At 66.6% G+C, this 55,716-nt stretch carries 54 protein-coding genes and 1 tRNA gene (1 of these 55 running past the window's edge); 29 read left to right on the top strand and 26 right to left on the bottom strand.

The annotated features are described in order from the left end of the window. Positions 1–400, bottom strand: the beginning of a protein-coding gene (rne, locus tag V9K91_RS06005) for a ribonuclease E (RefSeq protein WP_336443314.1). 3,059 nt of this gene lie to the left of the window's left edge; 400 of the gene's 3,459 nt are visible here — the first part of the coding sequence; the start codon lies at positions 398–400; its stop codon lies beyond the left edge, outside the window. A 404-nt stretch (positions 401–804) separates the two neighbouring features. Here rne and V9K91_RS06000 point away from each other — a divergent pair, with 404 nt between their 5' ends. Next, entirely contained in the window at positions 805–1,782 is a 978-nt protein-coding gene (locus V9K91_RS06000) for an RluA family pseudouridine synthase (protein ID WP_336443315.1), read from the top strand. A 519-nt stretch (positions 1,783–2,301) separates the two neighbouring features. Here the strand turns inward: V9K91_RS06000 and zupT are convergent. Genes zupT through V9K91_RS05985 form a run of 3 tightly spaced genes read right to left on the bottom strand, consistent with a single transcriptional unit; the run spans position 2,302 to position 3,894 of the window. Further along, the gene (gene zupT / locus V9K91_RS05995; protein WP_249832781.1) at positions 2,302–3,111 is read right to left on the bottom strand and encodes a zinc transporter ZupT; all 810 of its coding nucleotides are present in this window, start codon (positions 3,109–3,111) and stop codon (positions 2,302–2,304) included. A 19-nt stretch (positions 3,112–3,130) separates the two neighbouring features. Then, positions 3,131–3,547: an energy transducer TonB gene (locus V9K91_RS05990; RefSeq protein WP_095362782.1), complete on the bottom strand. Its 417-nt coding sequence runs from the start codon at positions 3,545–3,547 to the stop codon at positions 3,131–3,133. Positions 3,548–3,552: 5 nt separating this feature from the next. Next, positions 3,553–3,894, bottom strand: coding sequence for a 4a-hydroxytetrahydrobiopterin dehydratase (locus tag V9K91_RS05985; protein ID WP_068854702.1), 342 nt, complete (start codon positions 3,892–3,894; stop codon positions 3,553–3,555). A 91-nt stretch (positions 3,895–3,985) separates the two neighbouring features. On the opposite strand from V9K91_RS05985, the gene V9K91_RS05980 reads away from it, so the two are divergent. Further along, on the top strand, positions 3,986–4,585 hold the full coding sequence (locus V9K91_RS05980) for an NfuA family Fe-S biogenesis protein (protein ID WP_068853063.1): 600 nt from the start codon (positions 3,986–3,988) through the stop codon (positions 4,583–4,585). 9 nt (positions 4,586–4,594) lie between these two features. Next, positions 4,595–6,358 carry a hypothetical protein gene (locus V9K91_RS05975; RefSeq protein ID WP_336443316.1) on the top strand — a complete coding sequence of 588 codons (1,764 nt, stop codon included), beginning with the start codon at positions 4,595–4,597 and terminating at the stop codon, positions 6,356–6,358. 31 nt (positions 6,359–6,389) lie between these two features. On the opposite strand, the gene V9K91_RS05970 is transcribed toward V9K91_RS05975, so the two are convergent. Both V9K91_RS05970 and V9K91_RS05965 read right to left on the bottom strand, forming a co-directional pair. After that, a complete protein-coding gene (locus V9K91_RS05970; protein ID WP_093532507.1) occupies positions 6,390–6,827 on the bottom strand; it encodes a barstar family protein in 438 nt (145 codons plus the stop codon). Beyond that, the gene (locus V9K91_RS05965) at positions 6,824–7,303 is read right to left on the bottom strand and encodes a ribonuclease domain-containing protein (protein ID WP_095362779.1); all 480 of its coding nucleotides are present in this window, start codon (positions 7,301–7,303) and stop codon (positions 6,824–6,826) included. The genes V9K91_RS05970 and V9K91_RS05965 overlap by 4 nt, the downstream gene beginning before the upstream one ends. Positions 7,304–7,454: 151 nt before the next feature. Between V9K91_RS05965 and V9K91_RS05960 the strand changes: the two genes are divergently transcribed. Next, positions 7,455–8,066: a superoxide dismutase gene (locus V9K91_RS05960; RefSeq protein ID WP_068854701.1), complete on the top strand. Its 612-nt coding sequence runs from the start codon at positions 7,455–7,457 to the stop codon at positions 8,064–8,066. A gap of 56 nt (positions 8,067–8,122) precedes the next feature. Here V9K91_RS05960 and V9K91_RS05955 read toward each other — a convergent pair whose 3' ends face one another. Continuing rightward, the gene (locus tag V9K91_RS05955) at positions 8,123–8,911 is read right to left on the bottom strand and encodes an endonuclease/exonuclease/phosphatase family protein (protein WP_249832779.1); all 789 of its coding nucleotides are present in this window, start codon (positions 8,909–8,911) and stop codon (positions 8,123–8,125) included. A gap of 221 nt (positions 8,912–9,132) precedes the next feature. Between V9K91_RS05955 and V9K91_RS05950 the strand changes: the two genes are divergently transcribed. Next, entirely contained in the window at positions 9,133–10,695 is a 1,563-nt protein-coding gene (locus V9K91_RS05950; RefSeq protein WP_068853049.1) for an oligopeptide:H+ symporter, read from the top strand. An 8-nt stretch (positions 10,696–10,703) separates the two neighbouring features. Beyond that, entirely contained in the window at positions 10,704–11,327 is a 624-nt protein-coding gene (locus tag V9K91_RS05945; RefSeq protein WP_095362777.1) for a rhomboid family intramembrane serine protease, read from the top strand. Positions 11,328–11,365: 38 nt separating this feature from the next. On the opposite strand, the gene V9K91_RS05940 is transcribed toward V9K91_RS05945, so the two are convergent. Continuing rightward, on the bottom strand, positions 11,366–11,542 hold the full coding sequence (locus V9K91_RS05940) for a hypothetical protein (RefSeq protein WP_184126639.1): 177 nt from the start codon (positions 11,540–11,542) through the stop codon (positions 11,366–11,368). Positions 11,543–11,754: 212 nt separating this feature from the next. On the opposite strand from V9K91_RS05940, the gene V9K91_RS05935 reads away from it, so the two are divergent. The 3 genes from V9K91_RS05935 (at position 11,755) to cfa (ending at position 14,107) form a co-directional block, all read left to right on the top strand. Further along, complete coding sequence (locus tag V9K91_RS05935) at positions 11,755–12,054, top strand: GNAT family N-acetyltransferase (protein ID WP_336443317.1); 300 nt, start codon at positions 11,755–11,757, stop codon at positions 12,052–12,054. A 61-nt stretch (positions 12,055–12,115) separates the two neighbouring features. After that, on the top strand, positions 12,116–12,976 hold the full coding sequence (locus V9K91_RS05930) for a DUF4163 domain-containing protein (RefSeq protein ID WP_336443318.1): 861 nt from the start codon (positions 12,116–12,118) through the stop codon (positions 12,974–12,976). Between the two features lie 12 nt (positions 12,977–12,988). Beyond that, positions 12,989–14,107 (top strand): cyclopropane fatty acyl phospholipid synthase, encoded by a 1,119-nt coding sequence (gene cfa / locus V9K91_RS05925; protein WP_336443319.1) that lies wholly within the window; start codon positions 12,989–12,991, stop codon positions 14,105–14,107. Positions 14,108–14,249: 142 nt separating this feature from the next. Here cfa and V9K91_RS05920 read toward each other — a convergent pair whose 3' ends face one another. Then, on the bottom strand, positions 14,250–16,415 hold the full coding sequence (locus V9K91_RS05920) for a M3 family metallopeptidase (RefSeq protein WP_095362775.1): 2,166 nt from the start codon (positions 16,413–16,415) through the stop codon (positions 14,250–14,252). A gap of 124 nt (positions 16,416–16,539) precedes the next feature. On the opposite strand from V9K91_RS05920, the gene V9K91_RS05915 reads away from it, so the two are divergent. Then, positions 16,540–17,022 (top strand): glutathione peroxidase, encoded by a 483-nt coding sequence (locus V9K91_RS05915; protein WP_336443320.1) that lies wholly within the window; start codon positions 16,540–16,542, stop codon positions 17,020–17,022. Positions 17,023–17,026: 4 nt separating this feature from the next. On the opposite strand, the gene V9K91_RS05910 is transcribed toward V9K91_RS05915, so the two are convergent. Both V9K91_RS05910 and V9K91_RS05905 read right to left on the bottom strand, forming a co-directional pair. Continuing rightward, positions 17,027–17,806, bottom strand: coding sequence for a ferredoxin--NADP reductase (locus V9K91_RS05910; RefSeq protein ID WP_068853026.1), 780 nt, complete (start codon positions 17,804–17,806; stop codon positions 17,027–17,029). 71 nt (positions 17,807–17,877) lie between these two features. Next, positions 17,878–19,749: an ABC transporter ATP-binding protein gene (locus V9K91_RS05905; protein WP_336443321.1), complete on the bottom strand. Its 1,872-nt coding sequence runs from the start codon at positions 19,747–19,749 to the stop codon at positions 17,878–17,880. A gap of 190 nt (positions 19,750–19,939) precedes the next feature. On the opposite strand from V9K91_RS05905, the gene V9K91_RS05900 reads away from it, so the two are divergent. Both V9K91_RS05900 and V9K91_RS05895 read left to right on the top strand, forming a co-directional pair. Continuing rightward, complete coding sequence (locus V9K91_RS05900) at positions 19,940–21,457, top strand: fumarate hydratase (RefSeq protein WP_068853024.1); 1,518 nt, start codon at positions 19,940–19,942, stop codon at positions 21,455–21,457. 90 nt (positions 21,458–21,547) lie between these two features. Continuing rightward, positions 21,548–22,183: a glutathione S-transferase family protein gene (locus tag V9K91_RS05895; protein WP_336443322.1), complete on the top strand. Its 636-nt coding sequence runs from the start codon at positions 21,548–21,550 to the stop codon at positions 22,181–22,183. Between the two features lie 40 nt (positions 22,184–22,223). Here the strand turns inward: V9K91_RS05895 and V9K91_RS05890 are convergent, their stop codons facing one another. Then, a complete protein-coding gene (locus V9K91_RS05890) occupies positions 22,224–23,381 on the bottom strand; it encodes a phospholipase A (protein ID WP_336443323.1) in 1,158 nt (385 codons plus the stop codon). A gap of 140 nt (positions 23,382–23,521) precedes the next feature. Further along, positions 23,522–24,007, bottom strand: coding sequence for a DUF456 domain-containing protein (locus tag V9K91_RS05885; RefSeq protein WP_336443324.1), 486 nt, complete (start codon positions 24,005–24,007; stop codon positions 23,522–23,524). A 230-nt stretch (positions 24,008–24,237) separates the two neighbouring features. Between V9K91_RS05885 and V9K91_RS05880 the strand changes: the two genes are divergently transcribed. Further along, positions 24,238–24,441, top strand: coding sequence for a cold-shock protein (locus tag V9K91_RS05880; RefSeq protein ID WP_184126650.1), 204 nt, complete (start codon positions 24,238–24,240; stop codon positions 24,439–24,441). 85 nt (positions 24,442–24,526) lie between these two features. On the opposite strand, the gene V9K91_RS05875 is transcribed toward V9K91_RS05880, so the two are convergent. Beyond that, positions 24,527–25,021 carry a glycine zipper 2TM domain-containing protein gene (locus V9K91_RS05875; protein WP_068853017.1) on the bottom strand — a complete coding sequence of 165 codons (495 nt, stop codon included), beginning with the start codon at positions 25,019–25,021 and terminating at the stop codon, positions 24,527–24,529. Positions 25,022–25,142: 121 nt separating this feature from the next. Continuing rightward, positions 25,143–25,580: a cytochrome c gene (locus V9K91_RS05870; RefSeq protein ID WP_095362767.1), complete on the bottom strand. Its 438-nt coding sequence runs from the start codon at positions 25,578–25,580 to the stop codon at positions 25,143–25,145. A gap of 94 nt (positions 25,581–25,674) precedes the next feature. On the opposite strand from V9K91_RS05870, the gene V9K91_RS05865 reads away from it, so the two are divergent. Next, a complete protein-coding gene (locus tag V9K91_RS05865) occupies positions 25,675–26,466 on the top strand; it encodes a tRNA threonylcarbamoyladenosine dehydratase (protein WP_095362880.1) in 792 nt (263 codons plus the stop codon). Between the two features lie 59 nt (positions 26,467–26,525). On the opposite strand, the gene V9K91_RS05860 is transcribed toward V9K91_RS05865, so the two are convergent. After that, positions 26,526–27,290 (bottom strand): TatD family hydrolase, encoded by a 765-nt coding sequence (locus V9K91_RS05860; protein ID WP_336443325.1) that lies wholly within the window; start codon positions 27,288–27,290, stop codon positions 26,526–26,528. Beyond that, positions 27,287–27,508: a DUF6116 family protein gene (locus V9K91_RS05855; protein ID WP_068853007.1), complete on the bottom strand. Its 222-nt coding sequence runs from the start codon at positions 27,506–27,508 to the stop codon at positions 27,287–27,289. Before V9K91_RS05855 ends, V9K91_RS05860 begins: the two co-directional genes overlap by 4 nt. A gap of 161 nt (positions 27,509–27,669) precedes the next feature. Between V9K91_RS05855 and V9K91_RS05850 the strand changes: the two genes are divergently transcribed. The 7 genes from V9K91_RS05850 (at position 27,670) to V9K91_RS05820 (ending at position 36,109) form a co-directional block, all read left to right on the top strand. Beyond that, on the top strand, positions 27,670–28,494 hold the full coding sequence (locus V9K91_RS05850) for a glycine zipper 2TM domain-containing protein (protein ID WP_336443326.1): 825 nt from the start codon (positions 27,670–27,672) through the stop codon (positions 28,492–28,494). Positions 28,495–28,588: 94 nt separating this feature from the next. After that, positions 28,589–29,134 (top strand): GNAT family N-acetyltransferase, encoded by a 546-nt coding sequence (locus tag V9K91_RS05845; protein ID WP_336443327.1) that lies wholly within the window; start codon positions 28,589–28,591, stop codon positions 29,132–29,134. A 96-nt stretch (positions 29,135–29,230) separates the two neighbouring features. After that, positions 29,231–31,510 (top strand): thiamine pyrophosphate-dependent enzyme, encoded by a 2,280-nt coding sequence (locus tag V9K91_RS05840; RefSeq protein ID WP_336443328.1) that lies wholly within the window; start codon positions 29,231–29,233, stop codon positions 31,508–31,510. Positions 31,511–31,513: 3 nt separating this feature from the next. Next, on the top strand, positions 31,514–33,457 hold the full coding sequence (asnB, locus tag V9K91_RS05835) for an asparagine synthase (glutamine-hydrolyzing) (protein WP_336443329.1): 1,944 nt from the start codon (positions 31,514–31,516) through the stop codon (positions 33,455–33,457). Between the two features lie 103 nt (positions 33,458–33,560). Next, positions 33,561–34,121: an NAD(P)H-dependent oxidoreductase gene (locus tag V9K91_RS05830; RefSeq protein WP_320457256.1), complete on the top strand. Its 561-nt coding sequence runs from the start codon at positions 33,561–33,563 to the stop codon at positions 34,119–34,121. 240 nt (positions 34,122–34,361) lie between these two features. Further along, on the top strand, positions 34,362–35,786 hold the full coding sequence (locus tag V9K91_RS05825) for a replicative DNA helicase (protein ID WP_068852994.1): 1,425 nt from the start codon (positions 34,362–34,364) through the stop codon (positions 35,784–35,786). A 104-nt stretch (positions 35,787–35,890) separates the two neighbouring features. After that, the gene (locus tag V9K91_RS05820) at positions 35,891–36,109 is read left to right on the top strand and encodes a hypothetical protein (protein ID WP_249832772.1); all 219 of its coding nucleotides are present in this window, start codon (positions 35,891–35,893) and stop codon (positions 36,107–36,109) included. 197 nt (positions 36,110–36,306) lie between these two features. On the opposite strand, the gene lpdA is transcribed toward V9K91_RS05820, so the two are convergent. From lpdA to V9K91_RS05785, 7 genes are all read right to left on the bottom strand, one after another. After that, positions 36,307–37,743, bottom strand: coding sequence for a dihydrolipoyl dehydrogenase (gene lpdA / locus V9K91_RS05815; RefSeq protein ID WP_068852991.1), 1,437 nt, complete (start codon positions 37,741–37,743; stop codon positions 36,307–36,309). Positions 37,744–37,803: 60 nt separating this feature from the next. Continuing rightward, positions 37,804–39,009 (bottom strand): dihydrolipoyllysine-residue succinyltransferase, encoded by a 1,206-nt coding sequence (sucB, locus tag V9K91_RS05810; protein WP_336443330.1) that lies wholly within the window; start codon positions 39,007–39,009, stop codon positions 37,804–37,806. Between the two features lie 42 nt (positions 39,010–39,051). Then, entirely contained in the window at positions 39,052–41,883 is a 2,832-nt protein-coding gene (locus V9K91_RS05805; protein WP_068852984.1) for a 2-oxoglutarate dehydrogenase E1 component, read from the bottom strand. A 184-nt stretch (positions 41,884–42,067) separates the two neighbouring features. Then, positions 42,068–42,592, bottom strand: coding sequence for a hypothetical protein (locus V9K91_RS05800; RefSeq protein WP_245356559.1), 525 nt, complete (start codon positions 42,590–42,592; stop codon positions 42,068–42,070). 1 nt (position 42,593) lies between these two features. Then, complete coding sequence (locus V9K91_RS05795; RefSeq protein WP_336443331.1) at positions 42,594–44,027, bottom strand: cupin domain-containing protein; 1,434 nt, start codon at positions 44,025–44,027, stop codon at positions 42,594–42,596. 223 nt (positions 44,028–44,250) lie between these two features. Next, a complete protein-coding gene (gene purB / locus V9K91_RS05790; protein WP_336443332.1) occupies positions 44,251–45,618 on the bottom strand; it encodes an adenylosuccinate lyase in 1,368 nt (455 codons plus the stop codon). 35 nt (positions 45,619–45,653) lie between these two features. Next, positions 45,654–46,988 carry a hemolysin family protein gene (locus V9K91_RS05785; protein ID WP_245356557.1) on the bottom strand — a complete coding sequence of 445 codons (1,335 nt, stop codon included), beginning with the start codon at positions 46,986–46,988 and terminating at the stop codon, positions 45,654–45,656. A 182-nt stretch (positions 46,989–47,170) separates the two neighbouring features. On the opposite strand from V9K91_RS05785, the gene V9K91_RS05780 reads away from it, so the two are divergent. After that, complete coding sequence (locus V9K91_RS05780) at positions 47,171–48,586, top strand: class II fumarate hydratase (RefSeq protein WP_249832767.1); 1,416 nt, start codon at positions 47,171–47,173, stop codon at positions 48,584–48,586. A 614-nt stretch (positions 48,587–49,200) separates the two neighbouring features. On the opposite strand, the gene V9K91_RS05775 is transcribed toward V9K91_RS05780, so the two are convergent. Both V9K91_RS05775 and dapA read right to left on the bottom strand, forming a co-directional pair. After that, positions 49,201–49,710: a hypothetical protein gene (locus V9K91_RS05775; protein WP_336443789.1), complete on the bottom strand. Its 510-nt coding sequence runs from the start codon at positions 49,708–49,710 to the stop codon at positions 49,201–49,203. 28 nt (positions 49,711–49,738) lie between these two features. Further along, a complete protein-coding gene (gene dapA, locus V9K91_RS05770; RefSeq protein WP_068850938.1) occupies positions 49,739–50,632 on the bottom strand; it encodes a 4-hydroxy-tetrahydrodipicolinate synthase in 894 nt (297 codons plus the stop codon). A gap of 163 nt (positions 50,633–50,795) precedes the next feature. On the opposite strand from dapA, the gene V9K91_RS05765 reads away from it, so the two are divergent. From V9K91_RS05765 to V9K91_RS05735, 7 genes are all read left to right on the top strand, one after another. Continuing rightward, entirely contained in the window at positions 50,796–51,356 is a 561-nt protein-coding gene (locus V9K91_RS05765) for a glycine cleavage system protein R (protein ID WP_019183297.1), read from the top strand. An 81-nt stretch (positions 51,357–51,437) separates the two neighbouring features. After that, complete coding sequence (locus V9K91_RS05760; RefSeq protein WP_336443788.1) at positions 51,438–51,917, top strand: peroxiredoxin; 480 nt, start codon at positions 51,438–51,440, stop codon at positions 51,915–51,917. Between the two features lie 81 nt (positions 51,918–51,998). Then, positions 51,999–53,399: a PhoH family protein gene (locus tag V9K91_RS05755; RefSeq protein WP_068850934.1), complete on the top strand. Its 1,401-nt coding sequence runs from the start codon at positions 51,999–52,001 to the stop codon at positions 53,397–53,399. Further along, positions 53,396–53,899: a hypothetical protein gene (locus tag V9K91_RS05750; RefSeq protein ID WP_336443787.1), complete on the top strand. Its 504-nt coding sequence runs from the start codon at positions 53,396–53,398 to the stop codon at positions 53,897–53,899. Before V9K91_RS05755 ends, V9K91_RS05750 begins: the two co-directional genes overlap by 4 nt. Before the next feature lie 34 nt (positions 53,900–53,933). After that, the gene (gene thiD / locus V9K91_RS05745) at positions 53,934–54,743 is read left to right on the top strand and encodes a bifunctional hydroxymethylpyrimidine kinase/phosphomethylpyrimidine kinase (RefSeq protein ID WP_336443786.1); all 810 of its coding nucleotides are present in this window, start codon (positions 53,934–53,936) and stop codon (positions 54,741–54,743) included. Further along, the gene (locus tag V9K91_RS05740) at positions 54,740–55,579 is read left to right on the top strand and encodes an alpha/beta fold hydrolase (RefSeq protein ID WP_249834062.1); all 840 of its coding nucleotides are present in this window, start codon (positions 54,740–54,742) and stop codon (positions 55,577–55,579) included. Before thiD ends, V9K91_RS05740 begins: the two co-directional genes overlap by 4 nt. A 61-nt stretch (positions 55,580–55,640) precedes the next feature. Further along, positions 55,641–55,714, top strand: a tRNA-Arg gene (locus V9K91_RS05735). The last annotated feature ends 2 nt before the right edge of the window (positions 55,715–55,716 follow it).

The following is a 55,716-nucleotide window of genomic DNA, read 5'->3' as shown; positions in this document are numbered from 1 at the left end:
TGGGCGAGTTCGGCATCAGCACCATGTAGCGGCCGGCCAGGGAGATGAACGTGGTCAGGGCGGCGCCCTTGTTGCCACGCTCTTCCTTGTCGACCTGGACCACCACTTCCTGGCCTTCACGCAGCAGTTCGCGGATGCCGGCCTTGTTGTGGTCGACCCCGGCCTGGAAGTAGTCGCGGGAGATTTCCTTCAGCGGCAGGAAGCCGTGGCGTTCGCCACCGTATTCCACGAAGGCCGCTTCCAGCGACGGCTCAAGGCGCGTGATGCGGCCCTTGTAGATGTTCGACTTCTTCTGTTCCTTGGACGGCTGTTCGATGTCGATGTCGTACAGCGTCTGGCCATCCACGATGGCTACCCGCAGCTCTTCAGCCTGCGTGGCGTTGATCAGCATTCGCTTCATATTGCGTTCCTCGCGCGCTGCTACCGCGCGGAACGCCATGGGGTTTCGCTTCTGGTCACGCTTGCACGCCCATCGCGCATGCGCGGGGAGGGCGGCTTGGGTTTCCAGCGCTACAACACCACGGCAGGCCGCGGGAGCGCTTCATTTTGTTTTGGTTTGGGTGTTGCGGGCCGGAGGCAGCTTTCAGCCAGGCTGGAGCGCCACAGGGACATTTTTTCAGCGCAGACGCGTGTCAGGCATCCGGCGATGGCCGGGACTGCCGGTGAGCCGCTAACATGGCCGCCCCGGGGGCGGTGGCTGCGCACTGTGCCGGAATCGAGGGAAGTCGGGCTTCTGGCCCAGAGCAACTTCCAACGAAATCAATCCCTTATCTCGCCCGCCGAGTGTAACAGAATAAAAGGCCAATGACTGATACCGTGCCGTCCCCCAAACCCGCTGAAGGCAAGACCAGCGTCCGTCTCCTGACTGTCCCGGCCGACCGTGCCGGGCAACGCCTAGACAACTTCCTGCTCGGCCAGCTGAAGGGTGCGCCACGCAGTCTGGTCTACAAACTCGTGCGCAGCGGCCAGGTCCGGGTGAACGGCGGCCGCGCCAAGGCCGAACGCAAGCTGGTGGAGGGCGACGAAGTGCGCGTGCCACCGGTTCGTCTCACCGAGGAGGGAGATAGGGCCGGCCCGCCGGCGGCGTTCATGAAGCGGCTGGAAGACGCCATCGTCTACGAAGACGAGCGGCTTCTGGCCCTGAACAAGCCCTCCGGCGTGGCCAGCCACGGCGGCAGCGGGATCAGTTTCGGCGCCATCGAGACCCTGCGCGCACTCCGCCCCGGCAAGACCCTGGAGCTGGTGCACCGGCTGGATCGGGACACCTCGGGCCTGCTGATCGTGGCCAAGAAGCGCTCGGCGCTGAGCGAGCTGCAGGCACTGCTGCGGGAAGACCACGGCGCCGGCATCCGCAAGCGCTACCTGACCCTGCTGGTGGGGCGCATGCCCGACGGCACCATGACCGTGGACGCCCCGCTGCACGTGGGCCTGCGCCAGGGGGGCGAGCGCCACGTCCAGGTCAATGCGATCGGCAAGGAATCGATCAGCCACTTCAGCGTGCTGGAGCGCAAAGGCGGCCATTCGTTCTGCGAAGTCCGGATCGAAACCGGCCGTACCCACCAGATCCGCGTGCATGCCCAGCACCTCGGGCACCCGGTGGCCGGTGACGACAAATACGGCGATCCGGAGGTCAACAAGCGGCTTCGTGACCAGATCGGCCTGAAACGCCTGTTCCTGCACGCCGCCTCGTTGGAGTTCTCGCTGGACGCCGGCAAGACCCCTTACCTGCTCAATGCGCCATTGGCCGAGGAGCTGACCGAGGCATTGAACCGGTTGGGGTGAAGCTGTCGGTTGATTGATCCGGGCCCGGATGGGCCCGGAAAAAAGTCGTCGACCGTTGGTTGATTGATCCCAATCCCAATGGGCCAATATGAATTCGTAGCCCCGGCCGTTGGCCGGACACCGCGCGCAGCGCGGCCCAAGCGTCCGGAGACGGTCACCCAACGATTGCCGCCACCACCCGGCGTTTAGAAGTTCCGAAGCCGCCCGTCAGGTGTTCATGATCCCGGAACGAAGAGCAGCCGGCCAACCGCCGGCGCTACCGCTTCGAATCGTCTAAACGCCGGACGGAGTATCGGGAGGCCGCATTCGGCCACCTCCTGAGACTTGGGCCGCGCTGCGCGCGGTGTCCGGCCAACGGCCGGGGCTACGAACCGCTACGTAACGTCCACAGATCGGGATCAACCAACCAGAGGCCCCGTAACCGTCGCAGACCCATCGGGATTGGAATCAAATCAACCCGTATCCGGTAGCGCCGGCCGTTGGCCGGCCCACGTAATCTGCGCCACGCCCGCACGCACATCACCACTTGAACAACACCAGGCTGATGGCCAGGCTGGCCATGCCGGCCACCAGTCCGTACACCGTTTCATGGCCCTTGGCGTATCGCTTGGCCGCTGGCAGCAGCTCATCCAGCGCCAGGAACACCATCACCCCGGAAATCAGCCCGAACACCCACCCGAACGTGGCGTGGTTGAGCACCCCGGACAACAGCACGTACCCGATCGCCGCGCCAATCGGCTCGGCCAGGCCCGACAGCAGGCTGGCGCCGAACGCATAGAACTTGTTCTGGGTGGCGAAATACACCGGCACCGCGATCGCGATGCCCTCGGGGATGTTGTGGATCGCAATGGCGAACGCCAGCGGCATGCCCACCGAGGGGCTTTCCAGCGTCGCGAAGAACGTGGCCAGGCCTTCCGGGAAGTTGTGCGCGGTGATCGCCACCGCCGTCAGCAGGCCCACCCGCTTGATGTAGGCCTTGTTGTTCTCCCGGAACATCGGGTCCTGCTTGTCCAGGCTTTCGTGCGGGTTCGGAATCAGGTGATCGATCAGCACGATCAGCAGCACCCCGCACAGGAACGCCGCCATGGCGTAGGCATAGCCCACGCGCGCGTCATACGCCTGGGTGAACGAATCGATCGCCTTGGTCAGGATCTCGGTCAGCGACACGAACACCATCGCGCCGCCGGCGAAGGCCAGGCCGAAGGCCAGCAGGCGGGGATTGGGGCGGCGCGAGAACAACACCATCAGGCTGCCCAGGCCGGTGGCCAGCCCGGCAGCCAGGGTCACCAGCAGGGCGACCCATACGTTTTCACTCGAGATTTCCGGCATGCGCCACAGCGTCCTTTGATCAGCCGCCGCGACGCAGGCGCTCTTCCACCGCGAAGCACTCATCGGGTTTGGGCTGCGGCGGGTTGAAGCTCACCGGCACCTGGATGGTGGTGGGCACCGGCTGGCCGGCGCGGGTGGCCGCCTTGAACTGCCAGCCTTCCACCGCCTTCTGCGCCTGCTCATCAAGCTGCGCGTTGCCGCTGCCGCTCACCAGCTGCACCTGGCCGGGCTTGCCGTCGGTACCCACCACCACCTTCAGCGTGGTGGTGCCGCCAATGGCCTGGCAGGCCAGCTCGATCGGGTACACCGGCGGCGGCGTCTTCACCGCAGCCACCTCGGTAGGCGCCGCCACTGGTGCGGCCGGCTCCGACGACCCGCCACACCCGGCAAGGGTCAGCACCGCTGCAGTCACCGCCACGCGTATCTGGATGTTCATCAAAATCACTCCGTCAGGCCCGAAGCCTTGGCTGCACAGATGAAGTCGTTTTCGCTCAACCCGCCCACGTCGTGGGTGGAAAAGCGCACCACGGCGCGGTCGTAATGCACCCCCAGGTCCGGGTGGTGGTCCTCGGCGTGCGCCACCCAGGCCAGGGCGTTCACGAACGCCATGGTCTTGTAGTAGTCGGCGAAGCGGAAGGTCCGGGTCAGGGCCTGGCCCTGTTCGGCCAGCTCCCAGCCGGGAACCTGCGGCAGCAGCTCGGCTATGCGGGCTTCGCCCAGCTTGTGGTCGCTGCCCTTGCGCGGTACGCAACGGGCCTGCGCCAGCGGAATCAGGTCGGCCATGAAATCCTCCACCTCGTGTATGCCTGAACAATGCGCCGGACAGTGTATAAACCGAATGAGCGCATAACATGTAAGCCGCTAGAATAGCCGCATGATCCAGATCTCCGACACTGCCCAGACCTATTTCCGCAAGCTCATCGAGCGCGAAGCCGTGCCCGGCATGGGCGTGCGCCTCAGCGCCGTCGATGCCGGCACCCCGCGTGCCGATGCCCGGCTGGAGTTCGCCGAACCGGCCGACCTGCTCGGCGACGAGTGGGCGGTGGACTGCGACGGCTTCACCCTGTACGTGGCCTCCGACAGCGTGGGCTGGATGGACGGCGCCGACATCGACATCGTCACCAATGCCACCGGCGGCCAGCAGCTCACCATCAAGGCCCCGAAGATCAAGGGCGAAGCCCCGGCTGATTCGGCCTCGCTGGTCGAACGCGTGCGCTGGGTGGTGGAAAACGAAGTCAACCCGCAGCTGGCCTCGCACGGCGGCAAGGTCGCGGTGCAGGAAGTGTCTGCCGATGGCGTGGTGCTGCTGCGCTTCGGCGGCGGCTGCCAGGGCTGCGGCATGGCCGACGTCACCCTCAAGCAGGGCATCGAGAAAACCCTGATGGGCCGCGTGCCCGGCATCACCGCCGTACGTGACGCGACCGACCACGACAGCGGTCACGCGCCGTATATTCCGCGCGGCACGGCTGCCTGACCGGCCTGCGTGACACTGCGCCGGGCTGACGACATCCTCGACTGGCTGCTTTCCCGCCAGCCGGACAAACGCATCGTTGAAAAAACCACAGGCCTGCCCTACGGGTGGGGCCTGTGGCTGCGCGCGCTGACGCCGCTGCCGCGTCCGTTCCGCTCGACCGAAGTCATTGCCGAACTGATCCGGCGGCCGTTGCCGGGCTCCCCCGGCCGGCTGCCGGCGCTGGGCTTCGTGCAGTCACTGCGACGGCTGCTCTGGCAGACCTGGGACCCGGCCCCGCGCGACCAGCGCTGGATGCGCTGGACCTCGGCGGTCATCAGCGTGCTGCTGCACGTCATGTTCGCGCTGCTGCTGTTGTGGGTGGCGCTGATCCGCCCGCCGGTGCAGCCGGAGCAGGGCGGTGATGGCGGCCGCATCCAGGTGGAATTCCTGGGCAGCGGAACACCCCAGGAAAGTGGTGGCGGCGAGCCGGCGGCTGCAGGCAGCGCGGCCGCCGCCGCTGCGAGCGCCCAGGCTGAAGCTGCCGCCGCCTCGCAACCCCGACCGGCGAGCCCGACCGCAGCCACCGCGCCGCAGCCGCCGGCATCGGCGCCGACCGCCAGTACCGAACCCGCGCCGACACCGCCAGCCCCTGCGCCCACCGCTGTCGAACAGCCGATCCAGGCCACCGACGTGGCCGAAGCCACCACCGATTTCGTGGTGCCGCCCACCAGCGTGCCGCGCACCGAAGTGCGGGTGATTCCGCGCGACGCGCCCGAGCCGCAGGTTCGCGAACGCACCGTGGAGGTGGCGGAGGCACCGACACCGCCTTCGATCACCCCGTCCGTGCGCCCGGTGGAAACGCAGGTGCGCCCGCGCGACGTGGCGGTGCGCGAACGCGAGGTCACCGTGGTCACCGCGCCCACCGCACCGGTGCCCGTGCCGGGCCCGCGGGTGGAGGTCACTGTGCCGCAGCGTGATCTGCAGGTGCGCGAACGTGAAGTGACCCCGGCGCCGTCGGTGTCGGTCACGGTCGCGCCGGTGCCGCAGCGCGAGATCACCGTGCCCGGGCGCAGTCCGGAAGTGGCGGTGCGTGAGCGTTCGGTGCCGAATGCCGCGCCGCGCCCGGCACCGGCCGCAGCGACCCCATCGCCGGCAGCGTCCGCACCTTCGCCCACGTCAGGCGCGAGTACGGCCAGCCAGGCCAGCCCGAGCCGCAGCTCCGCCTCCAGTGCCGCGCCGGCCCGTGCGCCGGCCGCGCGCCCGTCGCCCACGCCGGGCAACTGGGCCACGCCCGCACGGGGCGATGACTGGGGCGCGGCCGACCGCAACCGGGCCGGCGAGCGCAGTGGCGCGCAGGCCAACCAGGGCGCCGGGCGTACCGGCGAGGGTCTGTTCAACGCCGACGGCAGCGTGCGCGTGCCGGGGCAGGCGGGCAGCGGCGACAGTGAGCGCGGCGCCCCCGGTGGCGAGAACGATGGCTGGAGCCGCGAACGCATCGCCCAGTCCGGGACGTGGCTCAAGCGCCCGCCGTACGACTACACGCCGACCTCGTTCGACAAGTACTGGGCGCCGAACGAATCGCTGCTGGCCGAATGGGTGCGCAAGGGCATCAAGGCCGTGGAGATTCCGATTCCGGGCACCAGCTCGAAGATTTCCTGCGTGGTCTCGATCCTGCAGTTCGGCGGCGGCTGCGGCCTGTCCGACCCCAACATGCAGGACCAGCCGGCGGTGGCCCGTCCGCCGCCGGACATTCCGTTCAAGAAGGAACTACAGGACGACAACGGCAGCCGTTGACGACGAGGCCGAGAAAGGTCGCAACGCGGAATTACCCCTCCGGATGCTCGTTTCCTGCGTCCTCCAGCGCGACGAATGCCCAGAACGGCACGTCGTGTTCGAGCCACGTCTTGCTGGCGTCCTCCAGCACATCCAGGAACGTGTTGAAGTCCTTCTCCGCGTTTCCCTGCAACTCGTCCGCATCACTGAAGAACAAAGCGTAGCCGTTGGCCTTCATCCACGACAGGTCGCGCAGGCAGTCCAACAGCGCGTCCCAGTTGCCGCCAAAGCTCCGGGGAAAATCCAGTTGCGCGGCAACGCGTGCCAGCAGCGTGCGCTTGTCATTGCACCCCTGCAGATCAATCGTGTTTACGCGCAGCGCGGCATCGCGCATCGCCGCCGACAAAGGCGCTATGTCCTCGTTGGCGACCCGGTAGACGCCCGCATTGTTGATGTCGTCCAGACCCAGTTCGAATCCATCGTGGTTCATTGCCAGCTCCCGGCAGGTGGGACCTCGAAACTGCGGAAGGTTTCGTAATGGTCGTCGGTGTAGAACCAACCGGTCGGCGGAGTGCCGCCGGTCACGATGCGGCGTGCGCCGCGGTTGCCGGCACCCGGCGTGTCCACCGTGTACTCGCGGTAATAACCGCGCGGACGATCCGGCAGGCGCTGTTCCCGGTTGCTGAAAACGCCGCCGTCCTGGCGGTGCGGGTAGGGACCGCCGCGCTGGATCAGGAGGATGGTCTGGCGCGCTTCTGCAGGCAGGAAGGCAGGCAACGCGTCGTGGGCGCGCTGCGCGGTGGCGCCGGGATTGGCCGGGGCGTTGTCGATCGGCGCAGCATCGGCGCCTGGCTGGGTCAGCGACGGCGCGAATTGCGGCGCGGGCGCGCGCTGGGCTTCCTTGATGGCGAAAAGACCGCCCACCAGCAGGACAATGGCAACGAGCAGCAGTAGAGGTTTGCGCATGTGAACATCGAGTGTGCGGGGGACGGGGTTAATGTAGCGTAGCCAAACGAAGTTTCCTTTACGTGGGGGTTGGTAAGCTTGGCGGCCATCCCCATCATCGACTTCGCAACGCCCGGTCTTCGCCGGGCGAGTGAGCTACCAGGAGAACCACATGGCCTACACCCTCCCCAAGCTGTCCTACGCCTACGACGCGCTTGAGCCGCACATTGATGCGGCCACGATGGAAATCCACCACACCAAGCACCACCAGACCTACATCAACAACGTCAACGCGGCACTGGAAGGCACCGAATACGCCGACCTGCCGGTTGAGGAGCTGGTCAAGAAGCTCAAGTCGCTGCCGGAAAACCTGCAGGGCCCGGTGCGCAACAACGGTGGCGGGCACGCCAACCACACCCTGTTCTGGACCGTGATGGCGCCCGACGCCGGCGGTACCCCGACTGGCGACGTCGGCAAGGCAATCGACGCCCAGCTGGGCGGTTTCGAGAAGTTCAAGGAAGCCTTCACCAAGGCGGCGCTGACCCGTTTCGGCAGCGGCTGGGCGTGGCTGAGTGTGACCCCGGACAAGAAGCTGGTAGTGGAAAGCACCGGCAACCAGGACAGCCCGTTGATGGAAGGCAACACGCCGATCCTGGGCCTGGACGTGTGGGAACACGCGTACTACCTGAAGTACCAGAACCGTCGCCCGGAATACATCGGCGCGTTCTTCAACGTCGTCGACTGGAAGGAAGTCGAGCGTCGTTACCAGGAAGCCATCGCCTGATTCCAGCGTTGAACTGGATACCGGAAAGGCCAGGCAGAAATGCCTGGCCTTTTCGTTTACCGGGCCTGGGCTTCGCCCTGGAGCCTCAGGGTGGCAATGATGCCCAGGCGCAGGGCGCCGATATCGGTGCCTTCCAGTGCGGGCAGTTTCAGCGGTTGCAGGCCTTGCCCGGCGAAGTGGCTTACCTGGAACAGTACATCCAGCCCATGGCCACCCGCGATCCCGGCTGCCGACGGCGGGTCGACGCGCTCGCCGGGATTCTTGCGCGCCGGCTGGAAGCCGGGCGAGCTGCGCACCAGTTCATCGGTGTCAGCCGAGAAGTCGCCTGCAATCAACGATGGCAGGCCATCCGAGGTAGCGCCGATCCAGGTCATCAGGTCGCTGGTCTGGTGCTTTCGCACCAGCGCTTCGTCCGGGTCCGGGCGCAGCCGCGCGACATAGATGTTGACCTGCTCGTCCTGCAGGTTCACCCGCAGCATGCCCGCCGCACTGAACCGGCCCGGCGGATGGAGCAGGGTGACCCCGTCTTCGGCCACCGGCAGCCGGCTGAGCATGGCACTGCCGTGGCGCAGCGGCTGGCTGGGCGGGTCGGCGGTGACGAAGTCGCAGCTGTAGCGCAGGCGGGTGGCCAGCCAGCAGGCGGGGTTGCCGCCTTTGGTCTGCAGCACCCGCTGCACGGCGATCACGTCCGGCTGCAGGCCTTCCAGCACCTGCAGCAGCTGGTCGCGGCGCTGCTCCCATTGGGCCTCGTCGGCCGCCGGCAGTTCCAGTGTGGCGATCCTGAGCAGGCGTGGCGGCGCCTCGCTCTGCCGGGCGGCAGCCGGGAGCGCGGGAGTGGTCAACAACAGGAGCAGGAACCAGCCGTGCCAGCGTCCTGCGACAACCGTGGGGAGGAGGCGCATAACGATAAGTTTACGCTTGGTCCGTCGACGTGCCGTGACTTCCGTCAACGGATTTCAGATGCCTGCCATTGCGCGGCGGCGTTGTCACGTTCGGCCGCAACGTGCGCCGCCGTGGCCCTTCCGGTAACCTTGCGCCCTTTGAACCCGCAGGACAGCCCCATAGAATGAGCACGACCGCAGCCGCCAGCGCTGGCAAGGGAAGCATGCCGCGCCAGATTCCGTACATCATCGGCAATGAGGCCTGCGAGCGGTTCAGCTTCTATGGGATGCGCAACATCCTGGTGCAGTTCCTGATCACCTCGCTGCTGCTGCAGGAGATCACGGCCGATGGCCGGGCCGGCGAGGCCAAGGACATCATGCACAGCTTCATGATCGGCGTGTACTTCTTCCCGCTGCTGGGCGGCTGGCTGGCCGACAAGTTCTTCGGCAAGTACCACACCATCCTCTGGTTCAGCCTGATCTATTGCGCCGGCCACGCGTGCCTGGCGCTGTTCGAGAACAGCCGCGAGGGCTTCTTCCTGGGCCTGGGCCTGATCGCGCTGGGTGCCGGTGGCATCAAGCCGCTGGTGGCCTCGTTCATGGGCGACCAGTTCGACCAGAGCAACAAGCACCTGGCCAAGATCGTCTTCGACGCGTTCTACTGGATCATCAATTTCGGCTCGCTGTTCGCCTCGCTGCTGATCCCGCTGGCGTTGAAGAACCTCGGCCCGCAGTGGGCGTTCGGCATCCCCGGCATCCTGATGTTCGTGGCCACCTTCGTGTTCTGGCTGGGCCGCAAGCGCTACGTGCTGGTGCCGCTGCCGCCCAAGGACCCGCATTCGTTCGGCAACGTGGTGCGTACCGCGCTGACCGCGCAGGTGCCGGGCAAGGGCCGTCCGGGTCTTACCCTGGCCATCTTGGGCGCGGTGCTGGCGGTGGCCTCTATGGGTCTGGTCGGCAGCCTGGGCATCGTGATCTGCCTGTGCATCGCGCTGGTGCTGGTGCTGGCCGGCGTGGGCGGCGGCACCTGGATCCAGCTCGACCGCGCCCGCGCGGTGCACCCGGCCGAGGCCGTGGAGGGCGTGCGTTCGGTGCTGCGCGTGCTGGTGATCTTCGCGCTGACCACGCCGTTCTTCTCGCTGTTCGACCAGAAGGCGTCCACCTGGGTGCTGCAGGGCCAGCAGATGGCCATGCCGTCCTGGTTCACCGCCTCGCAGATGCAGGCGCTGAACCCGCTGCTGGTGATGATCCTGATTCCGTTCAACAACCTGGTGCTGTACCCGGCCCTGCGCCGCTTCGGCTTCGAGCCGACCGCGCTGCGCCGCATGACCGCCGGCATCGCCTTCAGCGGCCTGGCCTGGATCGTGGTCGGCGGCATCCAGGTGATGATGGATGGCGGCAACGTCATGTCCATCTTCTGGCAGATGCTGCCGTATGCGCTGCTCACCTTCGGTGAGGTGCTGGTCTCGGCAACCGGCCTGGAGTTCGCCTACAGCCAGGCGCCGCAGGCGATGAAGGGCGTGGTGATGAGCTTCTGGAACCTCACCACCACCATCGGCAACCTGTGGGTGCTGCTGTCCAACGCGGCAGTGCGCAACGACACGGTGACCCACCAGATCGCCAGTACCGGGCTCAGCGAGGCCGCGTTCCTGATGTTCTTCTTCGCCGGCTTCGCCTTCGTGGCGGCGTTGGCCTTCGGTTGGTATGCCAAGCGCTATCGTATGGTCGACAACTACCGCGCTGCCTGAGTACCGCCATGACCCCCGTGAACCTGCTGCTGATCGCCATCACCGTCCTGGTTTCGTGGATGGCGTTCAAGAACCGTGCGCTGGCCGACCGCCTGATCCTGTGGCCGCCGGCGGTGGACCGCAAGCGCCAGTACGACCGCCTGGTGACCTACGGGTTCATCCACGCGGACCTGGCGCACCTGGCGTTCAACATGATCACGCTGTTCTTCTTCGGCGGCCAGATCGAGTCGGTGATGGTCAACCTCACCGGCAGCTACCTCACGTACCCGGCGTTCTACCTGGGTGCGCTGGTGGTGTCGATCCTGCCCAGCTACCTGAAGAACCAGAAGAACCCGAACTACATGAGCCTGGGCGCGTCGGGCGCGGTGTCGGCGGTGCTGTTCGCCTTCATCCTGATCAGCCCGTGGAGCATCATCTTCGTGTTCTTCATCCCGGCGCCGGCGATCATCTATGCCGCGTTCTACGTCGGCTACAGCATCTGGATGGACCGCAAGGGCGGTGACCGCATCAACCACAGCGCGCACCTGGCCGGTGCCGCGTTCGGCGTGATCTTCATGCTGGCGATGCGCCCGGCGATCTTCGACCACTTCCTGCGCGAGTTGAGCAACCCGCGCTTCAGCCTGGGCGGCTGAAGCGGGAAGCGGTCACGACCGTTGGTCGTGACGCTCCATCAAGCAGCGAAACGCTGGTCGGTACCGTAGGTGCTGAGCAGGCGGGCGTAGACCTCGTGGTCGATCAGGTCGAACTCCGACCCCTGGGTCTGGCCGTTCAGGGCCAGCTGGAACAGGCCTTCCAGCAGCGAGCTGTCGGCGTCGCCGGGCTGGGTGAAGTCGGGTGCATGGTCCATGTGACACTCCTTGGGACACGGATGGGGCAGACAGGTGTCGCAAAACGCGTGCCAGCTTTTGCGGCCTGTCCGAAACCGATATCGGCTTGAATCGGGCGGACTTTAGGACCTTATGTGACCAAATGCGTCGCCTGTTGCCCCTGTTCAGGCTTCACGCGATCATGGCGCTACGCTGCGCACTATCGCGACAGTCGCCGCAGGAGACACCGCCCATGGCTTCGGTCACCCCGCCCGGATTGGCGTACGAGGTGGAGCACGATCTGGCCCGCCACCGGTTCCAGGCCCGGATCCAGGGGTATCTGGCGCTGCTGGATTACCAGATCAAGCGGAAGCGGATGGTCATTACCCATACCGAGGTTCCCGAGGCCATTGCCGGCAGGGGCATCGCCGGGGAACTGACCAAGGTCGCCCTGCGCTACGCGCGCGACAACAAGTACAAGGTGGTGCCGGCGTGTGCCTACGCCGAGCAGTTCTTCCAACGGCACACCGAGTACGACGACCTGCTGGCGTAGCAGGCACAGTTTTTTTCACGGACGAAGGATCATCATGCTGGGTTTCAACAAGGGGATTGCAATGAACATCGCAGGAAACCGCCGCGCGCTGCGTACCGGCGCGCTGGCGTTGGCCGTGGGGCTGGTGCTGCTGGCCGGCTGCAAGCGCGAGGCGGATCCCGCTGTCGCACCGGCAACCGACACCACCACCGCACAGCCGGATGCCACCGCGCCGCAGGCCGCCGTCGAAGCGCCGCTGGAGCTGCGTGACGTCATTGAAAACACCCCGCAGGCGGTGGTGGGCATCAGCTACCCGCAGGACGTGAACCGCTTCCCCGGGCTGGCCAAGGCGCTGTCGGACTACGCCACGGCGGCGCGCGCTGAACTGCAGCAGGCCGTGGACGGCCTGGGCAACGACAAGCCGACCATGCCCTACGAGCTGTCGCTGAGTTTCGAAAAGGTGCTGGAGACCCCGCAGCTGGTGGTGATCAGCGCCGACGGCAGCCGTTATACCGGCGGTGCCCATGGCGAACCGCTGGTGGCGCGTTTTGTGTGGCTGCCGGAAACGCAGACCATGCTCACCGCCGACAAGCTGATTGCCGACACCAAGGGTTGGGGCGTGGTCAGCGACTACATCGCCGACCAGCTCAAGGAGCGCGTGGCGACCCGGCTGAGCAGCGAGGACATGGACCCGGGCCAGCTGCAGGAATCGCTGCGCAGCGCCAGCCGCATGATCGCCGACGGCACCGGGGCCAGCGCCGAGAATTTCAGCCAGTTCCAGCCGATGACCGACCCCAATGGGCTGATCACCGCGGTGCGTTTCGTGTTTCCGCCGTACCAGGTGGGCCCGTACTCGGATGGCACCCAGACCGTGGACGTGCCCGCCGCCGTGCTGGCACCGCACGTGGCCCCGGCCTACGCCGCGCTGTTCGCCAAGGGCTAGTGGAGGGCGACCGTGGACGGGGGGCTGCAACGACGGGTGATCGAGTTGCTGCACGAAGCGGATGTCACCGTTGATGGTGAGCGTCCGCACGACATCCAGGTGCACGACCCGCACTTCTACGCGCGCGTGATCGCGCACGGGTCGCTCGGCCTGGGCGAAAGCTACATGGACGGGCAATGGGACGCGGCCTCGCTGGACGGGTTCCTGCTGCACCTGATGCAGGCGCACCTGGATGAACGCGTGCACGGCTGGCGCGAACTGGGTGACGCGCTCAGGGCCCGGCTGTTCAACCTGCAGTCCGGCGGCGGCAACCTCGAGGTGGGCCGTCGCCATTACGATCTGGGCAACGATCTTTACGGCGCGATGCTGGGCAAGCGGCTGGTCTACAGTTGTGGGTACTGGGCGGGCGCGGACGATCTGGACACCGCGCAGGAAGCCAAGCTCGACCTGATCTGCCGAAAGCTCCGGCTGCGCCCTGGCCAACGCGTGCTCGACATCGGCTGCGGCTGGGGCGAGGCGCTGAAGTTCGCCGCCGAACGCTACGGCGTCTCCGGCGTGGGCATCACCATCTCGCAGGAGCAGGCCGAGTACGCACGTGAGCTGTGCGCCGGGCTGCCGATCGAGATCCGTCTGCAGGACTACCACGATGTCGACGAGACCTTTGACGCGATCCTGTCGGTAGGCATGTTCGAGCACGTGGGCGACAAGAACTACCGCAGCTATTTCGAGATGGCGCGGCGTTGCTTGGCAGCGGACGGGTTGTTCCTGCTGCACAGCATCGGCAGCAATCTCTCGCGCCACCGCACCGACCCGTGGATCGCGCGCTACATCTTCCCCAACTCGATGCTGCCGTCGGCGGCGCAGATCACTGCCGCCTATGAAGGCCTGTTCGTGCTGGAGGACTGGCACAGTTTCGGCGCCGACTACGACCGCACCCTGCAGGCATGGCGAGCCAACGTGGAAGCGGCGTGGCCACGGCTGGACCCGCAACGCTACGACGAACGCTTCAAGCGCATGTGGCGGTTCTACCTGGCCGGCTCGATGGCCAGCTTCCGCTGCCGGCACGCCCAGCTGTGGCAGCTGGTGCTGTCGCCGAACGGCGTGCCGGGCGGGTATGTCGCACCGAGGTGATCACACGCGAACGGTGTGGCATGGCCAAGGACATGCATGGCATGTCGCTACGTAGGGGCACGCCATGCGTGTCCGCGATGAACCTGACGAAGCAAAAAAAAACCGCCCGGCATCTGCCGGGCGGTTATGACTTACAGGCGCGTTACTTCTTTTCCGGAACCAGCCCACGCTTTTCCAGCAGCGGCTCGATCTGCGGTTCGTGGCCGGCGAAGTTCTGGAACAGCTGCATCGCATCCACGCTGCCGCCCTTGGACAACAGGGTTTCGCGGAAGTGGTCGCCGTTCTTGCGGCTCAGGCCGCCGTTGTCGCGGAACCACTTCTGGGTGTTGGCGTCGAGCACTTCCGACCAGATGTAGGCGTAGTAGCCGGCCGAGTAGCCGCCCATGATGTGGCTGAAGTACGGGGTCTTGTAGCGCGGCGGTACCGGCGCGTAGTAGATGCCGTCCTTCTCCAGCGCCGCGCGCTCGAAGGCCATCACGTCCTTGGCGGCCGGCACCTGGTCCGGGCCGATCTGGTGCCAGCGCTGGTCCAGCATGGCCGCACCCAGGTACTCGGTGGTGGCAAAGCCCTGGTTGAACTTGGCCGCGGCGATCACCTTGTCCAGCAGCGCCTGCGGCATCGCGGTGCCGTTCTGGTAGTGCTTGGCGTAGTTCTTCAGGATGAGCGGGTTGTCCGACCACATCTCGTTGACCTGCGAGGGGAACTCGACGAAGTCACGCGGCACCGAGGTGCCCGAGAAGTAGGGGTACTTCACGTTCGAGAACATGCCGTGCAGGGCGTGGCCGAATTCGTGGAAGGTGGTGGTCACTTCATCCCAGGTCAGCAGGGTCGGCTGGCCGGCCGGCGGCTTGGGAATGTTGAGGTGGTTGGCCACCACCGGCTTGAAGCCGGTCAGCTTGGACTGCGACACATAGGAGTTCATCCACGCACCGCCACGCTTGGACGCGCGTGCGTACGGGTCGAAGATGAAGATCGCCAGCTGGCTGCCATCGGCGTCGAACACGTCGTAGACGGTCACGTCGTCGTGGTAAACCGGCAGGTCGGTGCGCTGCTTGAAGGTCAGGCCGTATTCCTGGTTGGCGGCGAAGAACACGCCGTTTTCCAGCACGTTCTTCAGCTCGAAGTACGGCTTGAGCTGGGATTCGTCGAAGTTGTACTTGGCCTGGCGCACCTTCTCGCTGTAGTAGGCCCAGTCCCATGCCTCGAGCTGGAAGCTCTTCTTGCCGGCGGCCTTCTGTTCCTTGTCGATCATCGCCTGCAGGTCGGCCGCTTCGCGCTTGGCATTGGCGACCGCAGCCGGGGCGAGCTGGCCGAGCATGGCGTTGACCGCTTCGGGGGTCTTGGCGGTCTGGTTGGTCAGGTTGTAGGCAGCGAAGTTCTCAAAGCCCATCAGCTTGGCCTTGTCGGCGCGCAGCTGCATGATGCGCGCGACCAACGCGGTGTTGTCGAACTCGCCACCGCGGCTGCCACGGGTGACCGAGGCATCGTAGATCTTCTTGCGCAGGTCGCGGTTGGCCAGGTTGGTCAGCGGCGGCTGGCCGGTGGTGTTGAGCAGGGCGATGACGTACTTGCCGTCCAGCTTGCGGGCCTTGGCCGCTTCGGAGGCGGCAGCGATCTGTTCGGCCGACAGGCCGTCCAGCTGCTTGACGTCGTCGACGATCACGGCCGAGGCGTTCACTTCGTTCTGCACGTTCTGGCTGAACTTGGTGCCCAGGTTGGCCAGCTCGGCGTTCATTTCCTTGAGCTTGGTCTTGTCGGCGTCATTGAGCTTGGCGCCGGCGCGCACGTAGCTCTCGTAGTACTTCTCGACCAGGCGCACGCCTTCGGCGTCCAGGCCGAGCTGGTTGCGGGTGTCATACAGGGCCTGGATGCGGGCGAACAGCTTGCCGTTCAGCGCGATCGCATCGCTGTGCGCGGCGAACTTTGCCGAGTAGTCGGCCTGCAGCTTCTTGCGCGCATCGTTGGTATCGGCGCCGACCAGGCTGAAGAACACGGTGGTCGCACGGTCGAGGGTGTCACCGCTCTTTTCCAGGGCGATGAGGGTGTTGTCGAAGGTCGGCTTGGCCTTGTTGTTGGCGATGGCCTCCACTTCCTTCAGCTGCTGGGCCATGCCGGCATCGAAGGCGGGGGCGAAGTCGCTGTCCTTGATCTTGTCGAACTGCGGGTAGTGCAGCGGCAGGGTGCTGTCGGCGAAGAACGGGTTGGCCTGCTGGGCAGCGCTGGCCGCAGGCGCGGCGGCAACGGCGGAATAGGCGGGCAGGGCAAGGCCGAGGGTCACGGCGACGGCAAGGGCAAGGCGGGTGGTCAAGGGGTAATCTCCGGTCAGACAAGTGCCCGAGGTTAACCCGGGGTGAGGGGTGGGGGCTTGTGTCGAAAGGCATGTGCGGTGGTCGTATCGATACAATGGCCACACCCCTCCCTGGAGCACGACCATGACCACCGCCTTCGATTTCTCGTTCGTGGACCTGGACGGCCAGCAGCAGGACCTTGGCCAGTACCGTGGCAAGGCGCTGCTGCTGGTAAACGTAGCCAGCAAATGCGGCTTCACGCCCCAGTACAAGGGCCTGGAGGAGGTGTGGCGTGAATATCGCGACCAGGGCCTGGTGGTGATCGGGTTTCCGTGCGACCAGTTCGGCCACCAGGAACCCGGCAACGCGGACGAGATCCGCAGTTTCTGCTCGCTGACCTATGAGGTGGACTTCCCGCTCTCGGAGAAGATCGAGGTCAACGGGGATGGCGCGCACCCGCTGTGGAAATGGCTCAAGGCCGAGAAGTCCGGCCTGCTGGGCATCGGCGCGATCAAATGGAACTTCAGCAAGTTCCTGGTCGGCCGTGATGGCAAGGTGCTCGAACGCTACGCCCCCACGGACAAACCGGAAAACCTGCGCGGCGATATCGAAGCCGCGCTGGAGTAGTCATTTACTTTTCGACGAACGCGCGCTCGAACACGTAGTGGCCGGGCGTACCGATCCGCGGGGAGGTCTGGAAGCCACGGGCGTCCAGCACGCTGCGCAGGTCGGCCAGCATCTGCGGGCTGCCGCAGATCATGGCGCGGTCGTTTTCCGGGCTCAGTTCGGGCAGGCCCAGGGTGCGCTGCATCTCGCCGCTTTCCATCAGCGAGGTCAGCCGGCCCTGGTTCGGGAACGGTTCGCGGGTCACCGCCGGGTAGTAGAGCAGCTTGTCGCCGATCATCTCGCCCAGGAACTCATGCTCGCGCAGTTCCTTCTCGAACAGCTCGCGGTAGGCCAGGTCCTTTTCGTAGCGCACGCCGTGGGTCAGGATCACCTTGTCGAAGCGCTCGTAGGTTTCCGGGTCCTTGATCACCGACAGCCACGGCGCCAGGCCGGTGCCGGTGCCCAGCAGGTACAGGTGCTTGCCCGGGTGCAGGTCGCTGATCAGCAGGGTGCCGGTGGGCTTCTTGCCAACCAGCACCTTGTCGCCCGGCTTGATGTGCTGCAGGCGCGAGGTCAGCGGGCCGTCCTGGACCTTGATGCTGAAGAATTCCAGGTTCTCTTCCCAGTTCGCGCTGGCGATGGAATACGCACGCAGCAGCGGCCGCGCTTCGGTTTCCAGGCCGATCATCACGAACTGGCCGTTCTCGAAGCGGAAACCGCTGTCGCGGGTCGTGGTGAAGCTGAAGTAGGCGTCGGTCCAGTGACGGACCTCAAGCACCGTTTCGGCGCCGAAAGCGGAAGACATGGGGAGGGGGTCTGATCTGTGTTGTCCCGCCCAGTTTATCTCAAATGAGATAAATTCTCATTGAACCCCGTTCAGCGATATCCCGCTGCCTGCAGTTCGAACAGCTCGGCGTAGCGGCCTCCCTGCGCCATCAGCTGGGCGTGGGTGCCACTGGCCTCGATCCGCCCACCGGCCAGCACCAGGATCCGGTCGGCCATGCGCACCGAGGAGAACCGGTGCGAGATCAGCACCGCGGTGCGGTTGTCGGACAGCTCCTTGAAGCGCTGGAACACCTCGAATTCGGCGCGCGCATCCAGCGCGGCAGTGGGTTCGTCCAGGATCATCACCTGCGCATCGCGCATGTAGGCGCGGGCGATGGCGATCTTCTGCCACTGGCCGCCGGACAGGTCCACGCCCTGCTTGAAGCGGCGCCCGATCAGCTGCTCGTAGCCCTGCGGCAGCCCGGCGATCACATCTTCGGCCATGCCACGGCGCGCGGCGTCGCGGATGCGCGCATCGTCGGTCATCGCTTCGACCAGGCCCACCCCGATGTTCTCGCCGGCACTGAGGTTGTAGCGCACGAAGTCCTGGAAGATCACCCCCATGTTGGCGCGCAGGTCATCCAGGTCGTAGTCGCGCAGGTCGCGGCCGTCGAGCAGGATGCGGCCTTCGTCCGGGTCGTACAGCCGCGCCAGCAGCTTCACCAGCGTGGTCTTGCCGGCGCCGTTCTCGCCGACCAGGGCCAGCACTTCGCCCGCGCGCAGCTCGAAATCCAGATGGCGAACCGCCCAGCTTTCCGCGTCGGGATACTGGAAGCCCACGTTCTCGAACACGAAGCCCTGGGTGATCGGCTGCGGCACCGGCACCGCGTCCGGGCGCGAATGGATTTCCGGCTGGATCTGGAAGAACGAGAACAGATCGTCCAGGTACAGCGCCTGGCTGGCCACCTGCGAAAAGCCGATCAGCAGGCCTTCCAGCAGCTGGCGCAGGCGCAGGAAGCTGCCGGCCAGGAAGGTCAGGTCGCCGATGGAGAAGTCGCCGCGCACCGTGCGCCAGGCGATGTAGGCATAGGCGGTGTAGTAGCCGAGCGTACCCAGGGCGGCCAGCAGGGTGCCCCAGAACGCGCGTTTGCGCGCCAGCGCGCGGTTGGCGCGGAAGAACTTGTCGGCCAGGAACCGGTAGCGGTCGATCAGGAAGCGGTGGAGGTTGAAGATCTTCACCTCCTTGGCGGTTTCCACGCTGGCACCGATCTGGCGCAGGTAATCCAGCTGGCGGCGCTCGGGGGTCCACTGGAAGTTGAGGCTGTAGCCGGCCGCGTTGAAGTGCGATTCGCCGATGAACGCCGGCACCAGTGCCACGCCCAGCAGCAGGATCAACCACGGCGCGTAGACCAGCAGGCCCACCGCCAGGCTGGCCACGGTGATGGCGTCCTGGACCTGGCCGAACAGCTGGCTCATCAGGTTCATCCGGCCCATGGTCTGGCGCCGGGCGCGGTCCAGCTTGTCCTGCAGGTCCGGGTCCTCGAAGTCTTCCAGGTCCAGTTCTGCCGCGTGTTCCATCAGGCGCACGCTGGTGACGTTGGTGAACAGCTCTGAGAGCAGGGTGTCGGCGTAGCTGACGATGCGGCCGAGCAGGTCCGAGGCGATGGCCAGGCCGAATTCCAGCGCCAGCAGGCCCAGCAGGGGATTGAGCAGGCCGCTGTACAGCGCTTCAGCGAACGGCGGGAAGCCGGCCTCGTGCCGGCTCAGCAGCAGCGCCGCATCGATGATGAGCTTGCCCACGTACAGCATCGCCACCGGCAGCAGCGCACGGATGACGCGCAGCCCCAGGCTGGCGCTGGCCAGTGCCGGGCTGGTCTGCCAGACCTGGCGCAGGAACGGGGGCAGGTTGCGCATCGCCTGGAAGCGTTCGCGCAGGCTGGGATTCTTCGGGCCGGAAGCGCCGGCGGCGGGGGAGGCGGGCATGGCCCCATTGTGCCTGCGATCGCCGTGAAGCCCGGTTGTTTACCAAAGGGGGGCGTCATCCTATGACGGGCCCGGATTGCCTGTTGTGACAGGGCCCGGCGCAGTTGTCGGGAGTGATTCCCACCACCGCCGGGCCGGGGCGCTAAAATGGTGGGCTTACCCCCGCCAGCCCCGAGCAAGCGAGCATTACGTGACATCGATCAAGCAGGAAGACCTCATCCAGTCCATCGCCGACGCGCTGCAGTACATCTCGTACTACCACCCGGTCGACTACATCAAGAGCCTCACCGCCGCCTACGAGCGCGAGGAGTCGCCGGCCGCGAAGGAAGCGATGGCCCAGATCCTGATCAATTCCCGCATGTGCGCCGAAGGCCATCGGCCGATCTGCCAGGACACCGGCATCGTCACCGTGTTCCTGGAAGTGGGCATGAACGTGCGCTGGGACGACGCCACCATGAGCCTGGAAGACATGGCCAATGAAGGCGTGCGCCGCGCGTACAACCACCCGGACAACAAGCTGCGCGCCTCGGTGCTGGCCGATCCGGCCGGCAAGCGCGTCAATACGAAGGACAACACCCCGGGCGTGGTCAACATGAAGATCGTGCCGGGCGACACCGTGGACGTGATCGTGGCGGCCAAGGGCGGCGGCTCCGAAGCCAAGAGCAAGTTCGCCATGCTCAACCCGTCCGACTCCATCGTCGACTGGGTGCTCAAGACCGTGCCGACCATGGGCGCGGGCTGGTGCCCGCCGGGCATGCTCGGCATCGGCATCGGTGGCACTGCGGAAAAGGCGATGCTGCTGGCCAAGGAATCGCTGATGGAGCCGATCGACATCAACGAACTCAAGGCCCGTGGCGCCTCGAACCGCGCCGAAGAACTGCGCCTGGAGCTGTACGACAAGGTCAACGCGCTGGGCATCGGCGCACAGGGCCTGGGCGGCCTGACCACGGTGCTGGACATCAAGGTCAAGGACTTCCCGACCCACGCGGCCAACCTGCCGGTGGCGATGATCCCCAACTGCGCCGCCACCCGCCACGCCCACTTCACCCTGGACGGGAGCGGCCCGGTGATGCTGGACCCGCCGTCGCTGGAAGACTGGCCGCAGATCACCTACGACGCCTCCAAGGGCACCCGCGTCGACCTGGATACCATCACCCCGGAAGACGTGGCCAGCTGGAAGCCGGGCCAGACCCTGCTGCTCAACGGCAAGCTGCTCACCGGCCGCGATGCCGCGCACAAGCGCATGGTGGACATGCTCAACAAGGGCGAGCCGCTGCCGGTCGACCTCAAGGGCCGCTTCATCTATTACGTGGGCCCGGTCGATCCGGTGCGCGAGGAAGTGGTGGGCCCGGCCGGCCCGACCACCGCCACCCGCATGGACAAGTTCACCCGCCAGGTGCTGGAACAGACCGGCCTGCTGGGCATGGTCGGCAAGGCCGAGCGCGGCCCGGCCGCGATCGAGGCGATCCGTGATAACAAGTCGGCTTACCTGATGGCGGTGGGCGGTTCTGCCTACCTGGTGTCCAAGGCGATCAAGGCGGCCAAGGTGGTCGGCTTTGCCGACCTGGGCATGGAAGCGATCTACGAATTCACCGTGCAGGACATGCCGGTGACCGTGGCGGTGGATTCCACGGGTGAATCGGTGCACATCACCGGCCCGCGCGAATGGCAGGCGAAGATCGGCAGGATCCCGGTGGTCGTGGCCTGATGCTTCTTGAACAACGGCGCTTCTGGGCGCCGTTGTTCGTTCTACCGGCGCGCGCATAATCAGGGCCTTCCCAACTGCAGGTCCCCGCGCATGGCCACCACGTTGTACGGATCCTCCAGCACCGCCTCGCTGGTAGTGCATTGGCTGCTGATCGAACTGGGCATCGAGCACAAACTGGTGCTGCTCGATTTCGATACCCGCGAGCAGAAATCGGCCGATTACCTGGCCCTCAACCCGGCCGGTCGCGTGCCCACGCTGGTGATGGGCAGCCAGGTCCTGACCGAAGCGGCGGCGATCGCCCTGCACCTGGCCGACCTGCACCCGCAGGCGGGGCTGCTGCCGGCGCCGGGCACGCCCGAGCGTGCACAGGCCTACCGGTGGATGTTCTGGTGCGCCAACACCCTGCAGCCGGCGTATCGCGCGTGGTTCTATGCCGATGAAGTGGCCGGTGCGGACAACGTGGACGCGGTACGCGAGGGCGCGCGCCAGCAGCTGGAAGCGGGGTGGACACGGTTCGCCGAGCACCTGCAGCAGGCGGGGCCGTACGTGCTGGGCGAACGCATCAGCGTGGTCGATTTCATGCTGGTGATGCTGATGCGCTGGTCACGCAACATGCCGCGCCCCAGCGATACCTGGCCGGAACTGAAGGCCTACGCAGAGCGCATCAAAGCGCGCCCGGCGTTCGCCGAAGCCTACCGCCGCGAAGGCATCACCGACTGGCGGTGATACCGCGTAGCGCCGCGCCCGGCGTGGCTGCGGCGCAGCGTCAGTACCACTCCAGCAACGACACACCCAGGCCGATGTAGGTCGCCTTGTGGTTGTAATCGATCATGCTTTCGCCGTACCCATCGAAGATCTGCACATGCCCGCGCAGCAGGTTGCTGATCGGGAAGCCGTAATCCAGCTGCAGCGCCCCGTGCGAACGGTCGCCACCGCGCAGTGAATGCCGCGCCATCAGCGAAACTTCGTGGCCGTTGCGGTTCCAGGTCAGGGTCGCGTCGCCGCGGCCCATGTAATCCTCGATGTCCGGGTTGTTGTCGTCTTCACGGTCTTCGGGCAGGCGGTACCACGGGCGCAGCACCAGCGCCCAGTTTTCGCGGTCCAGGCCGATGTTGGCGATCACCCGGTTCCAGCTGCGCGACAGCGGGTCGGCGCGGCCGTTGGACATGTGGGTGAGGCTGAGCCCGCTCATGCGCCCGCGCCAGCCGCCGATGGAATAGCCGTTGCGGAAGACCATCATGATCTCCGGCTCGTAATTGGTTTCGCGGAACGGGCGCGAGTTGTCGGCGTTGTAGGCCTGCCAGCGCGAGCTCTGGGTATACCCGGCCCAGATGTCGCCGTTGTCGCCGAACACGTTCTCCCAGACCTTGGTCTTGAAGCTCAGCTGGAACTTCAGCTCGTTGCTGTCCAGCTGCTGTGGCGTGGTCACCGTGTTCTCCGGGTTGGGCGAGTGCGGCATCTGGTTCTTGTCGCTGGTCCAGAACGCGGGCAGCAGGTACACCGGCTTGTAGGCGCGCAGCTGGAACGCCCCCAGCTTGGAGTCCTGCGCCAGTTCCCAGCGGCTGTCCAGCAGCGAACCCTTGCCGGCATTGGCCAGCGCGGAATCATGGCCATCGTTCTTGAACACCTCGCCCAGCCGCTGCTTGACCCGTTCGGTGGCCGGGGCCTCGGGCGTACGCGCCGCCTGGCGCTCTTCGCGACGCTCCTGCTTGGCGGCGGTGGCAGCGGCATCGGCCGCCTGGGTGGTTTCCACCGTGGGCCGGAACAGCTTGTCGTAGCAGGCCAGGCGGGCCACGTCGGTGCCTACCAGCGCGCAGGCTTCAGGCGATGCCGGCGTCGGCGCGGCTTCCTGGGCGGCCAGCGGCAGGCTGGCGCTGGCCAGCGCCAAGGCAGAGAACAGGGCCGAACGTGGGCGGTGGGTCATGGAGGCGGGCCGATGAATGGAGGGGAGCGCGGACAGTGTGGCGGCTGCCCGACGTTCCCGCCAGCGCAACGCGACGCGCTGACGGGATCAGCGCGTTTATGCCGGTGTCCCCCGTGCGCGCAACGTGAAGCTGGCCGGGCTCAGAAGAACCAGGCGAACGCGAAGATGCCCAGCATCGCGATCACCAGCGCCAGCTTGAGCGCGAACCCCAGCAGGATGCCCAGCCAGGTACCCAACCCCACCTTGGTGGACCGGCCCAGTTCGCGCGTATGCCAGTACTCGCCGAGCAACGCGCCGGCCAGTGGTCCGGCGAACAGGCCGATCGGCATGAAGAACAAGCCGACGATGCTGCCGATGAACGTACCCCACAGCGCCTTGCGGCTGGCCCCGACCCGCTTGGCGCCCACTACCGTGGCCAACACGTCCACGGCGAAGGAGGTCAGCGTCAGCAGGCCTAGCACTGTCAGCGGTACCCAGCCCACATGCACGAAGCCGTCGCCCCAGGCCGCCACCAGCAGACCGGCGAAGACCAGCGGGATCCCGGGCAGGGCGGGCAGGATGATGCCGGCGATACCGACCAGGACCAGCACCACGGCGATCAGGTAAAAGATGAATGAAGGGTCCATGCTGTCCAGTATGGTTGTCTATTTGGGGTTGACATACGTGAAATAAGCCAGTTGCTTTTTCATTTTGCCCGGGTTAAGTTGCAGACGCTGAGCTTGGCAAGGTCACCGTGGATCGTGGCCTGATGATGGTAGATCTTCCGATCCGCTCCATCGATGCACCTCGCTTCCCCCTTGCTTGTCAGCCGCCCACAAGGCGTAACCAACTACAAGACAGTCAGGGAGTAAGGAAGATGGCAGAGAAGGGCACCGTCAAGTGGTTCAATGACGCGAAGGGTTTCGGTTTCATCAGCCGTGAAAGCGGTGAGGACGTGTTCGTACACTTCCGTGCAATCGAATCCCAAGGCTTCAAGAGCCTCAAGGAAGGCCAAGCGGTCGAGTTTGAAGTGACCCAGGGCCAGAAGGGCCTGCAGGCCGACAAGGTGCGCCCGCTCTAAGCGCGCACTGCTCCGGTCTGATCGGAACATGGAAAGGGCCCGCGCAAGCGGGCCCTTTGCTTTCACGCTGCAGCGGTGTAGTGGGTCAGCGCAGGACCACGCGACCGTTGACCACGCGTACGTAGGTGTTCTCGCGGATCCCGCCGAGGTCACGCTGGTTGACCACTACGGTGCGGCCGTCGTCCATGCGCACGGTGATGTCGAAGGTATCGCTGGTCACGTTCTTCTGGATCTGGTTGCCGGCAAGCGCACCGCCCACCGCGCCCGCAGCGGCGGCGATGTTCTGGTTGCCCTTGCTGCCGCCGGTGTGGTCGGAGATCTCATGGCCGGCCACGGCGCCGACCAGGCCGCCCAGGATCGCGCCGGTGGCGCTCGGTGCCGTTCGGCCGGAGGCCACCTGGTTGATGCGGGTCACGATGCCGCAATCGGCGCAGCGGTTGGTGTTGTAGTTGCCGCTGTTGTTATAGCCGTTGTTGTAGCCGTTGTTGTTGTAGCCGCCGCCGTAGCCAGGCGAGGTGGTGGCACAGCCGGCCAGCGCGACGGTAGCGACGGCGGCGGCAGCAATGAGTTGGATCTTCATGGTGGTTCTCCTGGCCAGAAGGGGTGGTCGTGAATGCGTCTGGGGCGCATGGCGCAGATCCTGTCCTGTCCCGCGTGAACAGGGTGCCAATCCGGCCACCGCTTCGTGGCTGCCAGATGAATCAGCGGAAATCCTGGTGGCAGGCCTTGCAGTCGGTCTGGATCTTCTCGACCAGCTGGCCCATGGCCACGCAGTCGGTCGGCGGCGCGGCCAGCGCGGTGTTGAGCGTGGCGCGCAGGCCGCTGGCGTGCTGCTGGAACTGCGCACTGTCCTTCAGGTCGGGGAACGCAAGGTCCAGGTCGTTGGACAGCGAGCGCAGCGTCTGCAGGCGCGGCACGCTGTCGGCCAGGCTGCAGCGGTTCTGCGCCTGCGCATCGCGCAACAGCGCCACCTGGCGCTCCATCACGTGCATCAGGCTGCCGGGGAACGGGTCCTGGCGGGCCTGGATCGCGCGGGACACCATCACGGTGGCGACCAGGCCGATCACCAGCCCCAGGCCTGCGACAAACAGATAGCGGTAAGCGGCGGACGGGCGGCGGGTGGGGACGGGGGCATTCATGCGGGTGGCTTCCTTGTGGGTGGCTCGCTGCATCCTACCGCTGGCCGCATCACGAACGTACGTGGCGGGCGCTGGGCCGTCTAAAATGGGCGGCATGAACGACGTATTGCGCGAACGCTTTGCCGGCATCGACCGGTTGTATGGGGTGGGCACCGTGGACCAGCTGTCGCAGCGCCGGGTGGCGGTGGTCGGCATGGGCGGGGTGGGCTCGTGGGTAGTGGAAGCGCTGGCGCGCACGGCGGTGGGGCACCTGACCCTGATCGACGCCGACGACATCTGCGTGTCCAACACCAACCGCCAGCTGCCAGCGCTGGCCGGGCAGTACGGGCGCAACAAGGCCGAGGCAATGGCCGAGCGCTGCGTGGCGATCAACCCGGACATCAGCGTTGATGCGGTTGCCTCGTTCCTGACCGTGTCGAACATGGTCGAGCTGCTCGACCGCGACTTCGACCTGGTCATCGACGCCTGCGACAGCTTCCGGGTCAAGGTGGAAACCATTGCCTGGTGCCGCCGCCGCAAGCTGCCCATCCTCACCGTGGGCGCGGCCGGTGGCCGTACCGACCCGACCCTGGTGCGCATCCGTGACGTCTCGCGCACCGAGCACGACGCCATGCTGGCCCTGATCCGCAAGAAGCTGCGCAGCGATTTCAACTTCCCGAAGAACGCCTCGCGCTACTTCGGCGTGCCGGCGGTGTATTCGCTGGAAAACGTGAAGTACCCGCAGGCCGATGGCAGCGTGTGCGGGGTACGCCCACAGCTGGGTGCCGATGCCGCGTTGAAGCTCGACTGCGGCGCCGGGCTGGGCGCAGCCACGCATATCACCGGCGCGTTCGCGTTCGCGGCAGTGGGCAAGGCGTTGGAGATGCTGCTGAAGAAGAAGTCGTAGAGCCACGCCCCGCGTGGCTGCTTTTCGCCGGACACCGCGCGGCCACGCAGGGCGTGGCTCTACGGGAGGGCGAACAGCCGGCGTGCGTTGGCGGAGGTCTGGTCGGCAATGGCCTCCACCGTTTCTCCGCGCAACTTCGCCACGGTTTCTGCAATCACCGTCAATCGTGCCGGCTCATTGCGCTCGCCGCGGATGCCGGCGTCCGGCTGGTCGGGCGCATCGGTTTCCAGCAGCAGCTGCTCTAGGGGCAGCTGCGCTACCAGTCGCTGCAGGCGCTGGGCGCGGTCATAGGTCAGCGGACCGCCCAGGCCGACCAGGAAACCCAGTTTGTGCAGCTGCGCGGCCTGTTCCGGGCTGCCGGGAAAACTGTGGATCACCCCGCGAAGGCCGCCCACCTGTTTGATGGCGGCGATCACCGCATCCACGGCGCGGCGCGCGTGCACGATCACCGGCAGGTCGAACTCGCGCGCGATTCGCAACTGCCCGTCGAAGTAAAACTGCTGCCGTTCGGCATCCAGGCCTTCCACGAAGAAATCCAGTCCGCACTCGCCCACCGCACACGGCTGCTCGCGGGCGATCCACTCGCGCAGCTGGTCCAGGTGCTCCGGGCGATGCTGATCCAGGAACATGGGGTGCAGCCCATATGCCGGATACAGCCCGTCGGCCAGCTGGCAGGTCTCACGCAGCTTGGGCCAGCTGGCGGCGGTCACCGCGGGCACCACCTGTGTTCGAACACCTGCCGCCTGCGCACGGGCGATCACCTGGGCGCGGTCGTGATCGAATTCGTCCGCGTCCAGGTGGCAGTGGCTGTCGATCAGGCTCACGCGTCGCGCCGGTCCAGGCGCGGCGGCAGGGTGTCGCTGCGGCGCTTCCAGTTGGCCAGCAGCAGCGTGCCCAGCCCGAACAGGATTTCATCCACGAAAGGAATCGGGTCTGGAATGAACAGCGTTACGGCGAACAGCGCCGCGGTGATCTTGAACAGCGTGGGGTAACGCAGTCCGCGTGCCCATTTCATGACAGGTAGCAGCAGGGGACCGGGCATCGCACTCTCCTCGACAAGTGGTGTAAACGCTATCACGAGCCCTGCGACGACAGAACCTGAATGGGGAGGCGGGCCGTAAGCGTCATGTGGAGATACCGTTCAGGGTTCGCATGCTGGAATCCGCATCAAGAACGTTGCGGATCGCCCGCAGGGAGTCGGATATGAAAAGCACAACTACTACTGTCCTGGTCGCTGCAGGCGCCCTGCTGGTCGGGGGCATCGCCACCGCCGCCTTCATGAAAAGCGGTAGCTCCACCGACCCGGTTACCGCCGCACAGACCCGCCCGAGCCTGGACACCACGCCGCTTGCCGACGATGGTGCGCGCACCGACGATCTCGCCGTGGACAAGGCCGGCCGGCTGGAATACGCCGACGTGGTGAAGGTCGATCCGTTGACCCAGAAAGAGAAGGCCTACGCCACCGTGATCGGCACCGAGCCGGTGCGTGAGACCTCCACCACCCAGACCCCGCACGAGGTCTGCAACGACGTGGTGGTGCAGGAACGCCTGCCCGAGCGCGACGGCAATGTCGGCGGCACCGTGGCCGGCGCCGTCATCGGCGGCCTGCTGGGCAACCAGGTGGGCGGCGGCAATGGCCGCAAGGCCGCCACCGCCGCCGGCGCCGTTGCTGGCGGCGTGATCGGCAACCAGGTGGACAAGCGCCACGTCGGTGGCCGCGTGGTCAACCGCACCGAGCGCCAGTGCCACACCGAAACGGCCACCTCCGAATCGACCAAGGTCACCGGCTACAACGTGACCTACCGTAATGAAGACGGCACCACCGGCACCATGCGCATGGCCAGCAAGCCGGGCAACCGCATCGCCATGGGCACCACCAGCAACGTCACCGGCTACAACGTGACCTACCGCTACGACGGCGTTGAAAAGACCGTCAAGATGGCCAACAAGCCCAGCAGCGACCGCCTGCCGGTCGTCGACGGCCAGCTGGTCACCCAGACCGCCGCGCTGGATACCGCGCGCCAGTAATCGGGGCGCTGTTCAGTACGTACGAAGAGGCCGGCATCTTGCCGGCCTCTTTCGTTCTGCGAAGATGGCACCCGGCTTACCAACGGGGTACCCCATGAGCATTTTCGATCTGCGCCTGGAAACCGACCGGTTGATCCTGCGCCCGCCACGCGCGGAGGACTTCGACGCCTTCCTGCAGTTCTGCACCGATCCGCAGGTGATGCAGCACCTCGGCGGCGTGCAGGCGCCGTCCCAGGCCTGGCGCAGTTTCAGCTGCCTGGTGGGCAGTTGGCACCTGTATGGCTTCTCGATGTTCTCGGTGATCGAGAAGAGCAGCGGCGACTGGGTGGGGCGCATGGGGCCGTGGCAACCGCTGGACTGGCCTGGGACCGAAGTCGGCTGGAGCATCCGCCACGCCAGCTGGGGAAGGGGCTACGCACCGGAGGCGGCGGTGGCGGCCATCGACTGGGCGTTCGACACGCTCGGCTGGGACGAGGTGATCCACACCATCGATGCGGCCAATGAGAACTCCAAGGCCGTCGCGCGCAAGCTCGGCAGCACGCTGCTGCGCATGGGCGAGCTGCCGCCGCCGCACGACGGCAAGCCGATCGAGATCTGGGGGCAGTCGCGCCACCAGTGGCATCGAACGGGGACTGTCTAACGGGGACGGAAGAGGTTAATTCCGCTTAACCACCTCCGTCCCCTTTTTGGGCCATGCTCGGCGCGGTCGTCCGTTCGGCTCAGCTGGAGGGTGTGCATGGTTGCCGTGGTTCCCGATCCGATTCCCGCGCGCATGAAAGGCCTGAACCGGGCCGAGGTCTGCGACGCCAACTTCATTGAGTTCGTGCAGCACTGGGATGGCGCCGCCGCCCCACGCCCCGCCGGCGATGCGCCGATCCTGCCGGGCAGCACGCTGGACGCGCAGGGCTTCGATGCGCTGTTCGAGTCGCAGCTGGTCAGCCGGCACCTGGACCTGATGGCGCGCGTGCTGCGCGTGCAGAACAAGGTTTTCTACACCATCGGTTCGTCCGGCCACGAAGGGAATGCGCTGGTGGCGCGGCTGGCCCGGCACACCGATCCGGCGTTCCTGCATTACCGCTCCGGTGCGTTCATGGCCGAGCGCTTCCGCCAGCTGCCAGGCATGGACCCGGTGATGGACGCGGCGCTGTCCTTCGCTGCCAGCCGCGACGATCCGGCCAGCGGCGGGCGCCACAAGGTCTGGGGCAGCAAGCCGCTGTGGGTGCTGCCGCAGACCTCCACCATCGCCTCGCACCTGCCCAAGGCGCTGGGCACTGCGCTGGCCATTGAAACCGCGCGCCGCATCGGCCATGGCCTGCCGATTCCGGACGACAGCGTGGTGATCTGTTCCTTCGGCGATGCCTCGGCCAACCACGCCACCGCGCAGACCGCGTTCAACACCGCCGCCTGGGCCGCTTACCAGCGCCTGCCGGCACCGGTGCTGTTCGTGTGCGAGGACAATGGCATCGGCATTTCGGTGAGAACGCCAGACGGGTGGATTGCAGACAGCTTCAGTCACCGGCCCGGCCTGGACTACTTCTTCGCCGATGGCCTGGACCTGGCCAGCGGCCACGCGCAGGTGCAACACGCGCTGGAGCATTGCCGCCGCACCCGTCGCCCGACCTTCCTGCACCTGCGCACCACGCGGTTGATGGGCCACGCGGGGACGGATTTCGAGATCGAGTGGCGGCCGCTGCAAGAGCTGTGCGCGGCAGAGGCGGCCGATCCCCTGCTGCGCTCGGCGCAGATCGCGTTGGAGTCCGGTTGGATGACGCCCGCCCAGGTGCTTGCGCGTTACGAGGCGATGCGCGCGCGCTGCTTCGCTGCCGCCGACGCGGCCGACCAGCGGCCCAAGCTGGGCGAGCTGGCCGAGATCATGGCGCCGCTGGCGCCGTACACCCCCGCTGCCGTGCATGCCGAAGCCCGCCGCGTGCCGGCGGCGCAGGCGCGCGAGGCGGTGTTCGGCAGCGCGGCGCAGTTGCCGGAACGGCAGCCACCGCGGCACCTGGCGATCCAGATCAACCAGGCCCTGCACGACCTGCTGTGCAAGTACCCCTCGTCACTGCTGTTCGGCGAGGACGTCGCACAGAAGGGCGGGGTGTACACGGTCAGCAAGGGGTTGCTGAAAGCCTTCGGCCCGCGCCGGGTGTTCAACACGCTGCTGGATGAAACCATGATCCTGGGCATGGCCCAGGGCCTGGCCAACCTTGGCATGCTGCCGATCCCGGAAATCCAGTACCTGGCCTACCTGCACAACGCCGCCGACCAGCTGCGCGGCGAGGCCTGTTCGCTGCAGTTCTTCTCCAACGACCAGTACCGCAACCCGATGCTGGTGCGTATTGCGGGGCTGGGCTACCAGAAGGGCTTCGGCGGCCACTTCCACAACGACAACTCGATCGCCGCGCTGCGCGACATCCCCGGGCTGGTGGTGGGCTGCGCCTCGCGCGGCGATGACGCGGCGATGATGCTGCGCACGCTGGCGGCGCTGGCCCATGTGGATGGGCGGGTGGCGGTGTTCCTGGAGCCCATCGCGCTGTACATGACCAAGGACCTGCACGCACCCGGTGATGGCCAGTGGCTGTTCCCATACCCCGCGCCGGACCAGGCGCTGGTGCTGGGCGAGGGGCGGGTATACGCAGCCGAGGCCAACGACCTGGTGATTTTCACCTACGGCAACGGGGTGCCGATGAGCCTGCGCGCGGCGCGCACCATTGAAGCCGAACTGGGCTGGCAGGTGCGGGTGGTCGACCTGCGCTGGCTGGTGCCGCTCAACGCCGGCTTCATTGCCGGGCAGGCTGCCGATGCCCAGCGGGTGCTGGTGGTGGACGAGGGCCGGCACAGCGCGGGGGTGGGCGAGGGGGTGATCACCGCACTGGTCGAGGCCGGCTTCGGCCACCTGCCGCTGCAGCGGGTGTGCGGGGCCGATACCTACACACCGCTCGCGGGGGCAGCAATGTGCGTGCTTCCAAGCGACAATGCGGTAACAAGCGCCGCGCGGGTGTTGGCGCAGGACCATTGACGCATGTGTGGACTGGCAGGAATGTTGCTGGCCGCCCCGGTACGGGAGCAGGCCGCGTTGGAACAGCAGGCGCGCCGCATGGGCGATGCGCTGGTGCACCGTGGTCCCGATGACAGCGGGGTGTGGGCCGACGCGGCCAGTGGCATCGCGCTGGCGCACCGCCGGCTGAGCATCCTGGACCTGTCGCCGCTGGGCCACCAGCCGATGGCGTCCGACGACGGCCGCTATGTGCTGGCCTACAACGGCGAGGTCTACAACTTCGCCGCGCTGCGGCTGGAGCTGGAGGAGCGCGGCCACGCCTTCCGTGGGCATTCCGACACCGAAGTGCTGCTGGCCGCGTTCGTGGCCTGGGGCCTGGACGAGACCCTGCAGCGTGCCAACGGCATGTTCGCCATCGCCCTGTGGGACCGCGCCGAGCAGTGCCTGTGGCTGGCGCGCGACCGGGTCGGCAAGAAGCCGCTGTACTACGGCTGGGCCGGCGACACGCTGGTGTTCGGCTCGGAGCTGAAGGCGCTGTGGCAGCACCCCGCGTTCGACAACGATATCGACCGCGACGCGCTGACCCTGTTGATGCGGTTGGACTACATTCCGGCCCCGCACTGCATCCACGAACGCTGCTTCAAGCTGATGCCGGGGCGGGTGCTGCGCCTGGATGCCGCCGCAGTGGCCGCCGGTGCGGCCGCGCACCGCCCCGATCAGCAGCAGCTGCCGTTCTGGAATGCGCGTGAGCGCATGCAGCAGGCGCTGGCCTCGCCGTTCGTGGGCAGCGACGAGGATGCAGAGAACCAGCTCGATGCCCTGCTGCGCGATGCGGTCGGGCTGCGCATGGTGGCCGACGTGCCGGTGGGCGTGTTCCTCTCTGGCGGTACCGATTCGTCGGTGGTGGCGGCACTGATGCAGTCGCAGTCGTCCACGCCGATCCACAGTTTCAGCATCGGGTTCGAGGGCTCGGACCACGATGAGGCGCCGCTGGCCAAGGCCCTGGCCACCCACCTGGGCACCGACCACACCGAGCTGTATGTCAGCGGCGCCGATGCGCTGGCGGTGGTGCCGACGCTGCCGGCAATGTTCGACGAGCCGTTCGCCGATGCCTCGCAGGTGCCGACCGCGCTGGTGGCACGGCTGGCGCGCAGCGCGGTGACCGTGGCGCTGTCCGGCGACGGCGGCGATGAGCTGTTCTTCGGCTACAGCCGCTACCAGCGCGCGCTGCGCAACTGGACGCTGCTGGGCCGGGTGCCGGCGCCGCTGCGGCGCTGGATGGCCGCCCATTCGCAGACCCAGGGCGAAGCCTCGCGCACCGGTGGCCTGGCTGCGCTGCTGGCCGAAACCGGGGCGCGCGGCATCGGCGATGTGTACCGCAACCGCATTTCGCGCTGGCGCGACCCGGTGTCCGCGGTGATCGGCGCGCGCGGCGCGGGCAGCTTCTATGACCTGGCCGACCCGCTGCACGGCGCCGGCTCGCCGGCCGACGCGATGATGCTGGCCGATTTCAGTACGTACCTGCCCGATGACCTGCTGTGCAAGGTGGACCGCACCAGCATGGCGGTCAGCCTGGAGGCGCGGGCGCCGCTGCTGGACTGGCGCGTGGCCGGGTTCGCCTGGTCGCTGCCGCTGTCGATGAAGCAGCGCGATGGGGTGAGCAAGTACATGCTGAAGCGGGTGCTGGGCCGTTACGTGCCGCATGACATGGTGCACCGGCCCAAGCGCGGCTTTGGTGCGCCGGTCAGCGCATGGTTGAAGGGCGACCTGCGCGGCTGGGCCGACGAACTGCTGGATCCGGCGCGGTTGGCGGCCGAAGGCGTGTTCCATGTGGATGCCATTGTTCCCCTGTGGAAGCAGTTCCAGCAGGGCGAGCGCAAATGGCATACCCATCTGTGGAACGTGCTGATGTTCCAGGCCTGGCAGGCGCATTGGAAAGAGGCGAGGGCGGCGGTTCCGCGCGCGTGACCGGCACCGCGCCGGACACCCATGGCGTGTCCCACGTACGCCTTCACCGCGCGCAACACCGGTCACCCCTACGCTGGCCGTTCCACCTGAACGGAGCTCCTTCATGGCAACCCCCACCATCGCCGTGCTGGTCGGCAGCCTGCGCACCGGCTCGCACAACCAGGCCCTGGCCCATGCGCTGGAGAAGCTGGCCGCCGGCAAGGCCAGTTTCGAGTACGTGCAGATCGGCGACCTGCCGCTCTACAACCAGGACTTCGACAAGGCCTACCCGGCTGAAGGCCTGCGCCTGAAGGAGCAGATCAAGAAGGCCGACGCCGTGCTGTTCGTCACCCCCGAATACAACCGCTCGGTGCCGGGCGTGCTCAAGAACGCCATCGACATTGGCTCGCGGCCGTACGGCCACAGCGCCTTCGCCGGCAAACCCGCCGCGGTGATCGGTGCTTCGATCGGCGCCATCGGCACCGCGCTGGCCCAGCAGCACCTGCGCAACATCCTGGCCTACCTGGACATGCCGGTGCTGGGCCAGCCCGAGGCGTTCGTCCACTTCAAGGAAGGGCTGATCGACCCGCAGGGCGGGATCAGCAACGAGGGCACCCGCGACTTCCTGCAGGGCTTCGTGGACAAGTTCCTGGCCTGGATCGCCACCCACGGCGGTCAGCATTGAACCCGGTGGTTCTGCGATAATGCGCGGCAAGGCGCACGACCAACGGTCGTGCGCTACCCGACAGGGTCGGCATCCGGCCACACGCCGACCTGCAACCGGTAGGGCACGACCGTTGGTCGTGCCGTCTGCGCCCGGTGCGCACAGCTATCCACTGCTTATCCACAGGGTTGTGCATGGCTGTGGCGGCCGCTCCGTGCCTACCATGTCCCACGCTCCACTCTGCAGGAAGAACACCCCCTCATGTCCGCCCGCTCCGGCTTCCGTTCCGACCGCAAAGACCGCGGTGACCGCTTTGATCGCGACGAGATGCGCATCGACGCGCTGCGCGTGCCTCCGCATTCGATCGAGGCCGAGCAGGCGGTGCTGGGCGGCTTGATGCTGGCCCCGGAAAGCTACGACCGGATCAACGACCAGCTGACCGAAACCGACTTCTACCGGCGCGACCACCAGACCATCTACCGGGCGATCCGCGAGCTGTCCGAGCGCGACCGCCCGTTCGATGCGGTGACCCTGGGCGAGTGGTTCGAATCGCAGGGCAAGATGGAACTGGTCGGCGATGGCGCCTACCTGATCGAACTGGCCAGCACCACGCCGTCGGCGGCCAACATCTCGGCCTATGCCGAGATCGTGCGCGACAAGGCGGTGCTGCGGCAGCTGATCCAGGTCGGCACCGACATCGTCAACGATGGTTTCCAGCCGGAAGGCCGCGAGAGCAGCGAACTGCTGTCGGCGGCGGAAAAATCCGTGTTCGCCATCGCAGAGCAGGGCGCGCGTGGCCGCACCGATTTCGTGGCGATGCCCGGCGCGCTGAAGGACGCTTTCGAAGAGCTGCGCAACCGCTTCGAGAACGGCGGCAACATCACCGGCCTGCCCACCGGCTACGCCGACTTCGACGCGATGACCGCCGGCCTGCAGCCGACCGACCTGATCATCCTGGCCGCGCGACCGGCCATGGGCAAGACTACCTTCGCGCTGAACATCGCCGAGTACGCCGCCATCAAGTCCAAGAAAGGCGTGGCGGTGTTCTCGATGGAAATGTCGGCGTCGCAGCTGGCCATGCGCCTGATTTCCTCCAACGGCCGCATCAACGCCCAGCGCCTGCGTACCGGCCAGCTGGAAGACGAGGACTGGAGCCGGGTTACCGGCGCCATCCGCATGCTGAAGGAAACCAAGATCTTCATCGACGACACGCCGGGCGTGTCGCCGGAGATCCTGCGCTCCAAGTGCCGCCGCCTCAAGCGCGAGCATGACCTGGGGTTGATCGTGATCGACTACCTGCAGCTGATGAGCGTGCCGGGCAACAGCGAAAACCGCGCCACCGAAATCTCGGAAATCTCGCGTTCGCTCAAGGGCCTGGCCAAGGAACTGAACGTGCCGGTGATCGCACTGTCGCAGCTCAACCGCTCGCTGGAAACCCGAACCGACAAACGCCCGGTGATGGCCGACCTTCGCGAATCCGGCGCAATCGAGCAGGACGCGGACATGATCGTGTTCATCTACCGCGACGATTACTACAACAAGGAAAATTCCCCGGACAAGGGGCTGGCCGAGATCATCATCGGCAAGCACCGAGGCGGCCCGACTGGCTCGTGCAAGCTCAAGTTCTTCGGCGAGTACACCCGGTTCGACAACCTCTCGCACGATTCGGTGGGGTCGTTCGAATAAGGTTTCGTCGGCGGATCCGGGGTTTCGTCGCAAACCGGTTGAACCCGGCCGGGCAGGGCGGCAACGTGGTCCTGCCGCGGCAAGGTGCCGCCCTGGAGACCGTCATGAAGACCCTGTTCGCGCTCGGCGTGTGGTGCCTGCTGTTCGTCCTGTACTGGCCGCTGGCGATCCTGGCCCTGCTGGCCTGGCCGTTCGTGTGGCTGCTGAGCCTGCCGTTCCGCCTGGTCGGCATCACCTTCTCGGCGCTGTTCGCGTTCCTGGGTGCACTGCTCATGCTGCCCGCACGCCTGCTGGGTGGCGGCCGCATGGCGACAGCACGGTAGAGCCGACTGTCAGTCGGCCATAGCACGGTAGAGCCGACTGTCAGTCGGCTATCGCGCGCAGCGCGATGTTCCGGGATCGCGCCTACGGCAGCCGACTGACAGTCGGCTCTACCCGAGGCAATGCGTCGAGTGGACGGCGTACGCCCACAAAAAACCCCGCCGAGGCGGGGTTTTTCGTTGCATCACCACGGGGCCGGTCAGTTGGCCTTGTGGATCGCGCGCTTGCTCACGGCCATGGCGGCGTCGTGGACGACTTCCGACAGGGACGGGTGGGCGTGGCAGATGCGGGCCAGGTCGTCGGCCGAACCACTGAACTCCATGGTCAGCACGCCTTCGTGGACCAGCTCGGACACGTTCGCGCCCACCAGGTGCATGCCCAGGATGCGGTCGGTCTCGGCGTGGGCCAGGACCTTGACGAAGCCAGCCGGCTCGATCATCGCCACGGCGCGACCGTTGGCGGCGAACGGGAAGCTGCCGGCCTTGTACGGAATGCCTTCGGCCTTCAGCTGCTCTTCGGTCTTGCCTACCCAGGCCAGTTCCGGCTCGGTGTAGATGACCCACGGAATGGTGTCCATGTTGACGTGGCCCGGCAGGCCCGCGATCAGCTCGGCTACCGCGATGCCTTCCTCGAAGCCCTTGTGCGCCAGCATCGGGCCGCGCACGCAGTCGCCGACCGCCCACACGCCATCAACGCCGGTGTGGCAATGGTCGTCCACTTCGATCTGGCCACGCTCGTTGACCTTCACGCCGGTACCTTCGGCCAGCAGGCCCTTGGTCGCGGCGCGGCGGCCGACGGCCACCAGCAGCTTGTCCACCACCAGGCTCTTTTCGCCTTCGGCGTCGGTGTAGGTCAGGGCGACTTCCTTCTTCTTGCCCTTGCCGGTCACTTCGGCCTTGGAAACCTTGGCACCCAGGCGGATGTCCAGGCCCTGCTTCTTGAATTCCTTGGCGGCAACCTTGCCCACTTCGGCATCGGCCGCGGCCAGGAAGGTCGGCAGCGCTTCCAGGATGGTCACTTCGGCGCCGAGGCGCTTCCACACGCTGCCCAGCTCCAGGCCGATCACACCGGCGCCGATCACGGCCAGGCGCGCCGGGACTTCGGTGAAGTCCAGGCCGCCGACGTTGTCGACGATGGTCTCGCCGTCGAACTTGGCGAACGGCAGTTCGATCGAATCCGAACCGGCGGCGATGATCACGTTGGTGCCCTTGAGCTCGACGACTTCGCCGTCGTGCTGGGTGACCTTGACCACGTTGCCCGGCTGCAGTTCACCGAAACCGTAGTAGGCGGTGACTTTGTTGGCCTTGAACAGCATGGCGATGCCGCCGGTGAACTGCTTGACGATCTTGTCCTTGCGGCCAACCATCGCTTCGACGTCCATCTTGGCGTCCTTGAAGCTGATGCCGTGGTCGCCAAAGATGTGGCCCATGTTCCAGAACTGGCGCGAGGAGTCCAGCAGCGCCTTGGACGGGATGCAGCCCACGCGCAGGCAGGTACCGCCCAGCGCCGGCTTGCCATCCTTGCCCAGGGCAGCGTCGATGCAGGCGGTCTTCAGACCCAGCTGCGCGGCGCGGATGGCGGCGTGGTAGCCGGCCGGACCGGCACCGATGACGACAACGTCGAATTGTTCAGCCATTGAAAATTCCTTGATGCTTTACCAGAACCCCTCCGCGCAGGCGCGGAGGGGCGGGAGGTCTTACAGGCCGAACAGCATGCGGCCCGGGTTTTCCAGCTGGTTCTTGATGTCCACCAGGAACTGCACCGAATCCTTGCCGTCGATGATGCGGTGGTCGTAGGACATCGCCAGGTACATCATCGGCGCGATCACGACCTGGCCGTTCTGGGCGATCGGACGCTCCTTGATGGCGTGCATGCCCAGGATGGCGCTCTGCGGCGGGTTGATGATCGGGGTGGACAGCAGCGAACCGAAGGTGCCGCCGTTGGTCACGGTGAAGGTGCCGCCCTGCAGTTCTTCCAGGCTCAGCTTGCCGTCACGGGCCTTCTTGGCGTAGTCGGCAATGGTCTTTTCGATGTCGGCGAACGACATGCGCTCGACGTTGCGCAGCACCGGCGTGACCAGGCCCTTCTCGGTCGAGACCGCGATGGAGATGTCCGAGTAGCCGTGGTAGATGATGTCGTCGCCGTCGATCGAGGCGTTGACCAGCGGGAAGCGCTGCAGCGCGTTGGCAGCGGCCTTCACGAAGAAGCTCATGAAGCCCAGCTTGATGCCGTGCGCCTTGACGAACTCGTCCTGCAGGTCCTTGCGCGCGGCCGACACCTTGGACAGGTCGACTTCGTTGAAGGTGGTCAGCATGGCGGTGGAGTTCTTGGACTCCATCAGGCGTTCCGCGATGCGCTTGCGGATGCGGGTCATCGGCACGCGTTCTTCCGGACGTGCGCCACCGGCCTTGCCGGCGCCACCGTTGCGGGCGAAGTTGACGATGTCTTCCTTGGTCACCGCGCCGCGACGGCCGGTGCCGTCCACATCGGCCGGGTTGACGCCTTCGGTGATGGCGCTGAAGCGCGCGCCCGGGGGCAGGGCATCGGCAGCGGACTTCGACGCCGGGGCCGGCGCGGCAGCAGCGGCCGGGGCAGCGGCAGCGGGCGGCGCAGCAGCGGCCGGCTTGGCTTCAGCAGCAGCCGGAGCCGGGGCAGCCGCCACGGCACCTTCCTCGATGATCGCCACGACCTGGCTGGAGGTCACGGTGGCACCCACCTCGAACTTGATTTCCTTCAGCACGCCATCAACCGGCGACGGCACTTCCAGCACGACCTTGTCGGTTTCCAGGTCGAGCAGGTTTTCGTCACGCTTGACGGCGTCGCCGACCTTCTTGTGCCAGGTGGCGATGGTGCCGTCGGCGACGGATTCGGGCAGTACCGGGGCTTTGACTTCGGTGGCCATGCGGGGGCTTCCTGGTTTGTCTTTTCTGGAATGAGGGGAAAGTTATTCAGCGACCGCGTCGTTGAACGGGTTGACCAAGGCATCGGCGACCAGCTTCTGCTGTTCGATGATGTGGTCGGCCATGTGACCGGCAGCCGGGGAGGCCGAACGGGCGCGACCGGCGTAGTGCAGGCTCTGGCCATCGGCCAGGCAGAACTGCAGGTGGTGGCGGATCTGGTACCACGCGCCCTGGTTCTGCGGTTCTTCCTGCGTCCACACCACGTCGGTGGCCTTGCCGTACTTCTTCAGTTCGGCCGCCAGCAGCGCGCGCGGGAACGGGTACAGCTGTTCCACGCGGATGATGGCAACGTCGTCCTGGCCGCGCTTGGTCTGGTCTTCCAGCAGGTCGTAGTAGACCTTGCCCGAACACAGCACCACGCGCTTGACCTTCTTGGCTTCTGCGTTGGCATCGCCGATCAGGTGCTGGAACTCGCCGTTGGCCAGCTCGTCCAGGGTCGACACGGCCAGCTTGTGGCGCAGCAGCGACTTGGGCGACATCACCACCAGCGGCTTGCGGGTGGTCAGGTGCATCTGGCGGCGCAGCATGTGGAACGCCTGCGCCGGGGTCGACGGCACCACCACCAGCATGTTCTCCAGCGCGCACAGCTGCAGGAAGCGCTCCAGGCGCGCCGAACTGTGTTCCGGGCCTTGCCCTTCATAACCGTGCGGCAGCAGCAGGGTCAGGCCGGTGATACGGCCCCACTTGGCTTCGCCGGCAGCGATGAACTGGTCGATCACCACCTGGGCGCCGTTGGCGAAATCGCCGAACTGGCCTTCCCAGATGCACAGGGTGTTGGGATCGGTGGTCGAGAACCCGTACTCATAGGCCATCACCGCTTCTTCGCTGAGCAGCGAATCGATGATGCTGGCCTTCTCCGGCGAATCCACCAGCTGCCGCAGCGGCAGGTAGTAGTTGTCGGTCTTCTGGTCGTGCAGGATCGCGTGGCGGTGGGTGAACGTACCGCGGCCCACGTCCTGGCCGACCAGGCGCAGTGCATGGCCTTCGTCGAGCAGGGTGGCGTAGGCCAGGTTCTCGGCAAAGCCCCAGTCGCCCGGGATCTCGCCGGCGGCCATCTTGCGGCGGTCGTCGTACACCTTGGCCACGCGCGAGTGCAGTTCCACTTCGGCCGGCACGGTGTTGATCAGGTCGGCCAGCTGCTTCAGCTTCGCCGGGTCCACCTTGGTGGAGACCGGGTCGGACAGCTTGCCTTCCAGCAGCTTGGGCCAATCCACGAACAGCGCGCTGCTCGGCGGGGTCTTTTCGACCTTGGCCAGCTCGGTGGTGACTTCACCGGCGTCCAGCTTCTCGCGGTAGGCATCGACCATCGCCTTGCCGGCACCGGCGGCGATCACGCCGGCCTGTTCCAGCTGCGCGGCGTACAGCTCGCGGGTGGTCTGGTGCTTGCGGATGACCTGGTACATCAGCGGCTGGGTGATCGCCGGTTCGTCGGCCTCGTTGTGGCCCCAACGGCGGTAGCACATCAGGTCGATGACCACGTCCTTGGCGAACTTCTGGCGGAACTCGAAGGCCAGCCTGGCGGCGAACACCACCGCTTCCGGATCGTCACCGTTCACGTGCAGCACCGGGGCTGCGATCATCTTGGCCACGTCGGTGGCGTAACGGGTCGAGCGGGTGTCTTCCGGGTTCGACGTGGTGAAGCCAACCTGGTTGTTCACCACGATGTGCACGGTGCCACCGACGGCAAAGCCGCGGGCCTGCGACATCTGGAACAGTTCCATCACCACGCCCTGGCCGGAGAAGGCCGCGTCGCCGTGGATCAGGATCGGCATGACCTGCTTGCGGGCGGTGTCCTTGCGGCGCTCCTGGCGCGAACGCACGGAACCGGCCACGACCGGGTCGGCGATTTCCAGGTGCGACGGGTTGAACGCCAGCGCCAGGTGGACCGGGCCACCGTCGGTGGCCACGTCGGCCGAGAAGCCCATGTGGTACTTCACGTCGCCGGCGGAGGCGTGCTCGTCGTGCTCGAACTTGCCTTCGAACTCGTCGAACAGCTTGCGCGGGTTCTTGCCCAGGGTGTTGACCAGCACGTTGAGGCGGCCACGGTGGGCCATGCCGATCACCACGTCCTTGACGCCATCCTTGCCGGCGTCACGGATGATGGTGTCCATCATCGGGATCAGCGAATCGCCGCCTTCCAGCGAGAAGCGCTTCTGGCCGACGTATTTGGTGTGCAGGTAGCGTTCCAGGCCTTCGGCAGCGGTCAGGCGCTCCAGCGTGCGGCGCTGGGTGTCAGCGTCCAGGCTGTAATTGCCACCGGCCAGTTCCAGGCGCTGGTAGATCCACTGGCGCTGCTCGACCTCGGAGATGTGCATGAATTCCGCACCGATCGAGCCGGTGTAGGTCTTCTTCAGGCGCTCCAGCAGGTCGCGCAGCTTCATGCGCGGCTGGCCACCGACACCGCCGGTGCTGAACTCGGCGTTGAGGTCACCCTCGGACAGGCTGTGGAACGGCAGGCCAAGGTCCGGCGAGTTGACGGCCTGGGCCAGGCCCAGCGGGTCCAGGCGGGCGTCCAGGTGGCCGCGCGACCGGTACGCCGTGATCAGGCGACCGACATTGCGCTCGCGTTCGTCGCTGGCACCGGAGTTGCCACCGCCCTTGACGGCGTTTTTGGCGGCGTCGGCGATATGGGCGATGACGGCCGAATGCGGAATGTCACCGGCTTCGCGGCCCTTGAAGCCGTCGAAGTAGGTCTTCCATTTGGGATCGACACTGTCCGGAGAAACGAGGTACTGCTCGTACAGATCCTCGATATAGGAGGCGTTGCCGCCGGCGAGCTGCGAAGACTGCGCAAACTGCTTCAGTAGATTGTCCACGATGGAGGGTCGGATTCGCTTGTGGGGTAAGGCTTCGATGATCCGGCAGGGAAAATGAATAGCCCTGCACGGGCGGTATCTAACGGTCCAAATTGTACCCCCATCGAGACAGGAAGGGGCACCGGAACGGCCTGTGGCGGGGCCGTGGTGTCATTCCCAGACAGGTTCAGGACCCGGAACGGGACTAGAAGCCGAGCGCGCGCAGCTCGCTGCAATCGCGCGAACGTTCCCATACGCGCTGCAAACCGTCCTGCAACGGCCGCGAACGTGCGGGCATGGCGAGCCCGGCTTCACCGTCGTAACGGAGCCCACTCAGACGAAAGTAGTAGTCGCCGGCATCGTTGAGCAGGCAGGCGGAGGCGAGGGCGCGGTCGATCGGGTCGGTCACCTGGCGCACCCGGAACACGGTGGGCAGGCGCTGGACCAGGCCCAGCAGGGGTGAGCCGGCCTGGGCGATGGCGGCCGCGTCGTGGACGATCAGCCGGACCTGCTTGTCGTGGCGGGCGGTGGCGAAGCGGCGCAGGGCCTCCAGCACCGGCGGTGCATCGAGCAGGCCGGGGTCGAGCACGCGGCTGTGCAGCCACAACTGGCGGCGGGCGCGCTCGACCACGGCGGTGGTGATGGCCACCGCCTCGTCGGCGTTGTCGATGGCGACCGCGCCGCCCGGCAGGCGGCGCAGGTGCGGGTCGGCGCTGCCGGGCCCGCTCATGTCAGGAGCCGGCGCCGCCGTCGGGGGTGCCGACGGCCTGGTCGTCGTCGCTGTCGTCAGTGTCGTCGAAATCGACGATCACTTCGACGCCATCGTCGTGGATGGTCACTTCGTGCACGTTGGCTTCGACGTCTTCATCCTCGAGGACCTCGACGGTTTCGGCGGCGTCGATGATTTCGTATTCGCCCACCGCGTCCTCTTCGTACTCGTCTTCGTCGTCGAACGCGTCGCCGTCGAGCAGCTGGTAGTAGCCACCGGCCACCAGCGCGTGCAGGGCGTCGCGGCCCTTGGCCGAGAGCTTCTGGTACAGGGCACCGCCGATCTGTTCGGCGGCGGCCAGGGCCTGGGCATCCTTCACCGGCAGGGCGAATTCAAGGCCACTGCAGTAGAGGCTGGCACCCCGCTTGGCCCGGCGCCAGGCCAGGCGGGCCCACGGGTGGCGGCCGAGCTCGATGCCTTCGGCCAGGGCGGCTTCGATGTGTTCGCGCGGGAGCGGTTCGCCGGAGGCGACCACGTCACCGGCGGCGCGGTAGGTGGTGATGAAGCGGCCGAACCAGTCGCCGAGGCGGTCGGGGTCGTTCATGCGGATGGCGTTGAGGGCCTGGACCACGCGGCCCATGGCCACGGCGTCGATCTCGTTGGGGTCTTCGGGCACCTTCAGGTCCGGGTCCTGGTAACGGATGGCCTCGTCGGCATCCATGATCAGGGTGTCCAGGTAGTCGCTGATGAGCTCGGCGGAGGCGGGCGCGCGCATGCCGAAGGAGAAGGTCAGGCAGGGGTCTTCGGCCACGCCGTTATGGGGGACGTTGGGCGGCAGGTACAGCATGTCGCCGGGCTCGAGCACCCAGTCGTGGGTGGGCTTGAAGCGGCGCAGCAGCTTGAGTTCGACGTCGTTGCGGAACTCCAGCGGGGGGCGCTTGCCCTTGGTGGATTCGCTGGCGTCGATCTGCCAGCGGCGGTGGCCATGGGCCTGCAGCAGGAACACGTCGTACTGGTCGACGTGGGCGCCGACCGAGCCGCCGGTGGCGGCGAAGCTGACCATCACATCGTCCATGCGCCAGCGCGGCAGGAAGTCGAAGTGGCTGATCAGGGCGCGGACATCGGGGTCCCATTTGTCTACGTCCTGGACCAGCAGGGTCCAGTCGTGGTCGGGCATGCCGGGGAATTCTTCTTCCTGGAACGGGCCGGTGCGCACGGACCAGCCGTCGGTGGCGCGGTCGTGGCTGATCAGGCGGGCGAGGGCGGTTTCCTCGCAGGCCAGGCCGGCCAGGTCTTCGGGCTGGAGCGGGGTTTCAAAGTCGGGGAAGGCGCCGCGGATCAGCAGCGGGCGCTTCTGCCAGTAGTCGCGCAGGAACGTCGCGGCGGGCATGCCCAGCGGCAGGCCGGGGCGGGCCTGGACTTCGATGACGGGGGTTTTGGTCTTGCGGACGGCCATGGGGGAATCCTTGAAGCGTGTAGACGGAATGCGATTGGCGCAGCAGACGAAGCGCGCGCTCGTCCCGCCATTGTCCGCTGGTTGGACAGGATCTGCACCTGCGCCGCACTGTCGCGCATGTCCCCGGTAGCGCCGACCGTTGGTCGGCCCACGCGGCGCCAAACGAAAACGGGGCACCGGACATTCCGATGCCCCGTCTGGGGTCAGTGCCTGATCAACGCGATCAGATCGCCTTGGCCAGATCGGCGGCCAGACCGATATACCCACCCGGGGTCAGCTCGCGCAGGCCCTGCTTGGCGTCTTCCGGCAGGTCCAGCGACTCGACGAACGCCTTCATGGAGTCGGCGGTGATGCCCTGGCCGCGGGTCAGCGCCTTGAGCTGTTCGTAGGGGTTGGGCAGGCCATGACGGCGCATCACCGTCTGCACGGCTTCGGCCAGCACTTCCCACGCGGCATCCAGGTCGGCGTTGAGGCGTTCCGGGTTCACGGTCAGCTTGCCCAGGCCCTTGGCCAGCGAGTCCAGGGCGACCTGGCTGTGGCCGAAGGCGGTGCCCACCGCGCGCAGCACGGTGGAGTCGGTGAGGTCGCGCTGCCAGCGGCTGATCGGCAGTTTGGCGCTGAAATGCTCGAACAGGGCGTTGGCGATGCCGAAGTTGCCTTCGGCGTTTTCGAAGTCGATCGGGTTGACCTTGTGCGGCATGGTCGACGAGCCGACTTCGCCTTCCTTGAGCTTCTGCTTGAAGTAGCCCAGCGAGATGTAGCCCCAGATGTCGCGGGCCAGGTCGATCAGGATGATGTTGGCGCGGCGGGCGGCGTCGCCGATCTCGGCGATGTTGTCGTGCGGCTCGATCTGGGTGGTGTAGGGGTTGAACACCAGGCCCAGGCTTTCGACGAAGCGCTTGGCGAAGGCCGGCCAGTCCACGTCAGGGTAGGCGATGGCGTGGGCGTTGTAGTTGCCCACCGCGCCATTGATCTTGCCGGTCAGCTCGACCGCAGCGATCTGGCGGCGCTGGCGCTCCAGGCGGGCGACCACGTTGGCCACTTCCTTGCCCAGGGTGGTGGGCGAGGCGGTCTGGCCGTGGGTGCGCGACAGCATCGGCTGTTCGGCCTGGGCATGGGCCAGGGCGCGCAGGCGGGCGGCGATGTCGTCCAGCGACGGCAGCAGCACGGTGCGGCGGGCTTCTTCCAGCATCAGGCCGTAGCTGAGGTTGTTGATGTCTTCGCTGGTGCAGGCGAAATGCACGAACTCCAGGGCCGGGGCCAGCTCGGCGTCATCCTTGAGCTGTTCCTTGATGAAGTACTCCACGGCCTTGACGTCGTGGTTGGTGGTGCGCTCGATTTCCTTCACCCGGGCGGCGTGGGCCGGGGCGAACCCGTCGGCCAGGGCGCGCAGACGCGCGGCGGCGGCGGCCGGGAACGGTGCCAGCTCGGCGATGCCCGGTTCGTTGGCCAGGGCCAGCAGCCACTCCACTTCGACCTTCACGCGGGCCTTGATCAGGCCATATTCGGAGAAGATCGGGCGCAGGGCGTCGACCTTGCCGGCATAGCGGCCATCAAGCGGGGACAGGGCGAGCAGGGCGAATTCGGACATGGCGGGCGCAGGCGATGACGGCGGGGGCCGTCATTCTACGCTGCCCCGGGGTCCTCGTCGGCCTCTTCGGGCGCCAGCCGTACGGTGACGGCCTGGATCCGGTGGCCGGCCATGCGCTTGACGGTGAACAGCTGGCCGTCGATGCGCACTTCCTCGCCTTCTTCGGGCAGGCGCTGCAGCTGGTGCACGATCAGCCCGCCGACCGAATTGAGGTGTTCGGGCGCGGCCAGGTCGCGGCCCAGCAGGCGTTCCAGGCGGAAGATGGAGGTGGAGCCGGCTACCAGCAGGGTGCCGTCGGCGCCCCGGGTGGGGGCATCCTTGACCACGTGCGGGTGCTCGTCCTCGATATCGCCGACCACCACTTCCAGCAGGTCTTCCAGGGTGAAGTAGCCCAGGATGCGGCCGTGTTCCTCCACGCACAGGGCCATGTGCGTGGTGCCGGTGCGGAAGCGCTCAAGCACGGCGGTGACCGGGGTTTCCAGCGCGATCAGGTTGGCCGGGCGCAGCAGGGCGCGCAGGTCGTCGGTGGGCTGGCCGCGGGCGATCTCCACCAGCAGGTCCTTCATGTGCAGGATGCCCAGCACTTCCTCGCCATCGCTGTCGAACCACGGGTAGCGGCTGTAGCGGCTTTCGGCGAACTCGGCCATCACCCCGGCCAGGTCCATGCCCTGGCGGAACACGCGCATGTGTTCGCGCGGGCGCATCAGGTCGCCGGCCACCAGTTCGGGCAGCTCCAGCGCGTGGCTCATCAGGGTCAGGTCCTGGTCCGGTGCGCCGGCGCCGGGCTGCTGGCGGGCGACGATGAGCTTGAGCTCTTCGCGGGAGTAGCGGTGCGAGGTGTGCTCGACATCGCCCCAGCCGGCCAGCCGCAGCAGCGCGTTGGCGCTGTGGTTGAGCAGCCAGATGGCCGGGAACATGGCCCAGTAGAACAGGTACAGCGGCGCGGCGGTCCACAGCGACATGGCTTCGGGGCGGCGGATGGCCATGGACTTCGGCGCCAGTTCGCCCAGCACGATGTGCAGGAACGAGATCAGGCTGAAGGCGATGATGAAGGCGGTCAGGCGTGCACCTTCCGGGCCCATGCCGAGGGCATCGAACAGCGGCTGCAGCAGGTGCGCGAACGCGGGCTCACCGACCCAGCCCAGGCCCAGCGAGGACAGGGTGATGCCGAGCTGGCAGGCCGAGAGGTAGGCATCCAGGTGCGAATGCACGTTGAGCAGCAGGCGGCCGCGCCAGCCGTGCCTGGCGGCCAGGCCGACGGCCTGGGTGTGGCGCAGCTTGACCAGGGCGAACTCGGCGGCCACGAAGAAGCCGTTGAGCACTACGAGGAACAGGGCCAGCAACAGGAGCAGCAGGTTGCCGACGATCATGGGTCGCCCATGGAAAGAGGTGATGCCTGAATGAACACGAATTCCGAGTCTAGCCGATGCCAGCTGCCGTTGGGATTCATTCCCGCTTGGGAGTATCGTGACCGCAGCCGCCAGCCAGGGAATGAAGGCCCGTTGCCAGCCGCCGTTCCCTTTCCCAACTGAAAGAATCGCGGAGTGATGCAATGAGCAAGGGTTTCAGGACCGAGCACGACAGCATGGGCGAACTGCAGGTGCCTGCAGATGCGCTGTGGGGCGCGCAGACACAGCGCGCGGTGGACAACTTCCCGGTCTCGGGCCAACGCATGCCGCGCGGTTTCATCCGCGCGCTGGGCTTGGTGAAGGGCGCCGCAGCGGCGGTCAACGCCGAGCTGGGCCACCTGCCGAAGAACATCGGCAAGGCCATTGAAAGCGCGGCCGACGAAGTGGCCGAAGGCCGCCACGATGCGCACTTCCCGATCGACATCTACCAGACCGGGTCGGGCACGTCGTCGAACATGAATGCCAACGAGGTCATCGCCACGCTGGCCAACCGCGCGGGCAAGGCGGGCAAGACCACGGTGCATCCGAACGACCACGTCAACCAGGGCCAGAGCTCGAACGATGTGATCCCGACGGCGTTGCGGGTATCGGCGCTGCTGGGCGTACAGGAGCAGCTGCTGCCGGCGCTGGCGCACCTGCGCAAGACCATCGACAAGCGGGGCCGCGCGCTGCGCAAGGTGGTCAAGACCGGTCGCACCCACCTGATGGATGCAATGCCGCTGACCTTTGAACAGGAATTCGGTGCCTGGTCGGCGCAGTTGTCGTCGGCGCAGGAGCGCCTGGAAGACAGCCTCAAGCGGCTGCGCCGGCTGCCGCTGGGTGGCACGGCGATCGGCACGGGCATCAATGCGGACCCGCGCTTCGGCGAGCGGGTGGCCAAGCGCCTGAAGCAGCAGACCGGGGTGCGCTTTGACAGCGCGGAAAATAAATTCGAGGGCCTGGCCGCGCAGGACGATGCGGTGGAGCTGTCGGGCCAGCTCAATGCGCTGGCGGTGGCGCTGATCAAGATTGCCAACGACCTGCGCTGGATGAATGCCGGTCCGCTGGCGGGCCTGGGCGAGATCGAGCTGCCGGCGCTGCAGCCGGGCAGTTCGATCATGCCGGGCAAGGTCAATCCGGTGATTCCGGAGGCGACGGTGATGGTGTGCGCGCAGGTGATCGGGCACCACACGGCGATCACGGTGGCGGGGCAGACGGGCAACTTCCAGTTGAACGTAACGCTGCCGCTGATCGCGGCGAACCTGCTGGATGGCATCGGCCTGCTCTCCAACATCTCGCGGCTGCTGGCCGACACGGCCATCGCCGGGCTGAAAGTGCGCGAAGACCGTGTACGCGAGGCGCTCGGCCGCAACCCGATCCTGGTGACGGCGTTGAACCCGATCATCGGGTACGAAAAAGCAGCCGCCATCGCCAAGCGTGCCTACAAGGAGCAGCGGCCGGTCTTGGACGTGGCCAAGGAAGACAGTGGTCTGTCCGAAGCCGAACTGCGGCGGTTGCTGGATCCGGCGGCGCTGACGGCTGGCGGCATTCATGCCGGTGGTGGTGGTGGCGGTGGTTAAAAGCTACAGCTAACAGCTAACAGCTAACAGCCAACAGCAGCGTTTCCATCTCTGCTAGCGGGGCGGCCGTCGGGCAGCCCCCTACGGGACACGCCGTAAACCCATCCATGGGGGCTTGGCAAAAACATCCATGTTTTTGACAGTCCCTACGGGGGCTGCCCGCCGGCCTCCCCCCGTAGATGGTCGCGGGCGGAGACGAAGAGCAGCCACGCATGGCGTGGCTCTACCCGGCGGGTGCACCGAATGAGCCTGGAGGCGATTGACTGGCAGGTGCACCGGATGGGCTCGGGGCGGGGTAGCGTCGGTTCCCGAACGACGGCAGGGAAAGTTGCCGCACCCGGAGACGCATGAAAATGATCGGGGGCCGCTGGTGATTTCCCGTGGCCAACCTTCATCCGTCGAAGGTGGGACGGGGCGGGTTTGCGGGGGTGTCAAAAACATGGATGTTTTTGCCAAGCCCCCATGGACGGGTTCACGGCGTCCCCCGCAAACCCGCACCGTCCCGCCAAACCAGAGAACCGGTGCCCACCGGCTGTTCGCCAAAAAGCAAAAAGGCTGCCGGGCAAAGCCCGGCAGCCTCGTTCAAACTGCAATCGCAATAAGCCGTACGGGCCTTACGGCGCCAGCTTGGCCTTCAGCTCAGCCAGCAGCTTGGTCGGGGCTGCGCCGGTAGCCGGCAGGCCGCGCGGGTCCACGGCCGAAATGTAGGCGCCGGCTTCGACTGCGACCACGCGGATCAGGAAATCGCTGCCTTCGAACGCCACGTCGTAGGAGCCCAGCAGCTGGGCCTTGCTGGCGACCTTCACGCCCTCAACCGACTCCAGCGCCGTGCCGACCTTGCCGAACACCTCGTCCTTGCTGCCCGGGACGGTGAAACCGGCATTGTTGGCGGCCGGCGCCTGGGACGAGGCCGGCTTGGCGGCCTGCGAGGCCAGCACCGGCACCTGCGCGGCCGGGCTGGCGCCCGGGGCGTTCAGATCCGGCGGGATTTCCAGCGGGCGCACTTCCGGCGCCAGTGCGTAGTCGCCCTTGACGCCGCGCTTGCAGCCGGTGACACCTGCCAGGGTGGCGGTGGCCAGAATCGCGAACGACAGCACGCGGATGGCGGAAACGGATTGACGCATGTGAATCTCCTGGGTCAGGCCACTGATGTCAGTGGCTGGAAAGGGCTTCGAGCGCACCGATGTCGGTGGCCAGGTGTTCGGCGGCGGCGTGGTGGGCGGCCGACAACGACAGCAGCGGCAGGCGCAGGCCGTGGCCGATGCCGATCCGGCGCAGCAGGTCTTTGACCGGGATGGGGTTGGGTTCCACCCCGCAGAATTCATGGAACGGCTCCAGCCGGGCATCCCAGGCCTCGGTGGCCTCGCGTTCGCCGGCCGCGGCCAGGTCGCACATGCGCCGGTAGGCACCGGGCAGCGCATTCGAGCCGACCGAGATCAGCCCGTCCACCCCCGACAGGATCGAACGGGCGGCCGTGCCGTCATCGCCACTGAGGATCGCAAAGGTCGGCGACCGCAGCGCCAGCAGCGCCTGGACCCGGCCCACATCGCCCACCGCTTCCTTGATGCCCACGATGTTCGGGTGCGCGGCCAGCTCGGCCACCGTTTCCGGCAGCATGTCGCAGCCGGTGCGGCCCGGCACGTTGTACAGGATCACCGGCAGGCCACCCTGGTCCGCCACCGCCCGGTAGTGGGCGATCAGCCCGGCCTGGGTCGGGCGCACGTACGGCGGGGTCACCACCAGCGCGTGGGTCGCGCCGCTGGCCGCCGCCCGGCGGGTCTGCTCGATCGTTTTGGCGGTTCCGGACAGGCCGGTACCCGCCAGCACCGGAACCCGCCCGGCCACGGTTTTGACCGCACTGCGCAGCAGCTGGTCATATTCGTCATCGGACAGGGTCGCGGCCTCGCCGGTCGACCCGGCCACCACCACCCCGTGAACGCCACCCTCCAGTTGCAGGTGCAGCAGGCGCTGCCAACCGTCGGGATCCAATGCGCCATTGGCCTGGAAAGGCGTGGCCAGCGCGGTGATGAGACCGGAAAGGGACAAGGAAACGATGCTCGGAAGTAAGGGGGACGAACGCCGCTGGAAGCGCGGTCGGACGTACGTTGCATGTTACTTGCGGGTCGAAAGCGCGGGCAAGTATGCTGGACTCCGGCGAACGCGCCGTCGTCGGCGCCGTTCAGACTCATCCCGCATTACCGGAACCACCTTGACCGACACCACGCCGCGGCCTGCGCCGACCGAAAACCATCTCCTGATCAACGCCTACACGACGCATCCGGAGTCCCCCCTGCTGCCCGTCACCCGGCGCATCGCCGACAGCGGCTGCAACCTGGTCGATGCCCGCCTTGCCACCGTGGGCCGCGATGTCTCCGTCACCGCCCTGGCCACCGGCTCCTGGGACTCGGTGGCCAAGCTGGAAGCCATGCTGACCCGGCTCGAGCGCGAGGAAGGCCTGAAGCTGGTGTGGTACCGCACCGGTGCCAAGCAGGCACAGTCCAACCTGCTGCCCTACATCGTGGAAGTGATCGCCGCCGACAAGCCCGGCATCCTGTTCCAGCTGGCCGATTTCTTCGACCGCCAGGGCATCACCATCGAAAACCTGCAGAGCACCCGCTACCGGGCCATGCAGACCGGCGCGGAAATGTTCTCGGCGCAGGTCACCATCGGCGTGCCCGCCAACATGCACATCGCCGCCCTGCGCGACGATTTCCTCGAATTCTGCGACCACCTCAACCTGGACGCGATCATGGATCCGATGAAGTTCTGACGGCTTCGCGCGTTCATCACCAACGCGCGGTGTTTCATGCAGTTGTAAGACGCTTCACTCAGGCTCCGCAGCAAGGACCTCATGAACAACGGCGATACCCTGGACAGCACCACCCTCGCCCTCCCGCTGGCCCTGTCCGGCGGCGACCACACCACCCTCGGCGATCTCGCCGGCCAGTGGCTGGTGCTGTACTTCTACCCCAAGGACAGCACCCCGGGCTGCACCACCGAGGGCATCGACTTCAACGCCCTGCTGCCGGCGTTCAAGCGTGCCGGCGCCCGGGTGTTCGGCGTCTCCCGCGACTCGCTCAAATCCCACGACAACTTCTGCGCCAAGCAGGGCTTTGCCTTCCCGCTGGTCAGCGATGGCGACGAAGCGCTGTGCAACGCGTTTGATGTGATCAAGTTGAAGAACATGTACGGCAAGCAGGTGCGGGGCATCGAACGCAGCACCTTCCTCATTTCGCCCGACAGTCGTATCGTGCAGTCGTGGCGCAAGGTGAAAGTGGCCGGCCACGCCGAATCCGTCCTTGAAGCCCTGAAGGCCGCGAAAACCCAGTGATCCACCTGTACCCCACAATGGCCATCACCCTGCCCTGCAGGTCGTGATGGCTTGTCCCTGTTCTGCCACCAGGAAATGACGATGACCCGAGGCAAGCGCATCTACGTTCTGGATACCAACGTGCTCATGCACGATCCAACCGCGCTGTTCAAGTTCGAGGAGCATGATGTCTACCTGCCGATGCAGGTGATCGAAGAGCTGGACAACGGCAAGAAGGGCACGTCCGAAGCGAGCCGCAACGCCCGCCAGGTGAGCCGCTTCCTCAACGAGCTGGTGCAGGCCTCGGGCCTGGACAACCTGGCCGACGGCATTCCGCTGCAGCGCCCGAACGGGCTGCAGCTGCGCGGCAAGCAGAGCGTGGGCCTGCTGCGCTTCCAGACCAGCCATTTCGATGCCGGCAAGAGCTTCGGCGCGGTCATCCCGGACAACGCCATCCTCGGCGCGATCCTGGCCCTGAAGGAACAGGTGCCGGAGATTCCGGTGGTGTTCGTCTCCAAGGACATCAACCTGCGGATCAAGGCGGCCATCGCCGGGATCGTGTCGGAAGACTACGAGAATGATCGCGCGCTGGACGATTTCAGCCTGCTCTACACCGGCGCCACCGAGCTGCCGGAAGACTTCTGGAAGAAGCACACCGACGACCTGCGCAGCTGGAGCGACAAGGGCCGCACCAGTTACGAAATCCTGGCCAAGGATGACGAAGACTGGCATCCCAACCAGTACGCCTACCTGCCGGGCGACGATGAAGTCGAACTGCGGGTGGCAAAGGTCGATGGCAGCGGCAAGGTGATCCTGTCGCTGGTCAACGATTTCCGGCATGGCAGCCATGCGGTATGGGGCATCAGCGCACGCAACCGCGAGCAGAATTTCGCGCTCAACGCGCTGATGGACCCGGAGATCGACTTCGTCACCCTGCTCGGCACCGCCGGCACCGGCAAGACCCTCCTCGCATTGGCCGCCGGCCTGGCCCAGACCATGGACCAGCAGCGCTACCGCGAAATCATCATGACCCGCGCCACGGTCAGCGTGGGCGAGGACATCGGCTTCCTGCCCGGCACCGAGGAGGAAAAGATGACCCCGTGGATGGGCGCGCTCACCGACAACCTGGAAGTGCTCACCCACACCCAGGAAGGCGGCGCCTGGGGCCGTGCGGCGACCAACGACCTGATCGCCAGCCGGATCAAGATCCGCTCGTTGAACTTCATGCGCGGCCGCACCTTCCTGTCGCGTTACCTGATCCTCGATGAGGCGCAGAACCTCACCCCCAAGCAGATGAAGACGCTGATCACCCGTGCCGGCCCCGGCACCAAGATCGTCTGCCTGGGCAACGTCGAACAGATCGACACGCCGTACCTGACCGAAACCACCTCGGGCCTGACCTACGCGGTGGACCGCTTCAAGAACTGGCCGCACAGCGCGCACATCACGCTGCGCCGTGGCGAGCGTTCGCGCCTGGCCGATTACGCTTCGGAGGTGCTGTGAACCGTTCCCTGTCCCGTGCGTTGCTGCCACTGGCGCTGGCCGCCTTGGCAGCTGCCTGCACGCCTGCCAACACCCGCCCCGGCGCCACCGTGCCGACGGCGGTCAAGACCGGCCAGTCGTGGGTGGTCACCCGCCCGCTGGTGGTTGCCCAGGTCCTGGATACCTGCTCCCGTCCCAGCCCCGGCCAGACGCCGGGGCGGGTGACCGGCTACTGGGCACCCAGCCGCCAGCAGATCGAACAGCTGGAAAGCCGGTTGCCCACACTGGAAGCGCAGGTACCCAACGTCACCGATTTCGACCGCCAGTATGTCGGCATCGAAGTGGAAGGACGCAAGCTGATCTACCTCAACGCCTTCCACCTGCCCGACCACGGCGACATGGACCCCGCGCGCGAAGCGATCCGCGTGTGCGATGGTGGCAACCAGTTCTGGGGCGCGCTGTTCGATCCGACCAGTGGCGAGTTCTCCGAGTTGGCGTTCAACGGCGGCTTCGGCGGCTAGAGCCACGTCCGGGGCGGCATGGCACAATCGCGAAATGAGCCCTTCCACCCCCGTGTCCGCCCTCACCATCGCCGGTTCCGATTCCGGCGGTGGTGCCGGCATCCAGGCCGACCTGAAAGCCTTCGCCGCGCACCGCGTGCACGGGTTGTCGGCGATTGCCGCGCTCACCGCGCAGAACACCCGCGGCGTGACCGCCGTGCACGTGCCGCCCCTGGATTTCCTGCAGGCACAGATCGATGCCTGCTTCGCCGATTTCGACGTCCATGCGGTCAAGCTGGGCATGCTGGCCAACGCCGAGGTGATCGGCCTGGTCGCCGACGCGCTGGAAAAGCATCGCCCCACCCACGTGGTGCTGGACCCGGTGATGGTGGCCACCAGTGGCGCGCGCCTGCTCGAAGACAGCGCCCTGGACGCGCTGCGCACGCGGCTGCTGCCGCTGGCCACGCTGCTTACCCCGAACACTCCGGAAGCGGAACTGCTGCTCGGCCGTCGCATCGTCAGCGCCGATGACGCGGAGGATGCCGCCATCGCACTGCTCGACCTCGGCGCCGGTGCGGTGCTGCTCAAGGGTGGCCACATGGCCGAAGGCGCGCGCGTGATCGATCGCTACTTCGATGGTGTCACCCGCGAGGAGTTCAGCCACGCCCGGCTGCCGGTGGACGCGCACGGCACCGGCTGCACGCTGGCATCGGCGATCGCCGCGCAGCTGTGCTGCGGGTTGTCGCTGCCCAACGCCTGCGAAGCCGCCATCGACTACGTCGCGCGCGGCCTGCAGGGCGGTTACACGCCGGGCCGCAGCGCGGTGCTGGTGCTGGATCACTTTGGCGCGGCGCGCCCGGCATGACGCGCGCGCTGGCGGTACCGGTCCAGAGCGACGATGGCCATCGCTTCGAACTGATCGGGCGCGTGCCCGCGCAGCCGCGCGCGCAGCTGCTGTGGCTGCCGGCGCTGGGCGTGTCGGCGCGCAATTACCAGGCGTTCGCTGATGCACTGGCGGCATGCGGCATCAGCGTGTTCCTGCACGAGTGGCGCGGCAACGGCAGCAGCAGCCTGCGCCCGTCGCGCACGCAGGATTGGGGCTATCGGGAGATCCTCGAGCAGGACCTGCCAGCCAGCCTGGCGGCGGTGCGCCTGCACGGCAACGCGCCGCTGATCATCGGCGGGCACAGCCTGGGCGGGCAGCTGGCCTGCGTGTTCGCCGGGCAGCACCCGGACCTGTTCGCCCGGTTCTGGCTGGTAGCCACCGGCACCCCGTTCTGGCGAACGTTCCCCGCCCCGCGCTGCTGGGCCCTGCCGCTGGTGTACCGGTTCCTGCCGTGGCTGGCGCAGCGCCAGGGCGTCCTGCACGGGCGCCGGCTCGGCTTCGGGGGCACCGAGGCGCGTGGCCTGATTCGCGACTGGGCACGCGTGGGCCTGAACAACCACTACGCCGGCACCGGCATCCACGCGGACCTGGAGGGCGGCATGCGGCGGCTGCGTGGCCAGGCCAGCGCGGTGGTGATGGCCGACGACTGGTTCGCTCCGCCGGGCTCGATGCAGGGGCTGCTGGCGAAGCTGCCCCAGGTCGTTTCCACATTGTCGGTCCTGCCCGCAGGCGCACTGGGAACCCGGGCAGATCACTTCGCATGGATGAAGTCGCCGGAGGCCGTGGTGAAGGCACTTTTTCATTCATTTGAATGAAGTCCTTCACAAAAGCGTTGACGGATGCGGCGTCGATCCGCATAATTCCGCTCCTGTTGACGCGCCCGTAGCTCAGTTGGATAGAGTACCTGGCTACGAACCAGGCGGTCGGGAGTTCGAATCTCTCCGGGCGCACC

This window comes from Stenotrophomonas sp. CCNWLW57 (assembly GCF_037203925.1).
In the GTDB taxonomy this organism is placed as follows: Bacteria; Pseudomonadota; Gammaproteobacteria; order Xanthomonadales; family Xanthomonadaceae; genus Stenotrophomonas; species Stenotrophomonas rhizophila_A.
Note: the sequence above shows the minus strand (reverse complement) of the source record. Positions and strands in the feature narration are given on the sequence as shown.

Excerpts from the sequence above, each read along its gene's own strand:
- V9K91_RS06000 (WP_336443315.1), top strand. The coding sequence starts at position 805 with ATGACTGATACCGTGCCGTCCCCCAAACCCGCTGAAGGCAAGACCAGC.
- zupT (WP_249832781.1), bottom strand. The coding sequence starts at position 3,111 with ATGCCGGAAATCTCGAGTGAAAACGTATGGGTCGCCCTGCTGGTGACC.
- V9K91_RS05990 (WP_095362782.1), bottom strand. The coding sequence starts at position 3,547 with ATGAACATCCAGATACGCGTGGCGGTGACTGCAGCGGTGCTGACCCTT.
- V9K91_RS05985 (WP_068854702.1), bottom strand. The coding sequence starts at position 3,894 with ATGGCCGACCTGATTCCGCTGGCGCAGGCCCGTTGCGTACCGCGCAAG.
- V9K91_RS05980 (WP_068853063.1), top strand. The coding sequence starts at position 3,986 with ATGATCCAGATCTCCGACACTGCCCAGACCTATTTCCGCAAGCTCATC.
- V9K91_RS05970 (WP_093532507.1), bottom strand. The coding sequence starts at position 6,827 with ATGAACCACGATGGATTCGAACTGGGTCTGGACGACATCAACAATGCG.
- V9K91_RS05965 (WP_095362779.1), bottom strand. The coding sequence starts at position 7,303 with ATGCGCAAACCTCTACTGCTGCTCGTTGCCATTGTCCTGCTGGTGGGC.
- V9K91_RS05960 (WP_068854701.1), top strand. The coding sequence starts at position 7,455 with ATGGCCTACACCCTCCCCAAGCTGTCCTACGCCTACGACGCGCTTGAG.
- V9K91_RS05950 (WP_068853049.1), top strand. The coding sequence starts at position 9,133 with ATGAGCACGACCGCAGCCGCCAGCGCTGGCAAGGGAAGCATGCCGCGC.
- V9K91_RS05945 (WP_095362777.1), top strand. The coding sequence starts at position 10,704 with ATGACCCCCGTGAACCTGCTGCTGATCGCCATCACCGTCCTGGTTTCG.
- V9K91_RS05940 (WP_184126639.1), bottom strand. The coding sequence starts at position 11,542 with ATGGACCATGCACCCGACTTCACCCAGCCCGGCGACGCCGACAGCTCG.
- V9K91_RS05935 (WP_336443317.1), top strand. The coding sequence starts at position 11,755 with ATGGCTTCGGTCACCCCGCCCGGATTGGCGTACGAGGTGGAGCACGAT.
- V9K91_RS05930 (WP_336443318.1), top strand. The coding sequence starts at position 12,116 with ATGAACATCGCAGGAAACCGCCGCGCGCTGCGTACCGGCGCGCTGGCG.
- V9K91_RS05915 (WP_336443320.1), top strand. The coding sequence starts at position 16,540 with ATGACCACCGCCTTCGATTTCTCGTTCGTGGACCTGGACGGCCAGCAG.
- V9K91_RS05910 (WP_068853026.1), bottom strand. The coding sequence starts at position 17,806 with ATGTCTTCCGCTTTCGGCGCCGAAACGGTGCTTGAGGTCCGTCACTGG.
- V9K91_RS05905 (WP_336443321.1), bottom strand. The coding sequence starts at position 19,749 with ATGCCCGCCTCCCCCGCCGCCGGCGCTTCCGGCCCGAAGAATCCCAGC.
- V9K91_RS05895 (WP_336443322.1), top strand. The coding sequence starts at position 21,548 with ATGGCCACCACGTTGTACGGATCCTCCAGCACCGCCTCGCTGGTAGTG.
- V9K91_RS05890 (WP_336443323.1), bottom strand. The coding sequence starts at position 23,381 with ATGACCCACCGCCCACGTTCGGCCCTGTTCTCTGCCTTGGCGCTGGCC.
- V9K91_RS05885 (WP_336443324.1), bottom strand. The coding sequence starts at position 24,007 with ATGGACCCTTCATTCATCTTTTACCTGATCGCCGTGGTGCTGGTCCTG.
- V9K91_RS05880 (WP_184126650.1), top strand. The coding sequence starts at position 24,238 with ATGGCAGAGAAGGGCACCGTCAAGTGGTTCAATGACGCGAAGGGTTTC.
- V9K91_RS05875 (WP_068853017.1), bottom strand. The coding sequence starts at position 25,021 with ATGAAGATCCAACTCATTGCTGCCGCCGCCGTCGCTACCGTCGCGCTG.
- V9K91_RS05870 (WP_095362767.1), bottom strand. The coding sequence starts at position 25,580 with ATGAATGCCCCCGTCCCCACCCGCCGCCCGTCCGCCGCTTACCGCTAT.
- V9K91_RS05865 (WP_095362880.1), top strand. The coding sequence starts at position 25,675 with ATGAACGACGTATTGCGCGAACGCTTTGCCGGCATCGACCGGTTGTAT.
- V9K91_RS05855 (WP_068853007.1), bottom strand. The coding sequence starts at position 27,508 with ATGCCCGGTCCCCTGCTGCTACCTGTCATGAAATGGGCACGCGGACTG.
- V9K91_RS05850 (WP_336443326.1), top strand. The coding sequence starts at position 27,670 with ATGAAAAGCACAACTACTACTGTCCTGGTCGCTGCAGGCGCCCTGCTG.
- V9K91_RS05845 (WP_336443327.1), top strand. The coding sequence starts at position 28,589 with ATGAGCATTTTCGATCTGCGCCTGGAAACCGACCGGTTGATCCTGCGC.
- V9K91_RS05840 (WP_336443328.1), top strand. The coding sequence starts at position 29,231 with ATGGTTGCCGTGGTTCCCGATCCGATTCCCGCGCGCATGAAAGGCCTG.
- asnB (WP_336443329.1), top strand. The coding sequence starts at position 31,514 with ATGTGTGGACTGGCAGGAATGTTGCTGGCCGCCCCGGTACGGGAGCAG.
- V9K91_RS05830 (WP_320457256.1), top strand. The coding sequence starts at position 33,561 with ATGGCAACCCCCACCATCGCCGTGCTGGTCGGCAGCCTGCGCACCGGC.
- V9K91_RS05825 (WP_068852994.1), top strand. The coding sequence starts at position 34,362 with ATGTCCGCCCGCTCCGGCTTCCGTTCCGACCGCAAAGACCGCGGTGAC.
- V9K91_RS05820 (WP_249832772.1), top strand. The coding sequence starts at position 35,891 with ATGAAGACCCTGTTCGCGCTCGGCGTGTGGTGCCTGCTGTTCGTCCTG.
- lpdA (WP_068852991.1), bottom strand. The coding sequence starts at position 37,743 with ATGGCTGAACAATTCGACGTTGTCGTCATCGGTGCCGGTCCGGCCGGC.
- sucB (WP_336443330.1), bottom strand. The coding sequence starts at position 39,009 with ATGGCCACCGAAGTCAAAGCCCCGGTACTGCCCGAATCCGTCGCCGAC.
- V9K91_RS05800 (WP_245356559.1), bottom strand. The coding sequence starts at position 42,592 with ATGAGCGGGCCCGGCAGCGCCGACCCGCACCTGCGCCGCCTGCCGGGC.
- V9K91_RS05795 (WP_336443331.1), bottom strand. The coding sequence starts at position 44,027 with ATGGCCGTCCGCAAGACCAAAACCCCCGTCATCGAAGTCCAGGCCCGC.
- purB (WP_336443332.1), bottom strand. The coding sequence starts at position 45,618 with ATGTCCGAATTCGCCCTGCTCGCCCTGTCCCCGCTTGATGGCCGCTAT.
- V9K91_RS05785 (WP_245356557.1), bottom strand. The coding sequence starts at position 46,988 with ATGATCGTCGGCAACCTGCTGCTCCTGTTGCTGGCCCTGTTCCTCGTA.
- V9K91_RS05780 (WP_249832767.1), top strand. The coding sequence starts at position 47,171 with ATGAGCAAGGGTTTCAGGACCGAGCACGACAGCATGGGCGAACTGCAG.
- V9K91_RS05775 (WP_336443789.1), bottom strand. The coding sequence starts at position 49,710 with ATGCGTCAATCCGTTTCCGCCATCCGCGTGCTGTCGTTCGCGATTCTG.
- V9K91_RS05760 (WP_336443788.1), top strand. The coding sequence starts at position 51,438 with ATGAACAACGGCGATACCCTGGACAGCACCACCCTCGCCCTCCCGCTG.
- V9K91_RS05755 (WP_068850934.1), top strand. The coding sequence starts at position 51,999 with ATGACCCGAGGCAAGCGCATCTACGTTCTGGATACCAACGTGCTCATG.
- thiD (WP_336443786.1), top strand. The coding sequence starts at position 53,934 with ATGAGCCCTTCCACCCCCGTGTCCGCCCTCACCATCGCCGGTTCCGAT.
- V9K91_RS05740 (WP_249834062.1), top strand. The coding sequence starts at position 54,740 with ATGACGCGCGCGCTGGCGGTACCGGTCCAGAGCGACGATGGCCATCGC.